The organism is Rothia sp. 27098_8_29, from assembly GCF_041432785.1.
Taxonomy (GTDB): Bacteria; Actinomycetota; Actinomycetes; order Actinomycetales; family Micrococcaceae; genus Rothia; species Rothia mucilaginosa.
On record NZ_JAPWAI010000001.1, the window covers coordinates 1,038,087 to 1,095,757 of the forward strand.

A 57,671-nucleotide genomic window follows, 5' to 3' on the forward strand; every position below is an offset into this window, starting at 1 on the left:
AGGCTTACCCAACGGTTATTGGTTTGCTAGCGTAGAAGTAACCACTCAGAAACACATCGATGGGACAACGATATGTCTAATTTTTCCTCTCGTCGCGCCCTCATTAAGGGTGCGGCAGCACTAACAGTCGCCGGCGCGTTGGGCGCACACCACGCCGGTGAGCAGGGCGCTCAGGCTGCCACCTTGGACGTTAAGACCACCCCGCTGACGTTCAAGATTACCGAGGCGTCGTTTGATATTAGCGGCTTCAACCTCAGCTACGAGATTACCGGCCTGCAGGCCGTGATTGATAGCGGCCTGTACACCCCGTACATTGAGGTCGGCTACTACACCAAGAAGAAGGGCTTCACCCAGTTCTATTTCTTCTCTCTTGAGCCGAAGAAGCGCATCGAGAATGATGTCTACATTAGGCATCACGTCATTGATCCTGAGATCACCGGTGGCCCGAATGCAGACTATGGTGTTCGCCTGTCTCTTCGTCCGCGCCGTGAGCAGTACACCATTCTGCGCACTCTTGAAGTTCGCCCCAAGATTGACACGGAGTTCGCGTGGGCACCGTTCATTGTGGATATTGATATGGATGGCGAGTACGCTCCCGATATCTACAGGTCATGTAAGGTAAAGGTTCTGCTGCTCGATAAGGAACGTTGCTTCTACCCTAAGCGTGCGGTGACCCGCGGCGACCTGATGGATGCAATCTACCGAGGCGCCCGCTCGCCGAAGGTGAAGCTTCCTGCGCGTTCTCCTTTCCCGGATTTGTCCCCGAAGGATGAGCGTTACCCGGCGTATATTTGGGCGTATCAGAACGGTCTGACTTCCGGCTGGTCTGACGGTAAGATGCACCCGGAGGCGGTGGCTAGCCGCGCTACGATGGCTGCGTTCTTCTACCGTTACTTTATGCTTACCCCCGGTCGTCGTTCTTATTGGTTCCGTCCCACTACCCCGCAGGATATGAAGCCGGGTGCCCCGTTCTACACCGAGTCGGTGTGGCTGCACTCGTCGGTGAATATCGATACGAGCTATCACTATAAGAGCAAGGATTTCCGTCCGACCAAGACTGCTACCCGCGAGGAGCTGGCTCGTGTCCTGTCAATGCTCGACATGCTTGACGCCATCCCCAACAGCCCCTATATCGATGATTAGGATTCGGCAGGTGCCGTGAACCAGGCGGTTGACCCTACACGTTTTAGCTTGGGTTAGTCTCTGAGAACAGTATCTGAAGATAGTGGCTATAGAAGGGGCGGTGAGAGTTTTTCTCTCGCCGCCCCTTTTTGTGTGCCCGTTTTCTGGTACTGGCGCTGCTGGGTGCCGTTTTTAGCGCTGGTGATGCTTCCATTTTTGTCTCTCCATTGTGTGGTCTTTTTGGGGTTTGGGCTTTGTATAAAACATGGGCGTAATTTTTGAATTTTTTGTCTTATAACTCTCATCGGCATGTTTTTCTCGTGTTTTCATTGAATGTTTAAGACGCGGGTTGGTAGGCTGAGATTGCACTTCAGCATGCCGCTGCTACGGGTCCTCTACGATGTGAATTCGTGCGGGTTTGGTGCGGTGGACTGTCACTCATTTATCCTCTCAACTTCTTTTCTCATTCGCCCTCTTTCATGCAGAAAATTCAGATTGGATAATGATGTCCTCCTTCTTTAAGCCTGCTCGTGGCACGCGCCGAAAAGTTGCGGGTGCTTCCCTGGTTTTGGGTTTGTCTCCGCTGCTGGCTTTGACGCCGGTGGCGGCCCAGCCGGCGCCCGCCTCCCCCGCGCAGAACGCCCCCGCGCAGAACGCACCCGTACAGAACGCGCCCGTGCAGGGTGATACGCAGGATGCGTCCCTGCCGACCCTACGCGTGACCAGCGGCTCCCTCGACATTCTCCACGGCGGTACCGTCCACGTAGAGGGTACCGGGCTGAGCCCCGAGTTCTTGGCACATCATGAGCTACGTAGCCTCACGATTGCCCCGAAGGGCTCTTCGACCTACGCCAACCCCTACCAGAAGGTTGATCACCGAGGCCTTGTCTTTGACGCCCCGAAACCGGCTGCTGACGGCAATTTCAGTGCTGACCTGACGGTTCCGGCAAATAGCCTGCCGGCAAACCTGGAGTACGAGGTCATTCTCACCTACCGCCCTGTAGATGATGCGCACCCCTATGCGTGGAACACTGAGGATCGCGTCCGTGCGGCGCTGCCGGTGGAGTTCAACCTCCCGAAGGCTGTGCTCCCCTCCATCACCTATGATGTTTCGGCTATTTCTGAGGAGCAGATTGCTTCCGGTCAGCCGGTTGAGGTGACGTTGACGGGTACCGGTTTTCAGGATGTCAGCTCTGTAAAATTCACCTTGTCCGAGCATGATGAGCAAGGAAAGGTCACGAACGATAATGTGGCTTCGCTTGGTGAGCTGAAGGCACCGGATACGGAAGAGAATCAGCGCATTTTCAAAGGCCTGATTCCTAACGGCTATTTCCAGAAGAAGATCACGATCCCCGCGGGAGTTCTGAAGTCCGGTAAGGGGTATTCCCTGGGTGTTTCCGGTGTAGAAACCCACGGGTGGAATAAGCTGTCGCGCAAGTTCCCCTTCGTTCCTGTGGGCAATAATCCTGCGCGCATGGCGTATCAGGATAATTCGTTCAGGAATACCCTGCCGAAGGTATCTGTTGCTGCACAGGATTTTGATCCCGGTCAGGACCGTGTCTATAAGGTGACTATTTCTAATATTTCACCCGAGGTGGATCTGGGGTACTACCTTGATTCTGTGGCGATTTATAACGCTACCTCTGGTGAGCAGGCATATTTTGCGAGGAATGATGTAGCGGGCCAATACTATAAGCGTGACGAGCTGGTAACCCGCAACGCTGACGGTACTCTGACCGTGGAGGTTGAGTATAAGGTTCACGGCGATTCCTACAATAGGCCTTCTTCCCGCGGTTCAGTGGCTGAAGTGCGGGCGGTGTTCTCGGACTCTGAGTATTCGTACGGTAGCCATAAGTTCACGGTGAGCGCGCAGCTTCCGATGGCTCCTCTTGCCGCTGATGCTGTTGATTCGGAGAACCCGGGGAATGTTGAGTTGAAGGTCGATTCGGGAACCCTCAATATTTCTCAGGGTGGCACGGTGTCGGTGACGACTTCCCCGTTGAGCCCCGAGTTCCGTAAGAAGTACACTTTCTACGAGCTGGCTCTGGTGGAGCGCGGGTCGGTGTACGTGTATGCGGAGCACAATAGTTATGAGCCTCTCGACGAGTACGGCGGAATGCTCAAGGATTTGGTGCATCAGGTGCGGGAGAACCCGGACGGTAGCCTCACCTACACGTTTAAGGTTCCCCCGCAGTACGTTGAGGCTGCCGACGGTGAGCTCTTCGATGTGGTGATGACGTACTACCCGTCGGATGAAACTGAGCCGGAACCTTCGAGTAGGTCGAACCGTTTGTATGCTCGCGCCCATATTGATGTGGTTCAGGAAGCGCAGCCGACCCGTGGAACCTACACCTTCAGTCAGTCCGCTATCGATGACCCGTGGAAGGATACGACGCTGCGGGTTGAGGGACGCCATATCCTCTCCCAGGCTAGTGAAATGGTTGGTAATGATTGGCCGGTCATCGCTATCTATGAGGCTGACCCTGCAACGGGAAAGATGGTGGGTGAGCCTGTGTTCACTCAGCGGGATGACTACACGTACTACGGGGTTAACACCAGGTGGTTCCGCAATAACTATTTCAGTGCGGAGCTGAAGATTCCTGCGGGTACGTTGAAGCCGGGCAAGCTCTACTTTATTGGTATGTATGGGAACGGGTTGCCTTACCCCGGCATGGAAGATTCTCCGGGTTCTATGCTGAATGATGTTGCGGAGTTCCTTCCGGTGCATTCTCCCGAGCAGGACTCTGCGGGGCCCACGCTGCACCTTGGGTCGGTGGGGCTGAACCCGTACGCGCGGACGAACTTGTTTACGGCGCGCGCTACCGGGCTCTCTGCACCGGGTGAAGGATCGTACCGCCTCTCCGTGCAGCACGTTGATGAGCAGGGGCGTTTGACCGGTCAGACGGTGTTCCAGCAGGCGATTCCCGCTGATCGCATCCAGGATGGCAGGGTGGAGCTGAATCTGACGATTGATCAGCAGCTGAGCTATTCGGGCGCTTATCGTCTGGTCTTGGAGAAGGTCACCCCCGGTAAGGATGGTGCCGGCGAGTCGGTGGAGCAGCTTGCTGTCGAGGATATTCCTCTGAAGCTGACGCGTGAGGATGAGTTGCAGGCTGCTGAGCAGTGGTTTGCTGAGCGTGATATTTTGCCTAATCCTTCGCCGATGTCCTGGCATAGCGGTATGACGCGCCACGATGTGACGGTGTCGCTGTACCGCCTGGCGGGTTCCCCGAAGGTTGAGCTGCCTGCTTTTAGCCCGTATGCGGATGTGGCAACGAGCGACCCGGACTACGCCGCGTACATTTGGGCTCGTCAGAAGGGCATTACGTTCGGCTGGGCGGATGGCAAGTTCCACCCGGAGGCGAAGCTTTCGACCCCGTCGACGGTGGCGTTCATGTACAGGTACCAGAAGGCGATGGGTCAGGTCACGCCGAAGGTGCCGACCTCTGCCTCGTTGCCGCGTAGCTCGTCTGTGCCGGGCAACCAGGGTGCGCCTCGGAGTGCTAGCGGTTGGCAGCATAAGGTTCGTCAGGGTAGCGCTTTCTGGCGTGAGGCTCAGTGGGCTGTTGATTACCGCATGTGGGGTTACCGCGTTGATGGGGAATACGTCTATGAGGACTTTGATAGGTCTTTCGTTTCCTCTGGTGATTTGAAGTTGATGCTGTACCGCTTGGCGCACGGCGGTAGCCACCTCAAGTAGCGCCGGGTTGTGGTGAGTGAGGTAACCGGTGGGCTGGGATGTTCGACGTAGTTCGGCTTTTCAGCCCACCGGTGCCGCCCCGGTTTTTCTTCCTTGCCTCTGCGAGTTCTTTTGCCCAGCACCAGGCTTTATGGGGCTACTTCTCCCCTGTTGAGGGTTTTCTTTTCACGCTTTATTTGCTCAACTTTTTCACTTGCTTCATCTACTCACTCACTTCATTCACCGTACAGTTTTTTGTAGATGGGATAATGATGTCTTCATTCTTCACACCACGAGGTGCCCCGCACCATTCTGATACCCCGCGCCACCCGGCGAGCGCCCGTGCGCTCAGCCTATCGTTGCTGCTGGGTTTGAGCCCGCTTGCCGGTATCACCCCGGCGGCACTCGCAACACCGACCCAGGCAGCACCTGAGCAGCAGGCACAACCGGCACAGGCGACCCCCGCTTCCCCCGCCGCAGCTCAAGAAGATGCTGACGAATCCACGTCTTCGCTTCCGGAGGCGGATGATTCTCGCTATCCTGAAGTGAATGATTCTCGCCATCCTGAAATGGAAGGGTTTAAAGTCTCTCCTGAGACTCTCAACATTTCTCGAGGCGGCACCGTAACGCTGACGACGCCTCCGCTCAGTGCTGAATTCCGCCAGAATTACGAATTCTACGAATTTTCTCTGGTTGATCGCGGTTCTTCGTACTTCAAAGCCGCGTATGCCCGCATTGACGGATATGCCTACTTTGGCTACCTCTTTGACCGTGACCCCAACCCGAAGCAGATGGTAGAAAACCCAGACGGGAGCTACACCTTCTTCCTCAATATTGGGCCGTACATTATTGAGGCTAAAGAAGGCACTCTTTTCGACGTCATTCTGACGTACCACAAGAAGGGCCACCGGAAGGATTTTTGGCCGTCCGAATTCCGTTTTGTGGCGCGTGCACCTATTAATGTTGTGCAGGACCCTAAGCCGACTGAGACGACGTACATTTTCAGTGTGCCCGCGATTGATGACCCGTGGAAGGATACGACTCTGACGCTTGAGGGGTTCCATATTACTACGAGCGGTAGTCGAGAGGGCAAGGACGGTCCGGCGCTTCTGGCCTTTTATGAAGTCGACCCGAAGACCGGAAAGATTGTAGGCGAACCCGAATTCACCACTCGGATTCCGTACCCGGCTTCCCGTAGTGGAGAGCGCGTTTATTTCCTGAATGAGCATTTTAAGACGTCTATTACGATTCCTGGGGGCACGCTTAAGCCGGGTAAGGTCTATAAGATTGGTTTCTACGGTAAAGACCGTCCGGAGGATGAGAAGTACCCCGGTGAGTTGCTGAATGATGTTGCAGATTTCATTCCGGTACGTTCGCTTAATAAGGAATCGGCGAGCCCTGAGATGTTTCTGAAGGCTACAACAGTGAGCCCTTATGATGAGGAAAATATCCTTCAGGTACGTGCCGTCGGCTTGAAGAAGCAGCCTGGGGTCTCTTACCGTTTCTCGGTACAACATGTTGATGAGCAGGGACATCTGACCGGTCAGAAGGCGCTAGTGCAGGAGATCGCTGCTGAGAGCATCCATGACGGCACGGTGGATGAGAAGCTGAACGTCCCCGGTGCGCCGCTGAATTATGACGGCTCGTACAGGCTCTTCTTGGAAAAGGTGACTGCCGGCAAGGACGGTACGGTTGAGTCGGTTGAGCAGCTTACTTCGAGGGATCTGCAGCTGCAGTTTACGAAGAATAAGGAGGTCAACGCCGCCTGGGCATGGTTTAAGCGCCGTCAGGTTCTTCCTGAGTTTTCTTCTTTGAGTGAGGGACGCGATATGACGCGCCGCGATGTGACGGTGGCGCTGTACCGTCTTGCGGGTTCGCCGAAGGTGGAGCTTCCGGCGACGAGTCCTTATGGAGATATCGCTCCGGATGATCCGGACTACGCCGCGTATATTTGGGCTCGTCAGAAGGGCATTACGTTCGGTTGGGCGGATGGGAATTTCCACCCGGAGATGAACATGCACAATTATTCGACGGCGGCGTTCCTGTATAGGTATCAGCGTTCGCGCGGTATGGTGTCTCCCGGCTTACCGACTGCCGCACCGCAGTCTCGTAACGGTAGCCTGCCGGGGTCGGATGAATCTGAGGTGAGCGCTAACCCATGGGTTCTGGATTTGGAGGAGGGTAGCGCTTTCTGGCGTGAATCTCGGTGGGCTGTTCAGCAACGCATTTGGGGCTACACCGGGGATTGGGAACACGAACGCTTTTTCATGGAGACAACATCCGTCTATGACTTGGCGTTGATGCTGTACCGCATGGAGCACGGCGGTAGCCACCTCAAGTAGCACCCGGTCGTGGTGAGGGGTACCCTGTGGGCTGGAATGTTCGGATTAGTTCGGCTTTTCAGCCCGCCGGTGCAGCCTCTTTCCCCCCTCCCGAGCGACTTCTCTTGCCTGATACCAGGCTTTACGGGGCTTCTTCTACCCTAGCCTTGGCTTTTCAGACTATATCCACTCGACTTTTTCACTTGCTTCATCTACTCACTCGCTTCATTCACCGTACAGTTTTTTGTAGATGGGATTATGATGTCTTCATTCTTCACACCACGAGGCGCCCCGCGCCACCCGGCGAGCGCCCGCGCGCTCAGCCTGTCGTTGCTGCTGGGTTTGAGCCCGCTTGCCGGTATCACCCCGGCGGCGCTGGCAACACCGACTCAGACGGCATCTGACCAGCCAACTCAGGTTGCACCCGCTCAGGCAGACCCGAAACAGGCGACCCCCGCCTCCCCCGCTGCAGCTTTGGTTCAGGAGCAAGCAGACAAACAGCAGATTCCTGCGGCTCAAGGCGAGCAGACCAATTCGCTACCGACTCTGCGCGTCACTAGCGGAGCACTAAGAATTTATGCTGGAGGCACGGTGCATGTTGAGGGCACCGGCTTCACTCCCGAATTCTTGGCACACAATGAGCTACGTAGCCTCATTATTGCGCCCAAGGGTTCCTCTACCTACGTGGGTCCTCACCAAGAGCCAACATACCAGGGACCGCGTTTTGACGTTCCGACGCCTGCCGCAGACGGGACTTTCAGCGCCGACTTGGAAGTATCCTCCAACGACATCCCTGCGGGCATGGAGTACGAAGTTATTTTGACCTACCGCCCGCTAGATGACGCACACCCCTATCAGTGGAATACTGAGGACCGTATTCGTACGGTGCTCCCTGTAACAAATGATTTTCCGGCATCTGTTCTGCCTTCTATTACCTATGATGTGAATTCTATTTCTGAGGAGCAGATTAATTCCGGAAAACCAATTGAAATCAATATGACGGGTTCGGGTTTTGACGGGATGAATAAGCTAAGTTTTACTCTCGTTGAATACGACCCGACTGCAAATGTTACCCATAAATATCTCAAGGAGCTGGGGGCTTTTGACCCTTCAGATTCTCCGTACTTTAAGCGTGTTTTTCACGGTCTAATTCCTAACGGTCATTTTCAGCATAAAATTACGATTCCTGCCGGTCTTTTGAAATCAGGCAAGGGTTATTACCTGTCGGTACAGGGAGATTCTCCTTCAGGCCCGATTGCTATGAGGCGTGCCTTCCCCTTCGTTCCTGTGGGCAAGAACCCCATGAAAATGCCTTACCAGAGCAATACGTACCGCAATACTCTTCCGAAGGTTTCACTGTCTCCTCAGACGGTTGACCCGTACCATGAGGGGAAATATAAAGTCACTATTTCTAATATTTCCCCGGAAGTTGATTTGGGATACTATATTGGATCAATCAGTGTTTATAGTAAAACCGCTCAAAAAACTATTGCCAACCTCAGCATTAATAGTGAACATTACTATGAACGTGACAAAATTGTGGTCCGTAACCCCGACGGCACCCAAACCGTAGAACTTGAAATTAATGCGGAGGATATTAAAGAGCTACGGGGCGTGTATTTGGGTTCCGAAGCGGAGCTGAGGGTCTATTTCTCAGATAATCCTTACTACGGTTCAGAGAACCATAATTTTACGGTTGCTGCACCAGTTCGGCTGGCGGATTCCCCTACCCCGTTGACCCCTCCCACCCCTGCGGAGGATAAGAAACCTGACAACCCGGTTGGCATGAAGCTCACCTCGGGCACCCTCAACATTTCTGAGGGCGGTACTATCTCTGTGACGACTGCGCCGCTGAGTGCCGAGTTCCGCGCGAAGTACACGCTGTATGAGTTCGGCATTGTGGAGCGCGGTGAGAATTACCTCTGGTCACGCTACGGCGATCCCCTTCCTGAGGCGCAGTATGGCAGCAAGGTTGCCGACCTCCGCGCTGAGGGTAAGGCCCACGATAATCCTGACGGGAGCGTCACGTTCACTCTTGACATTCCGAAGCAGTGGATGACGGTTCCGGAGGGTACCCTCTTCGACGTGGTGCTGACCTACTACCCGTCCAATCAGTCGGAGCCGGACCCCTATTCTCCGTATGATGATCCCCGTAGTACGGCACGAATTCCCTTGCCCACGGTGCGCGACCCTGAGCCTGATCAGCCGACGTACCGCTACAGCATTTCGGCGATTGATAAGCCGTGGCAGGATACGACTCTGACGGTTGAGGGCTACCATATTCTTCCCCCGAATATCGTAGGCGGGTACGACAGCCAGGCGTACGTCACTCTGTATGAGGCAGACCCGGCTACGGGAAAGATTATGGGACACCCTGTTTTCTCCCATGTTGTTCCGTTGACGGGCAACTGCTTGCATCACTGTACGGGTTTCCGCAATAACTATTTCGGCACGAAGATGACGATTCCGGCGGGTACATTGAAGCCGGGCAGGCTCTACATGATTGGTATCTACGGTTCTAATCTGCCTCACCCGGGCGAGGAGGATTATAGCGGTAGCCTGCTGACCAGTGTTGCGCAGTTCCTTCCGGTGCGGTCGGGGCAGCCGAGCGATAACCAGCCGAACCCTGACCAGCCTGTAGCGCGTCCGGATTTGTACATTCCGTATAAGCGCATCAACCCGTATCAGGAGATGAATACTCTCACCGCCCGTGTCTCGGGTCTTCCGAAGCTTACCGAGGGCTATTACCGTTTCTCGGTTCAAGCGACGGATATTTTTGGAGAGCTGACCGGTGAGAAGGCCCTGGAACAGGTTATTCCCGTTGAGCGCATCCACGATGGTGCCGCGGAGGAGAAGCTGAATATTCCCGGTAGCGCGCTGAATTATGAGGGGTCTTACAGGGTTGTTCTGGAGAAGGTAATCCCCGGCAAGGATGGCGCGGCGGATGCGGTCGAGCCGGTGGCTTCCGAGAATCTTGACCTCTTGGCGAATACTGCTGAGGAGCAGAAGGCTGCTGTCGAGTGGGTTAAGCAGCAGGTTCTTCTGGACGAGAGTAAGACCGTTTTGAGTCGCCGCGATGTGACGGTGGCGCTGTACCGCCTGGCGGGTGCACCTCATGTTGAGCTGCCTGCAACCAGTCCTTATGCGGATGTGGCGCCGAGCGACCCGGACTACGCCGCGTACATTTGGGCTCGTCAGAATGGCATTACCTTCGGCTGGGCTGACGGCAAGTTCCACCCGGAGGCAAACCTTTCGACGCGTTCTGCGGTGGCGTTCTTGTACAGGTACCAGCGGATGGTTACCCCGGCTCCTGCGCCGGAGTCGAGCAGTTTGCCGTCTTCGTCTGTGCCCAAGAACAGTAGCGTGCCGGGTGATTCTCCCGTCCGGGTTTCGCGTTCGCATTGGTCCGATTATGAGCGTACGGATACTGCATTCTGGCGGGAGTCGCTGTGGGCTACTCAGCAGTTCATCTGGGGTTATACGGATTATGATCACCGCTACGCCGAGGGTTTCAGTTCAGATGCTGTTTCCTCTTCGGAGTTCTCGGTCATGCTGTACCGTATGGCGCACGGCGGCAGTCGTCTTGGTTAGTTTCGGTGCGTGAGGGGGCTGGCGGGCTGTGTTCTTCGAGTCGTTGTGCCGCAGGCTCAACAGCTAGATCAGTCCCGCCCCTAGCATCCTATACAGGCACCGGTGAGGGAATTCGGGAGCGTTACCCGGTGGGAGTCTTCCCGCGAGTAGCGCCCCGGTTTCCCGGCGCTTGATTTACTCAACCTTTTCGCTCACTTCACTTATTCACGCTTCATCTGTTCGCTCGCTTCATTCACCGTACAGTTTTTTGTAGATGGGATAATGATGTCTTCATTCTTCGCACCACGAGGCGCTCCGCCTCACTCCGATACCCCGCGCCACCCGGCGAGCGCCCGCGCGCTCAGCCTGTCGTTGCTGCTAGGTTTGAGCCCGCTTGCCGGTATCACCCCGGCGGCGCTGGCAGCACCGGCTCAGGCGGCACCTGACCAGCAGGCGCAACCGGCACAGGCGACCCCCGCCTCCCCCGCTGTAGCTTTGAACCAGCGCCAGACAGAAAACCAGCAGAATCCTGTAGCCCAGGGCGAGCAGATCAATTCGCTACCGACTTTGCGTGTCACCAGTGGCACGTTAAAAATTGAGACTGGTGGCACGGTGCATGTTGAAGGCACCGGCTTCACTCCCGAATTCTTGGCACACAATGAGCTACGTAGCCTCATTATTGCGCCCAAGGGTTCCTCTACCTATGTCGGTCCTTACCAGGAGCCCACATACCAGGGGCCGCGCTTTGATGTTCCGAGGCTTTCAGCAGACGGAACTTTCAACGCCGACTTGGAAGTATCCTCCAACGGCATCCCTGCGGGCATGGAGTACGAAGTTATCTTGACCTACCGCCCGCTGGATGACGCACACCCCTATCAGTGGAGCACTGAAGACCGTATTCGCACAGCACTCGCCGTGACGAGTAATTTCCCGCAGTCTGCTTTGCCTTCTATTACCTATGATGTGGATTCTATTTCTGAGGAGCAGATTAATTCAGGAAAACCAATTGAAATCAATATGACGGGTTCGGGTTTTGACGGGATGAATAAGCTACGTTTCACCCTTGTGGAAATCGACCCGAATGATCCTGAAAGTTATCATCGTTATTCAGATTTCGAGGATTTAGTTCCTGCAGATTCTCCGTACTTGAAGCGGGTTTTTCATGGTCTGATTCCTAACGGTCATTTTCAGCGTAAGATTACGATTCCTGCCGGTTTTTTAAAGCCTGGTAAGGGGTATTATCTGAGCGTGGTTGGATCTTATCCCTCTGGGGTTGATTCTTCTCCCTTCGGCATTAACGCTATATCGCGCGATTTCCCCTTCATTCCTGTGGGTAAGAACCCCGCGAAAATGCCTTACCAGAGCAATACGTACCGCAATACCCTTCCGAAGGTTTCACTGTCTCCTCAGACGGTTGACCCGCACCATGAGGGGAAATATAAAGTTACTATTTCTAACATTTCCCCGGAAGTTGATTTGGGGTATTACGTCAAATCCGTCGACATTTATAGTAAAACCGCTCGAAAGACTATCGTCGGAATTACTGACATTCCTTACTTTGATTATGACATTATTGTTGTCCGTAACCCTGACGGTACCCGCACCGTAGAACTTGAAATTGACTCTGCAGTCATCAAGGAGTTGCAGAATGTGTACCTTGGTTCTGAGGCAGAGCTGAGGGTAGCTTTCTCAGATTCTCTTTATCAGAAGGGTAATCACATTTTTACGGTCACTGCGTCCGTGCAGCTGGCTGCTCCTCCGACCCCGATAAATCCTCCCGCATCTGATGAAGTGCGTTTGAGTGTCACTTCAGGTACCCTCAATATTTCTGAGGGCGGCACTGTCTCTGTGACGACTGCACCACTGAGTGCTGAGTTCCGCAAGAAGTACACGCTCTTCGAGTTCGGCATTGTGGAGCGAGGGAAGGACTACGAGTGGTCAAGCTACGGCAGTAAGCTACCTGAAGCCCAGTACGGTAAGAGAGTCGCTACCCTTCGAAATCAGGGGAAGGTTCATGAAAACCCTGATGGAAGCATTACGTTCACCTTTGATGTTCGCAAGCAAATCTTTGATGTACCCGAGGGCACTCTCTTCGATGTCGTGTTGACGTTCTACCCGTCTGATGAAGCTGAGCCGGATTTGCGTTGGGAGTCGACAGACCGCCGTCTTACGGCACGAGCTTCTCTGCCGGTAGTGCGTGACCCTGAGCCTGTTCAGCCAACGTACCGCTACAGCATTTCGGCGATCGATAAGCCGTGGCAGGATACCACTCTGACGGTTGAGGGCTACCATATCCTCGATCCTCATGCGGTAGGTGGTCATGAATCGGTTGCGCACCTCACCCTCTACGAGGCTGACCCGGCCACCGGAAAGATTATGGGACGCCCTGTTTTCTCCGACATAATTCCGCTGACAAGTTGCGGACAACTTTGCGGCGGATTCCATAATCGTTACTTCAGCACGGAGATGACGATTCCGGCGGGTACGTTGAAGCCGGGCAGGCTCTATATGATTGGCATCTACGGTTCTAATCTGCCTCGTCCTGGCGAGGAGGAGTACAGCGGTAGCCTACTGACCAGTGTCGCTGAGTTCCTTCCCGTGCGGTCTACGCAGCCTAACCCTGACCAGCCTGTAGCGCGTCCGGACTTGTACATTCTGAATAAGCGCATCAGCCCGTACGAGGAGATGAATACCCTCACCGCGCGTATCTCGAATCTTCCGAAGCTTACCGATGGTCATTACCGTTTCTCGGTTCAGGCAACGGATGATTCTGGCGAGCCAACCGGCGAGAAGGTCCTGGAACAGGTCATTCCTGCTGAGCACCTTCAGAATGGTTCTACGGATGAGAAGCTGGATATTCCCGGTAGCGCGCTGAATTATGAGGGGTCTTACAGGGTTGTTCTGGAAAAGGTAACCCCCGGCAAGGATGGCGCCGCGGACACGGTCGAGCAGGTCACTTCTGAGGGCCTTGAGCTCTTTGTAAGCTACACTGCGGAGCGGGAAGCGGCTGTTGAGTGGGTTAAGCAGCAGGCTCTTCTGGATGAGCATAAGGCTGTGCTGAGTCGCCGCGATGTCACGGTGGCGCTGTACCGTCTTGCGGGCGCACCTCATGTTGAGCTGCCTGCAACCAGTCCTTACGCGGATGTAACCCCGGACGATCCGGACTATGCCGCGATTGTGTGGGCTCGTCAGAAGGGTATTACGTTCGGTTGGGTCGATGGTAAGTTCCACCCGGAGGCGAACCTTTCGATTGCCTCGACGGTGGCGTTCCTGTACAGGTACCAACGAGCGCTAACCCCTGCGTCTTCGCCGGAGTCGAGCAGTTTGCCGTCTTCGCCTGTACCGAAGAGCGATACGTCAGATAGCAGTAATGTACCGGAGGACTCTCCCACACGGGATTCACGTTCGCGGGTGCACTGGCCCGAGTATGAGCGTATGGATACTGCGTTCTGGAGGGAATCGCTGTGGGCTACCCAGCAGATTATCTGGGGATACGCAGAATATTATCGAGGCCACGGTGAGAATTTCAGCTCGGATACTGTTTCCTCTTGGCAGTTCTCACTGATGCTCTACCGCATGGAGCACGGCGGCAGCCGCCTCAAGTAGTTGCCCTGAAATAGTTATTCCTGAAGTAGCTATTTGAGAGTCGTCCCCTGCGGCCACGCAGCCTGATGCTGTGTTGCTTTACAATCGGTGATGGCGGGCTGAAATTTTCGGGCTGATTCGCCCGGCTTTTCAGCCCGCCAGCACTTTCGCTAAGACGAACTGTGCACCCCCTTTTCTACTCAACTTTTCGTTCCTTTTCACCGTTCGTTTCTCCCCTTCCACTCAACGTTTTCCCTCACTCGCTTCAATCACCTCGCAAAAAACCACTGTGCAGAAAGCCACCGTGCCGAAAGCACAGTGCAGAACATTAGATGGGATAACCGTGTCTTCTTTCTTCCGACCAACCACAGCTCAGGGTGCTAAGACGCCCACCTTAAAAGCCCCTGCCCAAAATGCCCGCACTCTAAAGACTCAGGGCAAGAAGGCAATCAGCCTCTCCCTGTTGCTGGGCATGACCCCGGCGCTGGCGGTCACCCCTGCTGTGCATGCTGATGCGGCACCGGCGAAACCCGCACAGACTGCTCAAGCGGCCCCTGTTCAGGTAGGCGCCGCAACCACTAGCGCCAGCGATGCCGACAAGATTGATTTGAAGGTCACCACCGGCACTCTCAATATTTCTCAGGGTGGCACGGTGTCCGTGACGACTTCCCCGTTGACCCCCGAGTTCCGTAAGAAGTACAAGCTCTTCCAGTTCGGTCTCGTGAACCGTGGTACCGGTTACGAGTGGTCCCGTACCGGCGAGGCAACCCAATATCCTCTGCACCGCGGCAAGGTTGATCATCTTCGAGATGAGGGTATTGTCCACGACAACCCGGACGGAAGCCTCACCTTCACCTTTGAGGTCAAGAAGCAGACCATCCGGGCGACCCCTTCGCCTGCCCTTGACGTGGTGTTGACCTACTACCCGGCGGGCGAGCGCGAGCCGAGCGCCGAGGAGTATGAGGACCCCCGCCTTACTGCCCGCACTCCGCTCAGCCTGACTCAGGACCCTGAGCCGGATCAGACTACTTACGTGTACAGCATGCCGGCGGTCGATAACCCCTGGGTTGATACGCAGCTGAAGATTGAGGGCTACCATATTCTCTCTAAGCAGCTTCTTGAGCCGGGAAGTGCCCCAGCATATCTGATGCTGTATGAGGTTGACCCCGCTACGGGGTTGATGGTGGGCAAGCCTGTTTTCACTCATGCAGTTCGTTATACGGATTGCGGGGAATACTATTGCTGGAGTTTCCTCAACAACTATTTCTCTGCTGATGTGACAATTCCTGCGGGTACTCTGCGACCGGGCAAGTCGTACATGATCGGCGTCTACAGCGGCCTCTTCCCGAATCCGGATGAGGAGAAGGTACCCGGTAGCCTTTTGACGGATGTTGCCCCGTTTATTCCGGTGCGCTCGCCTAACTCGAGCACCGAGGTGAAGGATGCCGCCCCGGTTCTGCGCGTTGAGCCGCAGCAGATGGACCAATATCGTTCTGATTCACCGCAGGTGAGCCCCTATTGGGAGAAGAACACGTTGCAGGTGCGTGCCGTGAACCTGCCGAACCTCGCTGAGGACCATTACCGCTTCTCGCTACAGGCTACGGATGCTTCTGGCAATCTGACCGGTCAGAAGGCGCTGGAGCAGGATATTGCGGCTGACCGCATCCAGAGCGGTTACACGGAGGCAACGCTCACTATTCCCGGTGAGGCGCTGAATTATCAGGGCGGTTACAAGCTGGTTGTGGAGAAGGTTCTTCCCGGTCAGGGTGGTGCCGCGGATTCTGTGCAGCAGGTTGTTTCTACTGACCTTGGTTTGGTGGTGAACGCGTTTGAGGAGCGTGAGGCTGCGAAGAGGTGGTACAAGGCTCAGCAGCTTCCCAAGTCAGATTCCTATTCTTCTGAGAATTTGACGCGCCGTGATCTGACGGTGGCTCTCTATATGCTGGCGGGTTCCCCGAAGGTTGAGCTTCCGGCAACCAGCCCGTATCCGGATGTTCAGCCCAACGACCCGGACTACGCCGCATATATTTGGGCTCGACAGAAGGGCATTACGTTCGGTTGGATTGATGGTAATTTCCACCCGGATGCGAAGGTTTACGATTCTTCGGCGGTGGCGTTCCTGTATAGATATCAGAGGGCGCAGGGTAAGGTTCCTGCGGCGAAACCTCGTCCTGTTTCTTCGGCGTCAAAGAAGAGTAGCCTGCCGGGTGGTTCTTCTGAACGTGGGTGGAATACTGTTCTCGGCTGGCATTACTCGTTCCATAAGGAGTCCCAGTGGGCGATTGATCAGCACATTTGGGGTTATATCAGCGAACAGTCTACCTATGAGGCGTATGGGCAGTCGTTTATTGGGCACACAGAACTCGCTACGATGCTGTACCGTATGGAGCACGGCGGCAGTCGTCTCAGGTAGCGCCTCTCCGTGGTGTTAGCCATTCTGGTTGGCTTTCGTCAAATAGGCGACTTTATGGCTCTGTTTATGTGCCATTTTTATTGTGGGTGACTTTTATGTTGCCTTACCCACCGCATTGTGAATATTCTCAACCTGCAGAGGTTGCATAGGTGCGAATTTTTCGAATGCGGTGGGTTTTTTACGCTTTCTTTTTTGTACAGTGACCAGTGTTTGTGCTTATCAGCACACTATTTAGGCATATTTTCCACGTCATGCACATACTTTTTAAAGCTATACTTCACCTTAAGACATGCGATAAAACACACAGGCATTTTTCGCACTGATGACCTTTCAGGTTCCAGCACGTCTTAACTATTTGCTACGGTGTTTATGCGCACCACACTCGATGCGTGACACCGATAAAAACTGATTGGATAACAATGTCCTCACTTCCCAACCACATGCGCTTTGCGCTACCCAAAAATGTGGCCAAGAGCAGCTGCGCCATCACCCTGGCTGGCGCTATGCTCTTGCCTCTCTCCCCCGCGTTTGCCGCACCTGCTACTCCGGTAGCAACCCAGGCTGTTGAACAGGGCGAGGCTCAGGGTGCTCAGCGTCTGCAGGTTACCTCCGGCACTTTTGATATTCTCAAGGGCGGCAACGTGACGGTTAGCGGCTCCGGTTTCTCCAAGGACTTCGTTGCAGGCAAGTCGTTCCGCCTGTACGTTGTTCCGAAGGGTGAAAGCGTCGCTTTCCCGCCGCACCACCCGCGTGATTACCCCTTCTATGTTCAGGATGTTCCCGCGTCCGCTTTTGCGGCTGACGGCACCGTGAACCTGACCGCTTCTATCGGCGCTAACTATCTGGAGGCCAATGGCTCGTCCTTCGATGTTGTGCTCGGTTACCGCGATGACGCTGAAGACGGCTGGATTCCTGCGGATGAGGTTCGTACTGAACTGAAGGTTGCGGATGTTCCCGCCGTTGATTCCCCGACCCTGTCGTACAGCGCTTCGTCGGTGAATGCTTCTGAGAACGCTAAGGTCACTGTGAACGGTGCTGGTTTCCAGAATATTTCGTACAACGGTAGCGAGTCGCTGATTGTTGCGGTTCGTGCGGTTGATCCGGCGACCGGTAAGGCGACCGGCCCCGCACTGGCTCAGTCGGAGGCTAAGTTCACCTCCTACTCTGCTTTCTTTGGTCAGTACATGGGTTACACCAACGGCCGTTTCTCGACTGTTCTGGACATCCCGGCGGGCACCCTGAAGTCCGGCAACTCCTATGTTGTGCAGACTTTCGAGTTCAACGTTCCGGAAGATAACGATGAGGCGAACAGCCAGGCGCTGAGCACTCAGGCGTTTGTTCCGGTGAACGGTGAGAACGTTAAGAAGGAGTCTCCTTCGGTTTCTTTGAGCACTGACAAGGTGGATCTGAGCTCTTCGACCACTATCCGTGTGAAGGGTAAGGATTTCGACGTCCCCGCTGGTGCTACCGTGAATGTGCTGTTCTCGGCTGCTGAGGCTGACGGCAACCCGACCGGTGAGGCTCTGGATAGCATCACTCTGAACGCTGACCGTGTGGCGACCGGCGCGTTTGAGACGACCGTTAACGTTGACGGCACCAAGCTGGATGAGGATAGCCACTACGCTATTTTTGTAACCATCAACTACGCCGATGGTCAGCGTGAGCGCATCGCGGCTGATTACCTGACCCTGACCGGTGAGTCTGCGAACAAGAAGGCTCGTGAGCGTTTCGCTGATGTTCCGGTTGCTCACGCGAACCACAAGGCTGTTCTGTGGGCTGCTGATCAGAAGCTGATTGATTCTCGCGAGAAGGATTGGTTCGGCGTTAATGATGATGCGACCCGCGGCGAGCTGACTGTTGCACTGTACCGTATGGCTGGTTCCCCGAAGGTTGATCTGCCGGCTACTAGCCCGTACCCGGATGTGAAGGCCGATGACCCGAACTACGCTGCGTACATTTGGGCTCGTCAGAAGGGTATTACTTTCGGCTGGTCTGATGGTAAGTTCCACGCGAATGCGTCTGTGTCTAACGCTACTGTTGCGGCGTTCCTGTACCGTTTTGATGGTAAGAAGTCGGTTGCTGCGACTGAGGCGCCGTACACCGATGTAAAGGTCGGCTCTGCGTTCTACCGTGAGATTACTTGGGCTAAGCAGCAGAAGCTGCAGGTTTTCCCGGGCTCTGAGTACCACCCGTCTGCGCTGGTGAGCCGTGGTGAGCTGGCTGGTTTCTTGATGAACTACAAGGTCCGCTAGGGTTTTGCTAGTTCACTGGGTTTAGCTTCTAGGTTCTAGAGATTATGCCGGGCTGGCGGCGATGAAACGTTGGTTTTATCCCGCCGGCCCGGCTTTCTGTGTCTCCTGCAGGGCGTTTATGAGGTGCCTGCAAGGTATCTGTAGGGGCGCGTGCGGGACTGTCGCCCGGTGCTGTTCCGCGGTTTTTCGAGGTATTTTTGCCGGCTAACACGCTAATGTGGGCTGTACCGCATGTGGGGCGCGCCTCATGCGGTACCCGCTATTGGGCGGATTTTTGGGGTGCTCTACTCCCCTTTTTTAAGAATGTTCTGTGGAGTGTAAATTAATATTTTTCAAGCTGTGGTTTATGCTTAGGACTGTTGCGCCCCCTTGGTGCGCGCCCTTATCCGGCTGGGTGCGTAGAACTAGAGGGAGCCCATCACACACCGACACATCAACCACATTGAGGATTTATGTCCCAGGATTTTAAGCAGTCGACTGATACTGCCCATAATTCTTCTGCACCTCTGCTGGCACCGGAGGGCACCCCCGAGGCTTCTTCTCAGGCTGAGTCGAAGAAGCGTAAGCGCCGCCGTATTGAGCTGGCTGTTGGCGCTGTGGCGCTGGCGGGTGTTTTGTATCTGCCGTTCTCACCTCTTTTCTCTTTTTATGATCCGTCGGAGGCGCGTCTTTCTTCGGCGGATACTGCTGCGCCGGCGACCGCTTCGGCGACTTCTACTTCTGCTCTGGTGTCGAGTTCTTCGACCCAGGGCCCGAAGATTCTGCGTCCGTCCGTGACCGCGCCGGATGCGAACACTATTTTTGCTGATGCCCCTGAGGATTCTGCGTACTATGCGGGTATCCGTTGGGCTGTTCGCACCCAGACGATGGAGCCGGTTTCTGAGGACCAGTTTGGTGCTGAGGATCCGGTGACTCGTGGCGAGTTGATCACCATGTTCTATAAGCTGGCGGGTTCGCCGGCGGTGGCCCGTCCGGAGCATTCGCCGTATGCGGATGTTGATGAGTCTGACCCGAACTATGATGCGTACCTGTGGGCGCGTCAGGAGCGTATTACGTCCGGTTGGGTTGATGGTAAGTTCCATGCGGAGGCGCGCTTGTCGAATGCTTCCGCTGCGGCGCTTCTGTACCGTGCTGATGGTGCGCAGAAGATTCAGATGTCGGGTACTTCCCCGTTTAGCGATGTTTCGTCTGCGACTCCGTTCTACCGTCAGATTGTGTGGGCGTCTCGCCATGGTGTGTCGACGGTGTCTGAGGGTAATGCTTTTGAGCCGACGGCTCAGACCTCTCGTGGTCGTGTTGCGATGATGATGTACCTATACTTCCGCACTTCGTAGTTTTTACACTTCGTATTTTTGACGCTTTGCTTTAGCGTTTGGTTAGTGTGTTTGGCGGCCCTGTGCTCCTTGTTGGGAGTGCGGGGCCGCTCGTATTTTGAGGACTGTGCGCGGAGTTGCCTGGGGGTTGGGGCCGCCTGGGTTTGGGGTTATCCGTGCGCGGCATCATGCACGCAGTGAAATATTTTGGAAGGTTCAAGTTTTTCGTGAGCAACGCACTAATTTCTACTTGAAGGTTTGTTAGGGTGAGAGTATCCCCGAAACCGACGGGGGCACTCAACCACTTCTCGTTGGGCTGGTGCAGATTCCACGGAGATTTCTCACCCCAGAAACCCTATGAACCTGCATCATCCCGGTGGGTACGACCATTAAGGATGATGTATGTCCGCTCTTCCGAATTCTAAGGCTTCACTCCTGTATGCAACCCGCAGCTGCAGTGCACTGGCACTAGCGGGTGCGATTATTCTGCCACTGTCTCCTGCGATTGCTCAGAACGCTACTGCAGATACTCCTGCGGCGGCTGGTTCCCAGTCGAATGATCGCGTCCATGAGAACCCTGTTGCTACTTCTGATGAGTTCGATCCCCACTTGAGCTACAACGCCTTGAAGAACACTGATGAGGATCAGGTTCTGGACTTCTGGGGTTGGGGTTTTGAGGGTGCTTTTAACTCCCCGAAGGGTGTTCAGGTTGTTGTGCGAGAGGTGGGTTTGAACTCTCCGGTTCTGGTGGTTAGCGACATCGTTGAATATAACCACGAGAATCTGGCTTTCGCTTACCAGAGCGGCTACATCCACGGTACGGCGAAGATTCCGGCGAACACCCTGGATAAGGAAAAGGATTATGTTATCGAGGTGTGGGGTAACAACGGCTACGAGGGCGACGAGTTCATTACCCCCGTCGTGGGTCAGGCACCCGAGGGCCGCGGCACCCTGCTTGCTACCCAGGAGCTGAATTTCGAAGGCGCTGACGGCACGACAGCTTCGGATATTCCGGGTAAGACCCCGCAGAAGGTTACGTTCAGGTATCAGTACGACGGCGATGATTGGTACCTGTACACCGCTGAGGGTGGCACCATCCATGTGAAGGGTTGGGGCTACACCAAGGAGTGGCGTGAGAAGCACGGCAAAGTAGTGTTTTACATTGCTACTTCTCGGGGTGTTCCTGACGATGGTGATTTCCTGCCCGCTAAGGATGTGCTGCTCCGTTTTGAGGAGGGTAAGGACTTCACCATTGCTGAAAACGGCACCCTGAATGCTCAGTTGACGGTTAAGCCCGGTGAGCTGCAGAACTACTACGAGCCTCGCGTCCCCTTCCCCGGTGCTCCGAGTTACGAGAAGCGTTACGAGGTGAATTATGAGATTGGCATGTTTACCGAGAAACAGGGTCAGCCCCCGCTGACCCTTAATGATCTGCGGGCTGGCAAGAACGTGCTGTTTCATAGTGCGCTGCACACTCAGGCATTCCGCCCCAGCCCGTTTGCTCCCAAGGTGGAGTACAAGGCTCTGGGTGATACTACCGCTGATCAGAACATTTACTTCTTGGGTACCGGCTTCTACGGCAAGTTTAACTTCTCCAGGGGTGTTCAGTATGTGATTCGTGAGAAGGGCTCAAACACCCCGGTTCTGGCGACGAGCGACATTTTTGAGTATAACCACCCTAGCCATATTTCTGAGTTCAAGAACGGCAAGGTACGCGGCGTCGTGAAGGTTCCGGCGAATACTCTGGATCCGGCGAAAAAGTACGTGGTGGAGGTTTGGACTAACAACGGCTACAAGAACGGCGAGAATGCCGGCCCTGTGGTGGGCAAGGCACCTGAGGGTCGCAGTGAGCTGTTGGCTTCTCAGGACCTGAACTTCAAGGGGTCTGACGCTGATGAGGGTAAGCAGCCCAGCCTGACTGATGAGCAGCGCAAGGAACGCGCTACCCGCGGCGAGCTGACGGCGGCTCTGTACGCTCAGGCTGGTAGCCCCAAGGTGAACCTCCCGGTAGTCTCCCCCTGGCCGGATGTGAAGACCACCGACCCGAACTATGCCGCCTATGTGTGGGCTCGCCAGAAGGGTATTACTTTCGGCTGGTCTGACGGTAAGTTCCACGCGGAGGCAAGCATCTCGAACGCTACGGTTGCGGCATTCACCTACCGTGCAGCGGGTTCCCCTACCCTTGATCATGACTGGCACTCGTACACTGATCTGACCCCGGATTCTGCGTTCTTCCGTGAGATTGTGTGGGCTGGTCAGAACAGGGTTGCACTGAGCACCAGCGGCACGTTTGACCCCAAGCATACGGTGACTCGCGGTGAGCTGGAGGTTCTGATGATGGCTTTCTAGGTTCGCTAAGATAGCCCTCTGAATAACCCCGTGTTCCCGAATGGTTTTTCTGTTCGGGAGCACGGGGTTCTGTTTGTCGAAGTTCAGCATGCTGGGTTCTTAGCGGCTGGTCAACCTGGGAAAACCCTCAGAACCTTCAAGTCTCTCTTGAGTGTTCCTGACATCTGTTCAACCCTTTGCTAGGGTGAGAGTGTCCCCTGAATCGACGGGGATATTCGACCATTTCTCATTGGGTTGGCGCAGATTCGACGAAGATTCCTCACCACCTTTTAGAAACTGCATCGGCGCGATGGGTTCGACCGATAAGGAATGATTATGTCCGCTCTTCCGAATTTCAAGGCTTCGTCCTTCTTCCGTGCAGCACGGGGTTGCGGTGCATTGGCGTTGGCTGGCGCGATGGTTCTGCCGATGTCTCCTGCGATTGCTCAGAATGTTGTTGCGGATGCTCCTGCGGCGGCTGTTGCTGGTTCCCTGCCGGATCATCGCGTCCGCGAGAATCCTGTTGCTACTTCTGATGAGTTCGCTCCTCATTGGAGCTACAACGCTTTGAAGGATACCGGTAACGATCAGGTTCTGAACTTCTCTGGTTGGGGTTTTAAGGGTGATATTAACTCCCCGAAGGGTGTTCAGATTGTTGTGCGTGAGAAGGGCTCGAACACCCCCGTCCTGGCTATCAGCGACATTATCGAGTACAACGACCCCGAGTATTCGTCCCAGTACCAGCATGGACTCCTCAACGGTAACGTTAAGATTCCCGCTAACACCCTGGATACGGCGAAGCAGTACACCGTTGAGGTGTGGGGCAACAACGGCTACGAGGGCGACGAGTTCATTACCCCTGTCGTAGGTAAGGCACCCGAGGGCCGCGGCACCCTGCTCGCTTCTCAGGCGCTGAACTTCAATGGTTCTGATGGTTCGCAGGCTGCGGATGTTCCGGGCGCTAAGGCCACCCAGGAGTCTACCCCGACGTTCGAGGTTCTGTACGACGGCAAGGCTCAGCTGCTGTACACCTCCGAGGGCGGCGCCGTTCACGTGAAGGGTTCGGGTTTCACGAAGGAATGGCGTGAGAAGCACGGCAACGTAGCAGTTTATATTGCCGCTTCTCAGGGCGTTCCCGATGGTAGCCTTCTGCCCGCTGATGGTACGCCGCTCCGTTTTGAGGAGGGTAAGGACTTCACCATTGCCGAGGATGGCACCCTGGATGCTCAGCTGACCGTCAAGCCGGGCGCGCTGCTGAACTACTACGAGCCTCGCAACTACTTCCCCGGTATCCCGCGTTACGAGGTGCGTTACGAGGTTGACCTGGTTGCTGAGAAGCAGGGCGACTCCCAGCTGACGGTTAAGGACCTGTGGGCTGGTAAGAACGTGGTGCAACGTATTGCGGTGCAGACTCAGGCGTACCGCCCTGAGAAGTTTGCTCCCAAGGTGGAGTACAAGGCTCTGGGCGACACCACCGCGGATCAGGATATTTACTTCTCGGGTACCGGCTTCTACGGTGAGATTGCTTCCCCCAAGGGTGTTCAGTATGTAATCCGTGAGAAGGGTTCGAACACCCCGGTTCTGGCAACCAGTGACCTTATTGAGTACAACCACCACGACCGAGCCTTTGAGTTCGTGAACGGTGAGCTGTCCGGTAGCGTCAAGGTCCCGGCGAACACTCTGGATCCGGCGAAGAAGTACGTCGTGGAGGTGTGGGGTAACAACGGTTACGAGGACGGCGAGTTTGTCGCTCCCGTGGTGGGTAAGGCACCCGAGAGCCGCGGTACTCTGCTGGCTTCTCAGGACCTGAATTTTAAGGGTTCTGATGCGTCCAACACTGATGATAAGAAGCCTAGTCTGACCGATGAGCAGCGCAAGGAACGCGCTACCCGCGGCGAGCTGGCGGTGGCTCTGTACCTTCAGGCTGGCGCGCCCGAGGTGAAGCTGCCTGAGACGTCGCCCTGGCCGGATGTGAAGACTGACGACCCGAACTACGCTGCGTACATTTGGGTTCGTGAGAAGGGCATCAGCTACGGCTGGTCGGACGGCAAGTTCCACGCGGACGCTGGTATCTCGAACGCTACCGTTGCGGCGTTCACTTACCGTGCGGCGGGTTCTCCTGCGGTGAAGGGCGATTCTCCCTATGCGGATGTTAAGCCTGGTGCTCCGTTCTACCGTGAGATTCTGTGGGCGAGCCAGAATTTGCCTACTGTGTACGGTGGTCACTATTTCCTTCCTAAGCAGTTGCTGACTCGCGGCCACCTGGAAACTGTTCTGACTGCTTTCCAGACTCGATAAGCTGGCCCGCTAAACTGGCTCTGCTTGTCGACACTAGTCGCACGAATAACCCCGTGTTCCCGAATGGTTTTCTATTCGGGAGCGCGGGGTTCTGTTTTCGGGGTTTAGTTTGCTGAGTTTAGCGTGCTGGGTTCTCAGTTCTTAGTGGCTGGTCAACCTGTGAAAACCCTCAGAACCTTCAAGTCTCCATTGAGTGTTTCCTGACATCTGTTCAACCCTTTGATAGGGTGAAAACGTCCCCGAAACCGATGGGGATATTCGACCACTTTTCTCATTGGGTTGGCGCAGATTCAACGGAGATTTCTCACCCCAGAAACCCTATGAAACCGCATCATCCCGATGGGTACGACCCGTAAGGATGATGTATGTCCTCGCTTCCGAACTCTAAGTCTTCTTTCCTCCGTGCGGCGCAGGGTTGCGGCGCACTGGTGCTGGCTGGAGCTATGGTTCTGCCGATGACTCCGGCACTCGCCCAGGATGCGGCACCTGTTGCTAATGCACCGGCGGCAAATGCTGTGACCCCCAAGCCGGTAGCTCAGGACGCCGCGGCACAGCCGACGTACTCCGCTGATTATGACGGCATTCTGTACACCGGCGAGGGTGGCACCGTGACTCTGAAGGGTACCGGTTTCACCAAGGAATGGCGTGAGCAGCACGGCACCGTTGTCTTCTACATTGCTGCTACGAAGGACCGCCCCGGTAACGCTGAGCCTTCCACGTCGATGCTCCGTTTTGAAGAGGGTAAGGACTTCACCATTGCCGATGATGGCACTTTTGAGGCGAAGCTGACCATCAAGGCTAAGGCTCTGGAGAGCTTCTACACTCCCATTGATTATTTCCCGGGTATCACCCTGGATGAGGTGCGTTACGAGACGGGTATTTTGACCGAGGCTAAGGGCCAGCCCCAGTCGAGCATTGAGGATATTTGGGCTCGCAAGAACGTTATCGCCCACCACCCGATGTACACCCGCGCCTACCATCCTGAAGTCATGGCACCTAAGTGGAAGTATGATGCCCTGAAGGACACCACGAAGGATCAGGAACTGCTGATTCAGGGTGAGGGTTTCGTTGGTGAGGAGCTGCCCGGCCGTGAGGGTGCCATGTACGTGATTCGCGAGAAGGGCACCGGCACCCCCGTCCTGGCGATGAGCGATATGAAGTCCTACTATGAAGGTCCCGATGGCGTAACCCGCCTGGAGGGAGGCACTCTTTACCGCACCATCAAGCTCCCCGCAAACACCCTGGATCCGTCTAAGCAGTACGTCATTGAGGCGTGGAGCGACTACGACTACGACCTCACCAAGAAGGACAGGCCCCTCATCACCCCGATTGTGGGTTTGGCGCCGGAGCACCGCGGTGTTCTTATGGGCCGTCAGGATCTGAAGTTTGAGGGTGTTCAGGACTTTGCGGATGCTACCGTACCTAAGGGAGAGTACAAGAGCCTGATTTCGAAGCTCACCTACCAGGAGCAGCAGCAGCGCGCTACTCGCGGCGAGTTGACTGCGGCTCTGTACGCTCAGGCTGGTAGTCCCAAGGTGAATCTGCCTAAGACTTCCCCCTGGCCGGATGTGAAGACCACCGACCCGAACTTCCCCGCCTACATTTGGGCTCGTCAGAAGGGCATCACCTTCGGCTGGTCTGATGGCAAGTTCCACGCGGAGGCAAGCATCTCGAACGCCACCGTTGCAGCGTTCACTTACCGTGCAGCGGGTTCCCCGGCTGTATCGGGCGTGTCTTCCTTTACCGATGTGAAGCCGGGTTCTGCGTTCTACCGTGAGATTCTGTGGTCCACTCAGCAGTATGTCATTAATCCGGATTTCGGCTCTTTTAATGCGACGGATCTGGTGAATCGTGGTCAATTGGAGCAGATGCTGTTCAACTTCCAGAACCGCGCCAAGTAGAACGGTGCAGGGTAGAACCGCGCTATGTAAGACGGACTAGTTCTAAGCTGAATACCCCGTGTTCCCGAATGGTTTTTCTATTCGGGAACACGGGGTTTTCTATGCCCGTTTTCTCTGCTTTTTTCTGCACCTATTTTTGGGTGCTCGCGGAATCATTGCGGCACAGAATTCAAAACTTTCAACTATTCCTTGAGATTTCTCACGACTTCTCATTAAGGGTTTGATATGCTGAGGCTACCCCCAAAACCGACGGGGATAATCAACGAATTTCTTATTGGGTCAGCGCAACTTCGACGGTGAAGAATCGGCCGGAAATCATCCTGCAGGAATTGCAAACATCCAATGGGACGTACCCTAAGGATGCTTTATGTCCTCACTTCCGAGTTCTAAGTCTTCATTCCGCCGTGCAACGCAGGGTTGTTGCGCGCTCATGTTGGCTGGCGCGATGGTTCTGCCGATGACTCCGGTGCTAGCTCAGGATACAGTACCGGTCACTAACAATTCTGTCGCTAACGCGCCGGTTGCCAATACCGCTTCCCCGGTTTCTCAGGACGTCACGGATGGCCCGTCTTTCACCATTGATTATGGGGAGGGTGCGGCTTTGTACACCGATAAGTACAACGAAATTACGGTGAGGGGCACCGGCCTCACCAAGGAATGGCGTGAGCAGCACGGCAAGGCAGTCCTTTACATTGCCGCCACAAAAGATCGTCCCGGCAACACTGAGCCTTCAACGTCGGTGCTTTTCTTTAAAGAAGGTTGGCGTTTCCCTATTGCCGATGACGGCACTTTTGAGGCCACCCTGACTATCAAATATGGCGACTTGGCTACTTTCTACGACCCCATCCGTTATGATGCCCCGAATTTCCGCTGGGAAGAGGTGCGTTATGAGATTGGCATCCTTACCGTGGGCGAGGATCAGCCGTGGCCGACCATTGAGGATATTTGGGCTCGTAAGAATGTAGCTATCCACCAGCCGATATATGCCCGTCGCCATCCTAAAATTATCGGGACCCATTGGAGGTACGATGCCCTGAAGGACACCGCGAAAGATCAGGAGGTGATGATTGAGGGTGAGGGTTTCAGCGCGAATGAACTCCCCGGCCGTGAGGGTGTCATGTACACGATTCGAGAGAAGGGCACCGGCACCCCCGTCCTGCTCATGAGCGAGATGGAGCGCTACTACGATCGTGGCAATGGCACACTTCAGCTGTGGGGAAATGCTGTTTACAAAACCATCAAAATTCCCGCGAACACTCTGGATCCGTCTAAGCAGTACGTCCTTGAAGCATGGAGCGACTATGGCTATGTCAGCCAGACGGATAAGACTCTGATTACACCGCTGGTGGGTTTAGCGCCGGAGCACCGCGGTGTCCTTATGGGCCGTCAGGACCTGAAGTTTGAAGGTCTTAAGGAATTCACGAATGTATCTTTACCCAAGCCCAAGTATAAGCACCTCTTCTCAAAGCTTAGCGATGAGGAACAGCAGCAGCGCGCTACTCGCGGTGAGCTAGCTGCGGCACTGTACCTTCAAGCTGGCGCCCCCAAGGTGAACCTCCCTGCAGTCTCCCCGTGGCCGGATGTAAAGACAGACGACCCGAACTACGCTGCGTACATTTGGGTTCGTGAGAAGGGCATCAGCTTCGGCTGGTCTGATGGTAAGTTCCATGCGGATGCAGGTATTTCACGCGCTACTGTTGCGGCGTTCACCTACCGTGCAGCAGGTTCCCCAGCTGTTTCCGGTGTTTCTTCGTTTACGGATGTGAATCCGAGTTCCGCCTTCTACCGTGAGATTTTGTGGTCTGCTCAGCATGGTGTCATTAACCCGCAGAGGGGTATTTTTGAGGCGACCACGATGGTAAATCGTGGTGAGCTGGAGCAGATGATGTTCATTTTTCAGAACCGCACTGACTATGGTGGGCTGGTTCTAGTCTGAGTCATAACCCCGTGCATCCTGAGAGTCTTCTTCTCACCGGGTGCACGGGGTTCAGCTTTTACCGGCTGATTAACCTGTGAAACGCCTCAAAACTTTCAAGCTTCCCTTGAGTGTTCTCTGACATCTACCTGAGGGTTTGATAGGGTGAAAATGTCCCCGCAACCGACGGGGCTTTCAACCACTTTTCTCATAGGGTGTGTGCAGATTCAACGGCGAATTCCCTACCCGCCGTTGAGCCCGCAGAGCCCTGCGAGAAACAACTTTAAGGATGTCTTATGTCCTCGCTTCCGAATTCTAAATATTCTTTCCTCCGCGCCGCTCAGGGTTGCAGCGCGCTGGCGTTGGCTGGTGCTATGGTTCTGCCGTTGGCCCCGGCACTGGCTCAGAATGCAGCTCCTGCCGCTGATGCCGCTGTTGCTGCCGCTACCCCGCAGGTAGCCGACCAGGACGCTGCGGCTACCCCGACCCTTGAGGTTTCCATCCCTGACGGTTACAAGTACGACGGTGTGAACCCCGTCCTCGTCACGACTGAGGGCGGTACCGTTCATGTGAAGGGTGCGGGTTACACCAAGGAGTGGCGTGCTCAGCACGGCACCGTGGCGCTGTATATTGCCCCCGCGAACTACGCGCCCTCTGGCTACGAGATTCCGACTTCGAAGATGCTGCGCTTCGTGGAGGGTCAGGACTTCACCATTGCCGATGACGGCACTTTTGAGGCTGACCTGAAGGTTGAGGCGTACAAGCTTGCTGCCTACTACTTCATCGATGATGACAACTTCGACGACCCGACCGGCGGCACCAAGTACGATGTCCTCTACGAAATTCGCGTGGTTGCTGAACAGAAGGATCAGAAGCCGCTGACCGCTCAGGAGCTGTGGACCAGCAAGAACGTGGTGAGCACCCAGGTGCTGAATACTATGGGCGAGAAGCCGGCGCCGTTCGCACCGCGCCTGGGTTACAACGCTGTGACTGACCCCGCAAAATCACAGGATCTGAACGTTGGTGGCCAGGGGTTTAACGGCGATATTCACTCCGTTAGGGGCGTTCAGCTCGTGGTTCGTGAGAAGGGCTCGAACACCCCGGTTCTGGCAACCAGCGACATTATCGAGTTTGACCACCCCACCCAGTCTTCGGCGTACCGTGATGGCAACCTGAACGGTACCGTGAATCTTCCGGCAAACACTCTGAATGCTTCGAAGAAGTACGTGATTGAGGTCTGGGCTAATGACGGTTACGGCAATAACGGCAAGCTGATCGCACCGGTCGTGGGCAGGTCCACCAAGGGCCGCGGTACCCTACTCGCATGGCAGGACCTGGACCTGAACGGCACGAACGGTTATAGGGATGCTAACCTGCCCAACGCTCAGGACCCCAATGAGGACGATAACCAGAACCCTGATCCTTCCGACGAGAAGCTGGAGACCCTCGCTACCCGCGGTGAGCTCGCAGCTGCCCTGTACATTCAGGCGGGCACCCCCGAGGTGAAGCTGCCTGAAACTTCTCCCTGGCCGGATGTGAAGACCACCGACCCGAACTTCCCCGCGTACGTGTGGGCTCGTCAGAAGGGTATTACCTTCGGCTGGTCGGACGGCAAGTTCCATGCTGATGCAGGCATTTCGAACGCTACCGTTGCGGCGTTCACCTACCGTGCGGCTGGTTCGCCTGCGGTTAAGGGCGACTCCCCGTACAGTGATGTGGCTCCCGGTTCGGCGTTCTACCGTGAGATTCTGTGGGCTCAGCAGAACAAGGTGGTGCTGAACGCTAACGGCGCTTTCGATGCTCAGTACATGGTGACTCATGGTGAGTTGGAGACTCTGATTGAGGCGTTCCAGGCTCGCGCTAAGTAAGGTCGTTTAGACCGCCCGCATCCCCTCGGGTTTTACCTTGAGGGCGCGTGCGGCGCGTCGGATAACTCTCTGGTTCCCCGTGCTCCCGAATGGTTTTCTGTTCGGGAGCACGGGGTTCAGCTTTTAACAGCTACCGCTGTGTGAGATTTCTCGAAACCTTAAAGTACTCCTTGAGTGTTTCCTGACAATCGTTCAACGCTTTGATAGGGTGAGAATATCCCCGAAACCGACGGGGCTTTCAACCACTTTTCTCATAGGGTGTGTGCGGATTCAACGGTGAGCTCCCTACCCACTGCTGAGCCCGCAGAGCCCTGCGAGAAACAACTTTAAGGATGTCTTATGTCCTCACTTCCGAACTCTAAGTCTTCATTCCTCCGCGCGGCTCGGAATTGTAGCGCACTCGCACTGGCGGGCGTGATGGTCCTGCCGCTGACCCCGGCGTTAGCCCAGGACGCAGCGCCCACCGCAAACGCGCCCGTTGCTAACGCACCGACTGCCAATACCCCCGCCCCTGCAACTCAGGATGTCGCGGATGAGCCGTCTTTCACCGTTGTCTATGAGGATTACTACTACCAGGACGGCCGTGACGTCTTCAAGCAAGAGGGCGACGGCCTGTACACCGGTGAGGACAGTAAAATTACGGTTCTGGGCACCGGCTTCACCAAGGAGTGGCGGGAGCAGCACGGCAAGGTTGTCATCTACATCGCGCCCGAGGAGAACGTCCCCTATAACGCTCTGCAGATTACCGACACTCTTCTGCGGTTTGAAGAGGGCAAGGACTTCACCATTGACGATGACGGCACCTTTGTCGCCCCTCTGAATGTTGAGGCTAATACTTTGCCGAGTTACTACACTCTCACGGAGTATTTCCCGGATATGACTCTGGACAAGGTGCGTTACGAGGTTGGCATCCTCGCCGAGCCCGAGGGCCAGCCGCAGTCGACCGTTCAGGATATCTGGGCTCGCAAGAACGTTGTGACGCATCACGGTCTGAGCACCAATGATTATCACTTCGACACCTTCGCACCTAAGTTGAAATACGACGCTTTGAAGGACACCACGAAGGATCAGGAGCTGCTGATTCAGGGTCAGGGCTTCGTAGGGACTGACATCCCCGGCGTTGAGGGTATGATGTACGTCATTCGCGAGAAGGGCACGGGTTCCCCCGTCCTGGTTATGAGCGAGATGAAGCGTTACGCCCACGGTGATGATGAATACGAGACGGGCCTGGAGGGAGGCTTCGCTTTCGTCAATCTCAAGATTCCCGCGAACACGCTGGATCCGTCCAAGCAGTACGTCATTGAGGCGTGGAGCGACTACGGTTACCCCAGCAAGACGGATAAGACTCTCATCACGCCGATGGTGGGTTTTGCCCCGGAGCACCGCGGCGTTCTTTTGGCGCACCAGGATTTGAAGTTTGAGGGTGTCCAGCGGTTCACGAATGCTTACGTACCCGTAGAGGAACGTATGTACTTTTCGACATCGCTGAACGACGAGGAACAGAAGCAGCCTGCCACCCGCGGTGAGCTGGCTTCCGCCCTTTATGAGATGAAGGGCAGCCCCAAGGTGGACCTTCCTGAAGTCTCTCCGTGGCCGGATGTGAAGACGGACAATCCGAACTACGCCGCCTACATTTGGGCTCGTGAAAAGGGCGTTACTTTCGGCGGACCTGACGGAAAGTTCCACGCGGAGGACGGTCTCACGAATGCAACCGTTGCCGCAATGATTTACCGTGCGTCTGGTTCACCGGAAGTATCGGGTGTTTCGTCCTTCCCGGATGTTACGCCGGATTCCGCGTTCTACCGTGAGATTCTGTGGGCTACCCAGCAGAATGTTATTACTCCCGAGACCGGCATGTTTGAACCGAATCATGCTGTGACCCGCATTGAATTGGACTGGATAACGTTCTATTACTGGCATCGTGTTATGCACCCTACCACTACCGGCCTGTATCGCATTGCTAACTAAGTAGACCGAGCCGGTTCTAGCCCGGGCACCTCGTCACAACGGACGGGGTGCCCGGGCTCTTACGCATTGAGGGAATCTGCGCGGATTCTTCTAGAGTTCTCTCCCCTAGAATTCTCGCCCTAGAGTTCCCATGCGGGGGCTGCGGCGGTGCTTGCCGAGTGCGCGTCCTGACCGGTTGCCACGCCGGTGGAGACGGTGAAGTCCCACGGGTCGGTGTTCAGTGCGGACAGCTTCGTTTCGATAGCGAAGCCGCGCTCAGCGAGCAGGGCGCGCAGGCGGTTTGCCGCCGACTGCAGCCAGAGGGATTCGCTAGCTGCATGGGAGCAATCAATCAGGGCGATGTTGCTACCGTCAACTCGTGCGGTTTCGCGGAATTCGCTGGCGGGGTGGTGGCGCAGGTCGGCTGTAATGTACACCTGCGCGTCAGTGGCGCGCACAGCGTCGAAGAGGGAGTCACCGGCACCACCGCAGAGGGCGACGCGGCGGATCGGCTGGTCGGCACGTCCGGCGATGCGCAGGCCACCGGCGGTTGCGGGCAGTGCCGCTGCGAGGCGTTCTGCAAGCTCCTTGAGGGTGATTTCTTCGGGCAGGGTGCCGAGGCGGCCGGTGCCTACCGCGTGTTCCTGCTCGTCAAGTACCTGGGTTTGCGCTTCGGTGAGCGGTTCGCGGTCAATCAGACCGATAGCGTCACAGAGTGCTTCGTTCACACCTTCGACGGCGGCATCGGCGTTGGTGTGCGCGCCGAGCAGGCCGCATCCGCCTTCGATGAGGGTGTGCAGAACGTTGCCTTTGTAGTCGCTGTCGGGGATGAACTTTGCGCCGCGTAGCAGCAGCGGGTGGTGGGTGATGAGCAGCTGCGCGCCTTCGGCTACAGCTTCTTCAGCGGTGGCGGTGAGGGCGTCTACTGCGAAGAGGACGGTGCTCACTTTAGCGGCGCCACGTCCGGCGACGAGGCCGGATGCGTCCCATCCGGCGGCGAGCTGCGGCGGGAAGAGCGTGTGGAAGGCGTCGACGACTTCTGCGAGGGTGGGGGTTTCTAGTTTTTCAGTCATACCTCTATTGTGGCAGGTGGCGCGGCGGCAGCTCAGGAATATTATGCGGCTCGGCGGTGTTCTTCAGGTAGTGTGGTTTTATAGTTCAAGGAGGAATCATGACTGATGTTGTTCTTGCCGGCGGCTGTTTCTGGTGCCTGGATGCGGTGTACCGCCAGTTCCGCGGGGTTGAGGAGAGCGTCTGCGGCTACACGGGCGGCGATACTCCCGACCCCGATTATCGTTCGGTGTGTTCGGGTGCGACCGGGCATCAGGAGGCGCTGAAGCTCAGCTTTGACCCGCAGGTGATTGACCTGGATACGGTGCTGGATATTTTCTTCACGAGCCACGATCCGACCAGCTGGGATCGTCAGGGTGCGGATACCGGTTCACAGTACCGTTCGGTGCTTTTCTACGCGGATGAGCAGCAGCGTGAGGCATTTGAGCGTGCGGTGGCGCGTGCTCAGCAGCTGTACCCCTCCCCCATTGTTACGGAGATTAAGCCCCTGGGCGTGTTCTATGAGGCTGAGAAGTATCACCAGAATTATTACGCGTTGAATCCGGCGCAGGGTTATTGTGCGTTTGTGGTGAGCCCGAAGGTGGCTCAGGCGCGCCGTAATTTTGCGCATCTGCTCCGTTAACTACTCTGCTAGCCGGTGGGCCCGGTTCAGCCGAGGCGTATTACGTTGTTCACCCCGTAGCTGTCTTTTGTTGTGTGGCAGCTATGGGGTGTCTTCATATGCGCCTGACTATTTGTTATTCGCCGGTGCTTTACGGTTGCTATAAGGTGCGCCCGGTATGATGGGGGTGTCGACTCACTCCCCACATCCGTTGACCTCACCGAAAGACTGCTGATGACTAGCCCCTCTTCTAAGCCCGTCGCCTTGAGCCGCCGCGCCGTGTTGGGTGCGGGCGGTGTTGGTCTTGCCGCTGTGTTGTCTGCGTGTGCGCGTACGGTGCATCCGCCGGTTGATGCTGCCACCTCTGAGTCAGCGAGCGCGAGCCCCTCTGCTTCGTCGACGTTGCCGTCTGCGAATAAGTCGTATCAGGGTAAGGTCACGTTCGATAACTTTGAGAAGAACGGCGAGTATGTGCCTGCCACGGCTGAGAAGAAGGCGCAGAATGTGCCCAAACCGATTATGCCGGAGAAGGTGCAGGAGCTGAGCATTGACGGTATTTATGCGCTGATTGGCTATTGGATTTCTAGCTTTAATTATTTGGCGTTGACGGGTGATATTGAGCCGTTGAAGAAGACGGATCCGAGTAGCGAATACTATAAGGAGCTTGAGCCGATGGTTAAGCTCTATGAGACGGGTCGCGGCTGGATTTACGATACGAGTGAGCCGATGTCTGTGTACCTGTTGACGGATACTCCCACGCAGGTTGAGGGCGACCGTATTCGTTATTTCTGGCGTGCTCGTTCCCTGGTTGATCAGAATGCGAAGAGGCATCTGACGGAGGGTGATAACCGCGATAAGTCGCTGGCTAGGGCAGAAGATTCTCAGGGTCAGGCGATGAGGATTGTTGTGGAGTATAAGGAGGGTGCTTGGTTTATGAGTACCCAGAAGGATAAGGATGCTGGTAAGAGCTCGGGTTCTGCGAGCACTTCGGCTTCCTAGTGCGCTAATTGCAGCTTTTTAGACCTTTCTTCGCAAAAGGATACAAGTAGTAACATTTGATATCTATATGCGTGTTTACGGTATGATATGGGTGTCAACTCACTCTATTTCCTTTGTTGACTTCTTTTGAAAGGCTGATAATGACGAGCCCTTCCCCCATATCTACCCGTGTGAGCCGCCGCGTGGCGCTGGGTGCGACCGCCGCTGGTGCACTTGCCGCGTTGACCGCTTGTGCTAGCGATATTCGCCCACTGGCTGATGGCTCGGCGTCTAACTCTACTTCCGGTTCTGCTAGTGCATCCGCGAGCGCTTCAGCTAGTGCCTCAGCTAGCGCTTCGCCTTCTGCTTCTTCCGGCAAGCATTATAAGGGCCTCGTGAAGTTTGATAACTTCGAGAAGAACGGCGAGTACGTTCCGGCGACCGCCACTCATAAGGCGCAGAACGTGCCCAAGCCCCTCGTTCCGGCGAACATGAACGAGCAGAACGTTGACGGTATTTACGCGTTCGTTGGTTATTGGTTGGCGAGTTCCAACTATCTGCTAATGACCGGCGATTCTGAGCCGCTGCAGAAGGTCGAATCTGCGGATGCACTGGAGAATTACCGGAATTTGACGATTGCCTATGAAAATAATGCGGGCTGGCTCTACGGTGCGGATACTCCTATTACTCTTGAGTTGCTTTCTGATTCACCGCAGAAAATTTCCGGTAGCCGAATTCGCTATGACTGGTTGGGATACATGAGTTACAGCGCAGACATGAAGATTCACGCTGAAGGTCAGGGCCCTGATGAACCCTTTATGGAGGATAGCTCGCGGGAACTGACGAAGGTTGGTGTGGAGTACAAGGACGGTAAGTGGATTATGCTCACCGGCGATGAGAGCTCTTCTTCGGCGGCTTCCGATTCTTCTTCGAGTTCTTCTTCTGTCTAAGCACCTATCCTATGGGTAAGGTCTAACGGCTTAAGATAGGCTTCTCTCCCCCCCCCCCCCCGGTAATGCACCGTGGGCGGGGGTTTCTTTATGCCGGAACTCGGTGATGCTTTGCTGCGGCATTTAGATTGCTTTGCAGCGGTATTAGGTTGCTTTGTCATCGGCACTCGATGACGGCTACTGCCGGGTATCTGTGTGCTTACCGGTATGATGAGGTTGTCAACTCACTCAATTTCCTTTGTTGACTTCCTTTGAAAGGCTGATAATGACGAGCCATTCCCCCACCTCTGTTGGCATGTCCCGCCGCGTGGTGCTGGGTGCAACCGGCGCCGGTATGCTGGCTGCATTGACCGCGTGCGCTAGCGATATCCGTCCGCTGGCTGATAGTTCCCCCTCCGGTGAGGCCTCGGCGAGTGCGTCCGAAAGCGCATCCGCGAGCGCTTCGGCATCGGCTTCGTCTTCCTCTTCTGACAAGTCCTATAAGGGCCTTGTGAAGTTCGATAACTTCGAGAAGAACGGCGAATACGTTCCTGCTACGGCTGAGAAGAAGGCACAGAATGTGCCCAAACCTCTCGTTCCGGCGAACATGAACGAGCAGAACATTGATGGCATGTATGCGTTCATTGGCTACTGGCTGGCGAGCTTCAACTATGTGCTGATGACCGGTGATGCTGAGCCGATGAAGAAGGCTGACCCTGCAGATGTGTATGCGAAGAGCCTGCAGGAATTTACGTTGATGTACGAGAGTGATCTGGGCTGGATGTACGGTACGGACACCCCGGTTACTATGGAGTTGATTAGTAGTGCACCGCAGAAGCCTTCCGGTAGCGGCACCCGTTACTACTGGCCGGGCTACATGAACTACAGCGCAGATGCGAAGATTCATCGTAAGGGTAAGTCTGACCTACCTTTTAAGACGTCTTCTAGCCCGAATGGCAAGCTGATGAAGGCTGCTGTGGAGTACAAGGACGGTAAGTGGTTTATGCTTACCGGCAATGAGGGCTCTTCTTCGGCGGCTTCCGGTTCTTCTTCTAACTCTTCTTCTGTCTAGACCCCACCATAACGGTTCAGGCCTAACGGTTTAAGATAGGCTTCTCCCCCGCCTGCGGTCATGCACCGTGGGTGGGGGTTTCTTTTGCCAAAAACCCAGGGAACACTCAGGGGGAAACCCTGCGGGTGTTCGGGGTCGGCTGAGAGTGCCTCGGGTACGCTTAACGTATATACATTGACGTACTACATATGGTCTTTACCTGCAGGTTTGAGCCTCGTGCTGACGGCTTTGTGGGTGAAGGATCCGACGAAGGACTTCCGATGACTACTTTCTTCACTCGACGTACCGCTCTGGGTGTTGCTGTTGCGGGTGCACTTTCTGCGTTGACTGCGTGCGCTAGCGATATTCGCCCGCTGGCTGGCAGCACCGGCTCAGCTTCTCCGTCGGAGGCGGCGACCACCTCCGAATCTGCGTCTGCATCGGCGTCTGCTGGCGCATCGGCGTCTCCTTCTGCTTCGGCGCCTGCGAGTGCTTCTGTAGCCTCGGGTCTTCCGTCTTCGGGTAAGTCCTATAAGGGTCCAATGAAGTTTGATAGCTATGAGAAGACCGGTGAGTACGTTCCGGCAAGCGCTACGCAGATGGCTCAGAATATGCCGAAGCCTGTTCCTCCGGCGAATATGAAGGAGCACAGCGTTGATGGTGCGTATGCTTTCTTGAGTTTCTGGCTGGCGAGCTTGAATTACCTCATGATGACGGGTAACCCTGGTCCGATTGAGATCGTTTACCATGATGGTTACGGCTGGGAGAAGTATCCCAGCACGATTAAGCTGTATGCGTCGGGTTTGGGTTGGGTGTACGGTACGGAAACTCCGTATATTGTTGAGCTGCTGACGGATGCGCCCCGTGAGGTGCCGGGTAGCAATAATACTCGCTTTATTTGGGAGGGCTATTCCTATATGGATCCCAAGATGATGCGGCATTACAATGGTCAGCCGGAGAAGGCGACGAGTGCTGATGAGTCGAAGAAGAAGGTGGCGAGGTTCCGACTGGATTACAAGGACGGCAAGTGGGAGTTGTCTAGCGCCGCATAGTTGCCGTATTGCTGAAGGTTCCCTCGCATGCTGACTTCTCATGATGGAAGACCCCGCACCTGGTAAAACGCTGGGTGTGGGGTCTTAATTTTCTGAACATTCGAAGTGGTCACGGGGCTATTTGGTGGCTCTCGGGTAACCTTAAAGGCGTATACATTGACGTACTGATAGGTCTTTACAGGGCGTCTACGCCTGCTCTGGCGCACGGTGTTTTTATCTGTTCTGTATTGGTTCCAACGAAGGGCTTCCGATGACTACCTTCTTCACTCGACGTACTCTCCTGGGCGTGGGTGCGACCGGTATTCTTGCAGCGCTGACTGCGTGCGCTACTGATATTCGTCCGCTGTCGCAGGGCTCGGGTGGTTCCTCTGGTTCAGCTTCTAATGCTGCTTCTGGCGCTACTTCTGGCGCGGCTTCCTCTTCTGTGAGCGCCTCGGCGTCACCTTCTCCTACCGATGATCACACGCCCGGCTCATACGTGGGTCCGATTAAGTTCAATAACTACGAGCGGAGCGGCACCTACATTCCGGCGAGTGCGGAGGCGCCGGCGCAGAACGTGCCGAAGCCTCTTATCCCGGAGAAGATGAAGGAGAACAGCCCCGAGGGTGCTTACGCTCTGATGGGTTATTGGCTTGCTTCCCAGAATTATCTGATTCTGACCGGCGATGTTGAGCCGCTGATGAAGGCGGATCCTGCGAAGGCTTTTTTGAGGAACTCTAGGACCATGATTAAGCTCTACGAGTCGGGTCTGGGTTGGATTTACGGTTCGGATCAGCCGTACAAGATTGAGATTGCGGAGAATGAGCTTCAGCCGGTTGCTAATAAGCAGGACCGTTATGAATGGCTTGTGACTGTTGCTTATGATCCTGCCGCTAAGTACCACATTGAGGGTGAGCCTGATGCGACTATCGTTGAGGAGGAAAAGACGATTCCTCGCACGACGAAGTTCATCATGGAGTACAAAGAGGGCATGTGGCGCATGCTCTTGGACAATAACAGTTAAATTCCGCTCCTTCTGATACTCACTACTTAAGGATTTCTGATGACGACTTTCCTTTCTCGGCGTGCAGTCCTACTAGCTGCCGGTGCGGGCGCTATTACGATGCTGAGCGCCTGCTCCAGCGATATTCGTCCGTTGGCTGATAGCTCCCCGTCTGCTTCTGGAGAGGCTTCCTCTTCAGCAAGTTCTAGCGCCTCTGCTAGCCCCTCCGCTTCTGCTAGCTCATCCTCTGCGGATGGTTCTTCTGAGAAGTCTTATCTGGGGCCGGTAAAGTTCGATAACTATGAGAAGAAGGGTGAGTACGTCCCCGCGGATGAGACGCACAAGGCGCAGAATGTGCCCAAGCCCCTCCCTCCGGCGAATATGCATGAGAAAACCATTGATGGCGCATACTCTGCCTTTAGTTTTTGGCTTGCCAGCGTCAACTATCTGGTGCTCACCGGTGACGATGAGCCGTTGAAGCAGGCTGACCCCTCCGGCAGGGATGTGAAGTCTTTCCATGATTATGTGACTTTTTATGAGTCCAATGAGGGGTGGTTTTACGGTTCGGAGCATGCGCTTCAGGCTGAGATTATGACCCCGCAACCTGAGAAGGTATCGGGTAGCGACTCCCTCTACTACTGGCGTATCACGCTGTCCAAAGATTCTAAGGCGATGATGCATGTTGAGGGTAAGGGAAACAGGCCTATGTACCAGAACACTTCCATGGAGCCTGAGCTTTCCGACCTGAAATTGTCGTATCAGGACGGCAAGTGGTTCACTTACCCCACCAAGGTACATGGACAAGGCTCTGCGAGCCCGAGCACCAAAGCATCCGATGAGGCTAACGCTAAGAATGCCTAGAGCATCTTTGCTGAGTCCGTCTTAGGGGCGGGGATTCACCTCGCTTACAGGCGCATAAGATTTAGGGCTTAGGCCCATGACCCTACGCACTACTTAAGGATTTTTCATGGCAACTTTTCTTTCTCGACGTGCCGCACTAGCGGCTGCTACCGGTGCCGGTGCGGCTGTAGCGCTGACTGCCTGCGCTAGCGATATCCGCCCGCTGGCTGATAGCTCTTCTTCTCCTTCCGGTGAGGCTTCACCTTCGGCAAGTGCTTCTGAATCTGCGAGCGCATCCGCTTCAGCGTCTGCCGCTGATTCCGGCAAGAAGTCGTATAAGGGCACGGTGAAGCTCGACAAGTACGAGAAGAACGGCGAGTACGTTCCTGCCACGGCTGAAAAGAAGGCACAGAACGTGCCGAAGCCTGTTGTTCCGGAGAAGATGAACGAGGCAACCGTTGAAGGCATGTACCAGTTCCTCAGCTACTGGCTGGCGAGCTTCAATTACATGTTTATGACGGGCGATTACGAGCCGCTCAAGAAGGCTGACCCGTACTCCCACTATGCGAACGAGGGCAGCAATGCTGTTATCATCTACTCTTCCGGCAGGGGCTGGGTATACGACACGGATGCGCCGGTTACCGTTCAGCTTCTGACCGACGCCCCGAAGAAGGTCGCGGGCGGACCCAACCGCTACGATTGGCTCGGACGCATCATCTATGACCCCAACGCGAAGATCCACATTGAGGGTCAGGACCCCGCTCCCCTAGTCGATGGATCCACTAAGAGCGAGGCAACCAACTTCGCGGCGGACTACAAGGACGGCGCGTGGTACATGCTCAGTGATGAGGATGCTGATGCATCCTCTTCCGAGAAGAGCAGCGCTAGCGCCTAAAACCCGCCTCTAAGCGGCTGGTTCTAAAAGTGAGGGAAGCTCCCGTATGCAGTTGAGATTGCATGCGGGGGCTTCCTCTTTACCTACGTGCGGTGGCGATGTTCCCTTATGCGTTCATGAGCGGACTTTGAACATGCGTCAGTTCCTTCGGGTACGCTTAAAAATACACTGACAAACCGTTTAGGGGTTCTCATGCCTACTTTCGTTACTCGCCGCACCGCCCTGGGCGTTGCTACCGCTGCCGCGCTCGCTTCCCTGACTGCCTGCGCAAGTGATATTCGCCCGCTGGAGGACCCGAGCATAGTTGACCCGATGCGCCCCTACAAGGGCGAGTTGAAGTTCAATAGCTACAAGTCCACCGGAACCTACCGCCCCGCAAGCACCACGAAGAAGGCGGAGAACCCGCCCATGCCCGTTCCTCCTGAGAACATAAAGTCGAAGACGATCTCGGGCATGTATGCGGCGCTGGGCTACTGGCTCGCAGCCCTGAACTATCTGACGGTTACCGGCGACGCTGCCCCGTTCAAGGACGTGGACCTAGACGGTATCTACGTACAGAAGATGAAGATATACGTAGACTTGTACGCGAAGGATGAGGGGTGGATGTACGGCACCGATACGCCGCTCTTGGCTGAGCTGATCGATGAGACTCCACAGAAGGTTGACGATGAGCAGTACCGTTGGAAGGGTATTGGCCGTAACCATAAGGCCGCCGTTCTCCATTACGTACCGGAGGACAGGGATATTCACATTGCAGATACGAGCGGCAGCTCTGCTAATGATGAGGTCACTTTTGTGTTGAATTATCGGAACAATACGTGGATGGTCACCATTGAGACGAAAAGCTCTTCGACAGCTACCCCCGACTCCTCGGGCGGAAGCAATTCTGGCCTCAACGTTTAGGATGCAGTGGCATAGACACCGACACCACGTACACCTAACAAACAGCACTTTTCGTTAGCTAACGCAGTTTTTGTAGCATTTTCCCAGGTTTGATCCCCAAGAAATCATAAACATATCCAAATACACTAAGGTACTCTGAAATAGATACACCGATAATCTATTGAAGGGTACCTTATGTCTACCTTCGTGACCCGACGCGCCGCCCTTGGCATCGCCGCCACCGCCGCGCTCGCCTCCTTGACCGCCTGCGCAAGCGATATTCGCCCGCTCAGCAACCAGAGCACGCCCGATACACAGCGCTCCTACAAGGGCGACTTGAAGTTCAACGGCTACGAATCACGCGGCACCTACATTCCCGCAACCAGCTCGAAAAAGGCGGAGAATCCACCCAAGCCTGCCCCTCCTGCAGAGATGAAAGCCAAAACGACGGAGGGCATGTACGCTGCCATAAACTACTGGTTGGCTTCTTTCAATTACCTTATGATTACCGGCGACATTGAGCCGTTTAAGGCTGTGGATATAAACCGAAATGATATCTACAAGGCCGAACCTTTCGTCGAATTTTATGAGAAGAACACTGGCTGGGTGTACGGTACTGATGCGCCGTTCTCAGCAGAGCTGACCGAGGACGCTCCGCAGAAGGTTGACGAACAACAGTACCGCTGGCTGGGTGTTGGCCGGTATAACAAGGAAGCAAAGATTCACTACACAGATGGCAGGGAACTCACCATGGCCTCATTGAGTAGCGGCCCCGGTGATTATGAGTTCTTCTTTATCTTGGAGTATCAGGATGGTGCCTGGACGGTTCGGAATGAACCAGCCAAACTTACAACGAGCTCACCCAGCTCAAGCGCGAGCAGCTCCGGCACCTCCATTTAGAACCCCGGTCATATCGTAGTCGTGCGAAAATCTCTGTGCCCCGTGTTTTTCGTCATCTACCGCCGCTTTTACGGCATTGAAGGCGCACACAACATTGGGCTGGCCGCTCCCCTGCGATATTCTGGAATTAGTTCAATACCGGCACATACTTTATTCACCTCAGAAAGAGCCCCATGTCTACCATGTATACCCGCCGCACCGCCCTGACCGCACTGGGCCTGGGCACCGCTGCACTTCTTGCCGCATGTTCCTCAAAGTCCTCCGAATCTTCAGCAACCGCGAGCGCATCCGCACCCGAGTCTTCGGCATCCGCGAGCGCTACCGCATCCGTCTCCCCCACCGCGGAGGCAACCACCACCATTGAACCCGGCCCCAGCATGAAGGGTGAGGTCGTTCTTGCCGACTACTCCTCCACCGGCACTTTTGAGCCCGGCACCAAGGAGCACAAGGCAGTGAACGTCGCGATTCCCGTGGAGCCGGCGAAGCTGCGTGAGAACAGTGTTGAGGGTCTGCACGCGTTCATTGCGTACTGGCAGGCTACCCTGAACTACCTGCTGCTGACCGGTGACGGTGCACGCTTCACGAACATTGACCACACCGGCGATTACTCGACTGTGGCTGAGTTCTTCCAGAGCATGTACGCTTCGGAGACCGGCTGGGTTATTGGTTCGGAGCGTCCGATGGTTCTGTCGTTGACTGCTGACCGCCCGACCAAGGATACCCGCACCGGCTACTACACTTGGGCAACCGATATGGTGATTGATGGTGCTGAGGGTGCTGGCGTGTACAGCAAGACCAATGATCGTGTGCAGCCTCTGACTGAGGTGTTCAAGTACCCCGGTAAGCCGGTGGCTGGTCAGATTGTGGCGCATTACCAGGACGGCACTTGGCGTATGGTGCGTCGCGCTCCGGGTACTGCTTCTGCTTCGCCGGTTCCGTCGCTGAGCCCGAGCGCTTCGGCTGAGGGTTCTGCCTCTGCGGAGGCTACCACTGCTTCTGCTGAGGCATCGGCACAGTAGATTCAGATCCCCTTTATACCGCTGAGAAGCCACATGTGTTTCGAGAAGCCACCATTATGGTTGCTTTTCGAAACACATGTGGCTTTTCGCTTTTATTCTTTCTTGAATAAAGACAGATATAAACAAAAAAGCCTTGATTCCGAAAAATCAAGGCTTTTTCCTAGTGTGACCCCAACCGGATGGGTACGGTGATGAGGGCGCATAATGCCGAGCGCGCGAGGGATTTCATTATGCGTCCGAATGCCACGCCGTAAGAAGTGGCGGGGCATGATGCCGAGCGTGCGAGGAAATCCATCATGCCCCGGAGTGCCGCGACGTAAGGAGCGGCGCCGTGAGAGGCTCACGGCGGCACCATAGAATCTGGGCTCAGTTTTGCCCGATAAACAAATAAACCCTCAGCCAGAAGACTGAGGGTTTATTTCCTAGTGTGACCCCAACCGGATTTGAACCGGTGTTGCCGCCGTGAGAGGGCGGAGTACTAGGCCGCTATACGATGGGGCCATGAGATTTACATCTCTTTTACCAGGTCTCCCTGGCAACACATATAACTATACAGAGGTTCCCAGAAACAACCAAATCGAAAAGTGGTGAATTGAATCACATATTTTACACTTAGTGCAAGACCCCCGGCACAGACTCTTTTCCAGCTACACCAGGCATTCCCCCGACTACCTCAAGCAGGCTGCCTCAAGCACCCGCCGCGCCTACCTCCAGCTCAATCAAGCACGACAGTATCAGGGCACAAAAATGCGCCCCGCACAGTGTACGGGGCGCATCCGCTCAAACTAGAGCAAGAAACTATGCCTTACGGCGGCGAAGCACCATCACAGCGGCGCCAGCAATCAGCGCAAACGCACCAACAGCAGCCAGGCTCAGAACATTCTGAGCACCGGTCTTAGCCAGCGAGCCCTTGCTCTGAGGCGCAGACTTGGTCGCCGAAGCGCTCACCTGAGAATCCGAACCGGAGCCCTTAGACTGACCCTCAGACTTCACCGAAGAAGAGTTCTTCAGCGGCGCGGTCTTCGCGGTGGTTCCCAGCTGGTCGTTAGCTTCCTCAGCCTTCGACTGCTCACCCTTCGACTGTTCGCCCTTAGGCTGCTCAGCTGCCGGCTTCTTTTCTACTGCAGCAGATGCGGAAGGCGATGCCGAAGCATTGGTCGGGAATGCCGGCTCGTCAGCCTCGTCGCGATTATCTGCATTACCGGCATCCTTCGCATCGTTAACAATCAGCGAAACAGCCGAATCGTAATTGCGGTTGGTAGCCACATCAGAACCAGCGGTGACGGTACCGAGCATGTAGCCCTGGCTGTACTGCATGGTGTTCGCCGGAACACGCAGAGTTGCCTCGAAGGAGTACTTGCCGGTGCGTGCGTTGTAGACAAACGCGCTCGCAGGAACGACAGTGGAGACCTTCTGAATGTTTGCCAGTTCGCTATCGGTCAGTTTGTCGTAACCCATCGACCATTCGCCTTCCTTGACGAGGAACAGGCGAATACCTTCTGCCGGGGGCTTCTCAAAGTCGTAGCCGGAGACGTGGAAGGTGTAGGGGCGGGTAATGTCGACGGTGCCCTCAGCGAAGTTCAGGGTGGGGTCAATCAGCACTGCGGTAGCCTGCTTCGGGTAGCCCTGGAAGGGAACCTTAGCGGGGTTAATGGTCGCGGTGGAGGTGAACTCACCCTCGGAAACCTCGGCGTAGAACTTCACGATGGAGTTCGGAACCAGCTTCTGCTGCGAGGAAGGAACAGCCTTGCCGTTACGATCCACGGTCGCCTTGGAGGTGTAGGTGTCGGTCATGGTGCCGTCGCCGGTCTTCGAGTTCAGCACGTAGGGCACAGCCGCGGTGGTGTTAGCGATATCCTGCTTGTCCACTGCGATGACGGAGCCGTCCTCGGTGACGGTCAGGTCGTTAGCCTTACCGCCGTTCATCTCAACCTCACCGATTACGCGGTCGGTCTTAGCGTCAAAGATAGCGATCTTGCCGGTACCGAAATCGGTCACGTACACCAGGTCGCGACCCTCGTCGTTCTCCATGGACAGCGCCTGGGTGCCGAACTTGACGAACTTCTTGAACGCACCGGTGGTCAGATCGTAGACGGAGATACCGGAGTTCACGCCATCCACACCCTGCGAGGAGACGTAAATTTCGTTCTCGGAGTGGTCAATAGTGACGTCAGAGGGGCGAACCTCAACGGAGGAGTTCTCGCCGCGGGTCTGAATAACCTGCTCGGTCTTGAACGTATGAGTGTTGATCACGAAGACCTTGCCGCCGGTGCGCTCGGGCACGTACAGCTTGTCGCCGTCAACGGTCATGTTCATGCCGATGTAGCGGGTACCACCGTTGGGGGCACCTTCCAGCTGCAACTTGGTGACCTCGAAGGTCTTCATGTCGATTGCGGACACATAGTAGCGGCCGGTCACGAACACCTTACCGGAGTTGTGATCCACCAGCACAGAGCGGGGGTGCTCAATCCAGTTCGGGTCACTCTCGGAGATACCGTGGTTAGTCCAAATCTGCTCCATGGTGCTCTGGTCGAACACAGACAGGGAGTTGTCGGTGGTGTTAGTAACCCACACGGTACCGGACACGTCATCAACAGTGATGCCATACGCGGAAATGTAGCCAAATTCGCCGTTCTTATCCAGCTCGAAGGGAAGCGCCGCCACTTCTTCAATCTGAAGAGTGTCTGCGTTGACACGAGCAATGGTGGAGGCGAGGTCGCCGCGGGCGCCCACGCCGACCATCCAAATCTTGTTGGTCGCCTTAGAGTATGCAACCTGGTACTGGCCGGGCAGACCCTGGGTAATCTGCGCGACGGACGCGGAGGTGTCAACAACGCGGCTCAGCGATGCGGTGGAAGGAACCGAGGCGCTGGAGGAAGCGGTCTGATGTGCGGTATTCGGTGCTGCGAAGGAGGCAGGGATCATGGCTGCGCCGGAGATTGCGAGCGCCAGGGAGCCAACAGCGAGCCCCTTCAGTGCTTTACCCGAGGAGGGAGTGAGGTTCAATGTGTGTCCTTCAAATGTGTAACGGAAGTGCTCACATGCCGCATGCGAATGCTAACGAGACACCCGTGAATATGCGGTGACATATTCGACGGCACGAAAAGCAGAAATGCAGGTAACGCATAAATTTACCTACCTTCTAATCCTCAGTGTTTTCCCAGGAAAATACAAGCAGCGACGTGGGTGTGTTTTGTGTTTTTATGAGCGACCCCCAAATTCACCTTCAGTATCACGTGAAGGTTGAGGCGATTTCAGGGTTTTTCCTTGCTCTTGCGGGCAAAAACCCTGGTTGCCAGGGGGTATTGTGATGCTTTTATATTTACACATTAATGTAAAAGTTTAGGTGAGGTGCATCTGCGATATTCACCACGGGTTACACATTTTCTCGACATTCAAAACCTATATTTTTACAAGCGTGTGCACATATATAAATATTTACTGTATAAGTTACCCAGAATAACCCCAAGCGGGCACACAAAAGGCGGGTACCCCTCCCCCAGATTCGAAGAATCCGAAAGAGAAAATACCCGCCTTCTCACGCGTTACATCGAGCATTTACGCCCGAAAACTAAACGCTACGCTTATGCCTTGCGGCGGCGCATCACCAGAGCAGCACCCGCAATCAGAGCCACAGAAGCGAAAGCAACCAGCGGCATCACAGCATTAGCACCGGTGTTCGCCAGAGCGCCACGCGAAGAGCCAGCCTGCGAGGAACCTGCGTCGCTCTTAGCTACCGAGGAGCCACCGCCCAAATTATCGGAGCCACCTGCAGAGGAGCCACCGTTCTTCACAGCCGAACCGGACTTATCAGCCTTCACAGCATCCGGAGCAGACTTGGAGTCCTGTGCACCGGTCTTAGAGTCAGACTTCGAATCAGACTGAGATGCCTGATCCTTGGAGGTCTGGTCCTTAGCCTCTGCGGTGTTCTCAGACTTAGCGTCAGACTTCTTATCCTCGGACTTAGCGTCCTCAGACTTCTTATCTTCTGCCTTCTTGTCCTCAGCCTTCTTGTCCTCAGCCTTCGGGTCAGCCGGCTTCGATTCCTCAGCCTTCACACCGGTCACCGTCGGGTAACCCGCGAAATCCAGCGAAGTCGGGGTGATACCCACCGGAGCTGCGCTCGCGTCGGTGTCCTTCACGCCAACCTTGAACTTCAGAATCGAGTTAGCCTTCAGCTGCTGAACCGATGCGGGAACGTCGTTACCCTGGCGATCCTTGGTGGGCAGGGTGGTGTACTCGCTGGCGGTGGTGATTTCGCCGGTGGTGCCGTTGAGCACGTAGGGCAGGGTCACCTTCTCGTCGCGGTCCTTCTTGTCAACAACCAGTACGGAGCCGTCCTTGAGCAGGGTCACGTCGTTCGCGGCTGCGCCGTTCATCTCAACCTCGCCGATGACCTCGTCAGCGCGGCCGTCGAAGACAGCCACCTTGCCGGTACCGAAGTCGGTTACGTACACCAGGTCGCGGTCCTCATCGTGCTCCAGAGCGAGCGCCTGGGTGCCGAACTTGACAAACTTCTTGAACTCGCCGGTGGTCAGGTCGTACACGGAGATACCGGAGTTGACGCCCTTCACACCCTGGGAAGAGACGTAAATCTCATTCAGCGAGTGGTCCACAGCAACGTCGGAGGGGCGAACCTCAACGGTGGAATCCTCACCCTGAGTCTGGATGGTCTTCTCGACCTTGAAGGTCTTGGTGTCCACGACGAAGAGCTTGCCGCCGGTGCGCTCGGGCACGTACAGCTTGCCGCCGTCGAGGAACAGGTTCATGCTCACGTAGCGGGTGCCGCCGTCGGGTGCGCCCTCGAGCTGAATCTTCTCAACCTGCTTGGTCTTCAGGTCGATAGCGGAGACGAAGAAGCGGCCGGTCACGAACGCCTTACCGGACTCGTGGTCAACCAAAACGGAGCGGGGGTGCTCAATCCAGTTCGGGTCGTCTTTCTTCACACCCTCGTTGGTCCAGATGAGCTTGAGGGTCTGCTGGTCGTACACTGCCACGGAGTTGTCGGTGGTGTTGGTGACCCAGACGGTGCCGTCCACGTCATCAACGGTCACGCCGTACGCGGAGGTGTAACCGTACTGGCCCTTGTCGTTCTTCTTCACGGGCAGCTCGGCGAAAGCCTCGGTCTGCAGGGTGTCTGCATCCACGCGTGCCAGGGAGGAAGCGAGGCCGCCGCGTGCACCCACGGTGGGCACGAACAGCTTGTGGTTCTTCTTGGAGTAGCCAACCTGGAACTGGCCGGGCAGACCCTGAATGATGTTCGCAACGCTACCGTTTGCATCCACGGTGCGGTGTGCCTCGGTGGAGGGGGTGGTGGCGTCGGTTGCCTTGGTGGTCTTGGTGGCGGTTGCCGGGTAGCCCTGGAACTCGCGGGTTTCGGGGGTGACCTGCTTGACCTCGGAGTTGTCGCCTGCGGTTGCGGTGACCTTGAACTTCAGGATGGAGTTCGCCTGAATCTCGGAGGTCTTGGCGGGAACCTCGTTGCCCTGCTTGTCCTTAGAAGGCTTGCTGGTGACCTTATCTGAGGTGCTGACGGTGCCGGTGGTGCCGTCGAGGACGTAAGGCACGGTTGCGGTTGCGCCAGCCTGCTTGTCCACAGCGATAACGGAGCCGTTGGGCAGTACGACCAGGTCGTTTGCCTTGCCGCCGTTCATGGCGACCTCAGCGATCAGCTTGTCTGCTGCGCCGCCGTCAATCACGCCGACCTTGCCGGTGCCGAAGTCAGAGACGTACACCAGGTCGTTCGCCTCGTCGTTGTCCAGTGCGAGTGCCTGGGTGCCGAAGGGGATGAACTTCTTGAACTCGTGGGTGGTCGCGTCGTAGATGGACACGCCGGAGTTCGCGCCCTTCATACCCTGGGAGGAGACGTAAATTTCGTTCTGGGAGTGGTCAATAGCCACGTCGGAGGGGCGAACCTCGCCGTCCTTATCGCCCTTCACAGAGATGGTCTTCTCGACCTTGAAGGTCTTGGTGTCGATCACGAAGAGTTTGCCGCCGGTGCGTTCGGGCACGTACAGCTTGCCGCCGTCCACCAGAATGTTCATGCTGATGTAGCGGGTACCGCCATCGGGTGCGCCCTCAAGCTGAATCTTCTCAACCTGCTTGGTCTTCAGATCGATAGCCGAGACAAAGAAGCGACCGGTCACGAAAGCCTTACCCGACTCGTGATCGACACGCACCTCGCGGGGGTGCTCAATCCAGTTCGGGTCGTCCTTGCTCAGACCCGCATTGGTCCACAGCTGCTTCATGGTCGCCTGATCGTACACGGCAACGGAGTTATCGCGGGTGCTGGTCACCCACACGGTACCTTCCTCGTCATCGACGGTGATACCGTACGCACCCTCGTAGGAGTAGCCCTTGTCGTTCTTGACGATGGGCAGCTCGGCGACAGCCTCAATCTTCAGGGAGTTTGCGTCAATGCGAGCAATCGTAGAAACGTGCTCGTCGCGGTCAGCGGTGCCCGCAACCCAAATCTTGTTGGTCTTCTTGGAGTATGCGACCTGGAACTGGCCGGGTAGGCCCTGGGTGATCTTTGCCATCGCCTTATCGGTGATGGTGCGAGCGTCAGTGCTCTGGCTTGCTACCGGGGTGGAGTCTGCCGCGAACGATGCGGGGATGGTGGCAACGCCGGAAATTGCCAGTGCCAGCGATCCAACGGCGAGGCCCTTGAATGCCTTGCTTGAAGCGAGGTTCATATGTATGTCCTTTTTCGTGGGTGGTGTGTGAAGGTGCGTCTCTCCCCCACCGATGGGTGGTGAGGCGCCGCGTTTTTCCTGCTCTTTGGTGTGGGTTTCGTGGGCCCACGAGGAAGGAAACTAGTCTTCACACAGTATTAAGTAAGGCAACCTTTAACTTACCTTCCAGGTAATACTTACTTAGCGCACAGGATTTTGCAAGATTTTAGGCATATATAACGCAAAATTTCATATGCCAGGCACAGCCTGTCACTAAAACTCCCCGAGGTGCGGCAATACGGGACATAGCAAAACCCCCGCCTCCAGCAAAAGCCAGAAGACGGGGGTTCCACACACCCCAACACACACGGTGCCGGGGTGACTAAAAATTAGGAGACATACGAGAAGTCAGTGAACAGCAGGTTCTGCAGCTTGTAGCGGCGAATGAAACGAGCCAGCTCCGCGCGAGTAGTCGGCGCGGTCGGGTTGAACACACCCGAAGAATCCAGAACGATATCGTTCGCGCCAGCCCACGCAACGTAACGGTGCAGAGTACCGGCACCGAGCACGTCGCGGAAACGAGAACCAGCAGCCTCGTTCATTTCAGTCAGCTGAACCTCCGCGTTGTACTGGAACAGTACAGCCGCCAGCTCCTCGTGAGAAACCGGTGCGGTCGGGTCAATCTTGTCGCCGCCAGTGAGCGGCTCGGTGATCTTGCGGTCACGAGCCCAGTGCAGCGCGTTCGCGGTCGGGCGGTCTGCCGCATCCGCAAAGGGTGCAACATTAGAGTTTTCACTCACGCCAGCGTGACCAGCAGCGTGGTTCAGCAGAGCAATAAGCTCCTCACGGGTCACAGGGCGGTCCGGCTCAAACGCGCCAGTCTGCGGGTTCGGCATTAGCCACTTCTTCTGGTTCGCCATGCGGATATCCTCAGCGAACGGGCGGCTATCCGGAACATCCTCGAAAGAAGTCTTCAGGATCTTAGTCTCAGCCACGGGGATGCGCGCAGCAATCTGGTGGGTAATCTCCTGACCCCACGGGTCGGAGCAAATATCCAGCTGCAGGGCGTGCTCGACACCCTCACCCTGCATCAGCTCGATGGGGAACTGGTCGCTACCGCTGAAGCTGTCAGCGTCACCGTCAAATTCGGGGGTGAGCGGCCAGGAGCGCAGAGTTTCGAAAGAGTCGTTACGAACGTAGCCGTGGCGTACGGTCAGGGTGGTGCCTTCGGTGAGGAATTCGCGCAGACCGTGTGCAGTGTAGTTGACGGTCATACCGGTTTCGGTGATGGTGGCGCGCTGAATGACGAGGCGGGGGCCTTTAGTTTCCTCGGTTGCCGGGGTAAGGTTTGCGGGAGCTTCGTCAGCCTGAGCGGCCTGTGCCTGCAGGGTCAGTGCGCCTGCAGCGGCGGCGGCGGAAGCACCCTTTACGAAGAATCGTCGTGAGAGTCGATGGTTAATCAAGGGCATGATTGTCCTATTCAGTTCTTGTTTGAGTTGAGTGAGTTACGGGTGGCAGGACGCGCGGACAGCGGCGTAAACGGTGAGTGAGGCCGATACGGTGGGTTCCCTCCCCTGTGTACGTGAGTGAGACGCAGCATGCCGGGGTGCGGGTGTCTGTCGGGCGGATGCGCGGTGAGTGAGACCGGCACGGTTCCCTGACCCAGTCATCTAGCGTACCTTAAGGTCCCCTTTAAAGCGAAGACGAAACGGCGGTGATTTTACGCCCATTTTCGATGTTCAACGAAGTAGGGGCGATATCTGGCAAGGTTTGCCGGAAGTTGGCATGGGTTCTTGATGGGGTGATTTTGAATTACCCAATGCCGTGGTGTTCCGAGATATGGAATATGTGGGTTTCTGAAGTTTTATGTGTGACACGCCGATTCAAACCCTTTTCAAAGAGTTATAGTTATTGGTACCCTATCACTGTTCCTATATCCTCAACAAAGGAGTTACCCATGGAGGCCAAGGAATTCTCATACGAGAAGGCTCTCCTCTTTTTCGCCAAGTCTAAGTACGCCGACCTTTTCGGCGTAGCACTGGTTATCGCCATCGCAATCGCCTCAGGATACCTGAGCACCAACCTCGCCAAATACGTTGACTGGGGCCCGATCACGCCCTTCATTCCCCTCGGCGTGATTTCCGTGATTAACGTGGGTATTTCAATGATGTCTACCCGCCTGACCGGCCGCCTCTCAAACATCGGCAACGTGCTCGGCATTATTAACACGGCGCTGTCTGGCGCGATTGACTACATTCTGGGCAACAAGGCAGCAATCATCACCTACCCGGTCACTTTCATCGTGTACACCTTCGCGATTCGTAGGTGGCAGAACTCCGAACGCGGCAAGGCGTTGGAACCGCCGACCGGCGCGAAGGGTCAGCTGATTATTGGCGGCATTGTGGCCGGTTCGTTCGCGTTCTCCCTGATTGCGAACTACATTGGCTACGGCGGCAAGACCTCGTTCCTGTTCTGGATCACGACCGTAGTGTTTGGATTGTCCCTGTCAGCAAACATTCTGAACGCGCTCAAGCTCACGATGCAGTGGCAATTCTGGTTCCTGTACAACACCGTGCAGTGCATCAAGGCGCTGACCCAGGGCAACTTTGCGAACGTCGGCAAGTACATCTTCTACATCATCAACAGCGTGGCGGCGCTCCTGCTGTGGACCCGAAATGGCACCGCAGCCAAGGGTACCGTGGCGGTGGCGTAAAGGGGCGGTTCCCGGGTTTTCGGGCGCTGACCTTTCTACCAGCTAACGCTAATGCATGAGGAGGCCCCTCGACCTGCAGTCTACTGCTGCGGGTCGAGGGGCCTTACCTGTGCCCCGCGAGTGCGGGGAATACGTTGAGTTTCTTTCATTATTGCCCTTGATATAGGGCTCACCCCCGCCAATGCAGGGAACACACGGATGTCATGATTGGCCTTGCGAGCATGGTGGGCTCATTTCCGCTCGCGCGGGGAACACGCTAAAAACCCTATCGCCGGTATCGCCGGGCTGGGCTCATCCCCGCCTGTGCGGGGAGCACCCCATCATCAGAACCAGGCCGTTCGGGGCGGCGGGCTCATCCCCGCCCGTGCGGGGAGCACAAAGCCTTAGCAAGACGGTCGCGGTAGTATTCGGGCTCATCCCCGCCTGTGCGGGGAGCACATCCAGCCAAGGTCTTCAACCGCCACAACCGCGGGCTCATCCCCGCCTGTGCGGGGAGCACTGTTGAGGGCGTGAAGGTCTAGCGGGTTTGTGGGGCTCATCCCCGCCTGTGCGGGGAGCACTGAGCCAGAGCAGCCCACTCCATATTGTCGGAGGGCTCATCCCCGCCTGTGCGGGGAGCACAATATGACGGTGATAACCTGTCGCTTCGCCTCGGGCTCATCCCCGCCTGTGCGGGGAGCACTAACTCACACAAGCACATACTCTCAAGTAAAAGGGCTCATCCCCGCCCGTGCGGGGAGCACCTCTTCAACATTCGTAACGTTGGTAAACTTCCGGGCTCATCCCCGCCCGTGCGGGGAGCACAATAGCGGTTTTGCGCCACATTGCTACCTCATGGGCTCATCCCCGCCCGTGCGGGGAGCACCACCGGCGCTATCACTTTCAACGGCGCAGATGGGGCTCATCCCCGCCCGTGCGGGGAGCACTCCTCGGAGCTAAACAGGCTATCGGACGTGACGGGCTCATCCCCGCCCGTGCGGGGAGCACCCCGGCTACGTGTTCAGCAGCAGTAAACTGTCGGGCTCATCCCCGCCCGTGCGGGGAGCACCAGTTAGCGTCTTCTTCTGGATTGCGTAGATAGGGCTCATCCCCGCCCGTGCGGGGAGCACAGAGAAACAGAGGCGGAAAATTGACCGAAAGCGGGCTCATCCCCGCCCGTGCGGGGAGCACGGTGGTTGGTGTGTTTTTGATGGTTGGCTTCGGGGCTCATCCCCGCCCGTGCGGGGAGCACGACCGCTTCGGCGGTCAGAGGTAGGCGGGGCGGGGCTCATCCCCGCCCGTGCGGGGAGCACTAACTTGCATTATTGCCGGTTTTCTTGCTATAAGGCTCATCCCCGCCCGTGCGGGGAGCACGAGTCTGAGAATGTTCTGGGGTCGAGGAGACTGGGCTCATCCCCGCCCGTGCGGGGAGCACCCCGTGAGTTCATTGATGCCGAGGCGGTGGCAGGGCTCATCCCCGCCCGTGCGGGGAGCACGGTGTCTGTATGCGGTTCTGGTGTTGGTGGGTGGGCTCATCCCCGCCCGTGCGGGGAGCACAGGCGGTCTACGGCTTCGGTGGCGGCGGTGCGGGGCTCATCCCCGCCCGTGCGGGGAGCACGCGAGGGTGAGGGAAGTGATGAGCGCCTTGCGGGGCTCATCCCCGCCCGTGCGGGGAGCACGCAAAGAAGATGCAGAAGGCGAGAAGCCAGCTGGGCTCATCCCCGCCCGTGCGGGGAGCACGCCGGTGAATATTTCGCCCCTCTGGGCCCCAAGGGCTCATCCCCGCCCGTGCGGGGAGCACGCCTTACCTTCACTATCCCAGCCGTAGAGCTCGGGCTCATCCCCGCCCGTGCGGGGAGCACAAATTCCTTCAGAAGCTCCGTGGACTGATCCAGGGCTCATCCCCGCCCGTGCGGGGAGCACTCTTCTTCAAGGACGGCGGAGATGTCGAAGGCGGGCTCATCCCCGCCCGTGCGGGGAGCACTACCTGTCTGCGGGTGAGGGGCTGAAGCCTGCGGGCTCATCCCCGCCCGTGCGGGGAGCACAAGATGACGGCACCAATGAGGGTGAGGCTCGGGGGCTCATCCCCGCCCGTGCGGGGAGCACCTCTGCCTCTGCCCCGTACTGCTGCTCTAGCTGGGCTCATCCCCGCCCGTGCGGGGAGCACGGATGAGTCCTAGTTCGGTCCAGTCGGTAATGGGGCTCATCCCCGCCCGTGCGGGGAGCACTTGCCCTTCACCGTGCGAGTCGCCAGCACAGGGGGCTCATCCCCGCCCGTGCGGGGAGCACCTGAGGCAAGATTGCCGCTCTTCGCATCGCATGGGCTCATCCCCGCCCGTGCGGGGAGCACTGAAGCAGGGTGTACAGCGCCTTGGTGGTAGTGGGCTCATCCCCGCCCGTGCGGGGAGCACTCAGAGGCACGTACATTCAGGAAGCCAGCTCTGGGCTCATCCCCGCCCGTGCGGGGAGCACTTGGCGCTTGCCAGCCAACTTTGATACCGACGGGGCTCATCCCCGCCCGTGCGGGGAGCACAGAAGTTCGCTACTGAGCAGTTGTCCCCTGAGAGGCTCATCCCCGCCCGTGCGGGGAGCACTTTCTCTAGCTTGGAGTCTGGGGAAGAGGTTGGGGCTCATCCCCGCCCGTGCGGGGAGCACACATAACCGGACTGCGTGACGTTGGGGTCGCCGGGCTCATCCCCGCCCGTGCGGGGAGCACTCACGTATTGTCACCTTGCACGCACTCGCAACGGGCTCATCCCCGCCCGTGCGGGGAGCACATCACGGCGGTTTGCATTCTGATGATGGCCCCGTGGCTCATCCCCGCCCGTGCGGGGAGCACGGTGTTTTCGCATGGTTTCGCGCCATTCCTTTGGGCTCATCCCCGCCCGTGCGGGGAGCACTCATTAGCTCTTCTCCTTCTTTTCTGCTTCTAGGGCTCATCCCCGCCCGTGCGGGGAGCACATCGGCGTGCAATGCTGCGTATCGCACCATGCGGGCTCATCCCCGCCCGTGCGGGGAGCACTTCGCACCATCAGTTGTGTGGTCGGAAAAGATGGGCTCATCCCCGCCCGTGCGGGGAGCACAATCTTGCGAAGAATGTTCAGCCATGCAGGCGGGGCTCATCCCCGCCCGTGCGGGGAGCACTCGGCGGGCCCATCACGATTTTGCCAATTGGTGGGCTCATCCCCGCCCGTGCGGGGAGCACTCGGTGATGGCAAAGAACGCGTTGTTATCCCAGGGCTCATCCCCGCCCGTGCGGGGAGCACAGGAGTACCGCCGTGCCCGTCAAGAAACGGTGGGGCTCATCCCCGCCCGTGCGGGGAGCACCACTCTGAACCCTGTACGGATACTGTGAGAACGGGCTCATCCCCGCCCGTGCGGGGAGCACATATACACGGGCGTGTTACGGCCAGAGGAGAGGGGCTCATCCCCGCCCGTGCGGGGAGCACGTGCTGGTCGGTGCTGATTTTGGGGGTTTTCTGGGCTCATCCCCGCCCGTGCGGGGAGCACCCGCTGGAGGGCGCTAAGCCCCTTCCGGAAGGGGGCTCATCCCCGCCCGTGCGGGGAGCACGTGAACGTCTCCAACGGGGCATCATCCCAGCCGGGCTCATCCCCGCCCGTGCGGGGAGCACACTCATCTTCGACTGCTTTATTCTAGCCTCACGGGCTCATCCCCGCCCGTGCGGGGAGCACGGTGGTGGTGTCGAAGCGCTCCAGGAAGAGGTGGGCTCATCCCCGCCCGTGCGGGGAGCACCAGAAGTCGAACAGCACCAACGGTCTGGTGTCGGGCTCATCCCCGCCCGTGCGGGGAGCACGCGGGAATCCCACCCGCCCCTTGAGCCGGGGTGGGCTCATCCCCGCCCGTGCGGGGAGCACCAGCTCTACGTGATCCAGCGTGCAGACGGGAAGGGCTCATCCCCGCCCGTGCGGGGAGCACACTTGCTGACATGGGGTTTTATCCCCTATACCGGCAAAATAGGATTACTTTGGAGCCAGAGCCTCCGTCCAGAATACACGATAAACAATTGCTCCTAACCCCGACGAGCACGGCGATACCTACTCGCCTTACTCCACCCAGACTTCGGTACAACTTTACGAACCACCGGACGATAAATCAGCTTAACACCCTCAAAATCGACAGGCTCCCAATCCGCATTATTTACCCGAAACTCAAGCCGTTGCTCATTATCCGCCGGAAACACCATAGTCGCACGACCAGTGCCACCCGACTCCAACACACGCGCCCACAACTTCTCACGAATCCTAGCGCTTACACGCCCCACAAACACCCCAGGATTAATCTCCAAAAGCCACTTCGTCAAATCACCACGAAGACTCACCGGACAAGCAGACAAAACAATAACAATCATCAGTCCGCCCCTCCATCGCCATAATTCATGCCACCGCGCTGAGCCTCACCCTGCTCATTCCACAAACCCACAACATCCAGTTCAAGCATCTCCTCAGGAAGCTCTTCTGGCACCAACAAACGCTGAATATCCCGCACAACTCGCTCCATCACCTTCTCAGAACGAATACGGTCACGCACCGCCCTGCGCGTCACAGACCCAATATCCGTCCCCTCCGTATAGC

32 protein-coding genes, 1 tRNA gene and 1 CRISPR repeat array (1 of these 34 only partly in view) are annotated in these 57,671 nt (G+C 56.4%); of the genes, 26 read left to right on the forward strand and 7 right to left on the reverse strand.

Going from position 1 to position 57,671, the window contains the following annotated elements; genetic code table 11:
- Nucleotides 1-72: 72 nt before the first annotated feature.
- From O3649_RS04055 to O3649_RS04120, 14 genes are all read left to right on the forward strand, one after another.
- A complete protein-coding gene (locus O3649_RS04055) occupies nt 73-1,143 on the forward strand; it encodes an S-layer homology domain-containing protein (RefSeq protein ID WP_070629593.1) in 1,071 nt (356 codons plus the stop codon).
- Between the two features lie 484 nt (nt 1,144-1,627).
- Nucleotides 1,628-4,822 carry a siroheme synthase gene (locus tag O3649_RS04060; RefSeq protein WP_371572883.1) on the forward strand — a complete coding sequence of 1,065 codons (3,195 nt, stop codon included), beginning with the start codon at nt 1,628-1,630 and terminating at the stop codon, nt 4,820-4,822.
- A 248-nt stretch (nt 4,823-5,070) separates the two neighbouring features.
- The gene (locus O3649_RS04065; protein WP_371572885.1) at nt 5,071-7,143 is read left to right on the forward strand and encodes a superoxide dismutase; all 2,073 of its coding nucleotides are present in this window, start codon (nt 5,071-5,073) and stop codon (nt 7,141-7,143) included.
- Nucleotides 7,144-7,380: 237 nt separating this feature from the next.
- Nucleotides 7,381-10,713 carry an S-layer homology domain-containing protein gene (locus O3649_RS04070; RefSeq protein ID WP_371572887.1) on the forward strand — a complete coding sequence of 1,111 codons (3,333 nt, stop codon included), beginning with the start codon at nt 7,381-7,383 and terminating at the stop codon, nt 10,711-10,713.
- 261 nt (nt 10,714-10,974) lie between these two features.
- Entirely contained in the window at nt 10,975-14,298 is a 3,324-nt protein-coding gene (locus O3649_RS04075) for an S-layer homology domain-containing protein (RefSeq protein WP_371572889.1), read from the forward strand.
- Nucleotides 14,299-14,620: 322 nt separating this feature from the next.
- A complete protein-coding gene (locus O3649_RS04080) occupies nt 14,621-16,690 on the forward strand; it encodes an S-layer homology domain-containing protein (protein WP_371572891.1) in 2,070 nt (689 codons plus the stop codon).
- Between the two features lie 419 nt (nt 16,691-17,109).
- Nucleotides 17,110-18,942 (forward strand): S-layer homology domain-containing protein, encoded by a 1,833-nt coding sequence (locus tag O3649_RS04085; protein ID WP_070819711.1) that lies wholly within the window; start codon nt 17,110-17,112, stop codon nt 18,940-18,942.
- A 452-nt stretch (nt 18,943-19,394) separates the two neighbouring features.
- Nucleotides 19,395-20,276, forward strand: a complete 882-nt coding sequence (locus tag O3649_RS04090; RefSeq protein WP_371572893.1) for an S-layer homology domain-containing protein — start codon at nt 19,395-19,397, stop codon at nt 20,274-20,276.
- A 381-nt stretch (nt 20,277-20,657) separates the two neighbouring features.
- Nucleotides 20,658-22,604, forward strand: coding sequence for a gluconolactonase (locus tag O3649_RS04095; protein WP_371572895.1), 1,947 nt, complete (start codon nt 20,658-20,660; stop codon nt 22,602-22,604).
- A gap of 315 nt (nt 22,605-22,919) precedes the next feature.
- The gene (locus tag O3649_RS04100; protein WP_070629582.1) at nt 22,920-24,881 is read left to right on the forward strand and encodes a gluconolactonase; all 1,962 of its coding nucleotides are present in this window, start codon (nt 22,920-22,922) and stop codon (nt 24,879-24,881) included.
- Between the two features lie 365 nt (nt 24,882-25,246).
- The gene (locus O3649_RS04105) at nt 25,247-26,782 is read left to right on the forward strand and encodes an S-layer homology domain-containing protein (RefSeq protein WP_070629581.1); all 1,536 of its coding nucleotides are present in this window, start codon (nt 25,247-25,249) and stop codon (nt 26,780-26,782) included.
- 367 nt (nt 26,783-27,149) lie between these two features.
- A complete protein-coding gene (locus O3649_RS04110) occupies nt 27,150-28,718 on the forward strand; it encodes an S-layer homology domain-containing protein (RefSeq protein WP_070629580.1) in 1,569 nt (522 codons plus the stop codon).
- Nucleotides 28,719-28,993: 275 nt separating this feature from the next.
- On the forward strand, nt 28,994-30,565 hold the full coding sequence (locus tag O3649_RS04115) for a gluconolactonase (protein ID WP_371572898.1): 1,572 nt from the start codon (nt 28,994-28,996) through the stop codon (nt 30,563-30,565).
- Between the two features lie 339 nt (nt 30,566-30,904).
- Complete coding sequence (locus tag O3649_RS04120) at nt 30,905-32,533, forward strand: S-layer homology domain-containing protein (RefSeq protein ID WP_070629578.1); 1,629 nt, start codon at nt 30,905-30,907, stop codon at nt 32,531-32,533.
- A 119-nt stretch (nt 32,534-32,652) separates the two neighbouring features.
- On the opposite strand, the gene O3649_RS04125 is transcribed toward O3649_RS04120, so the two are convergent.
- Complete coding sequence (locus tag O3649_RS04125) at nt 32,653-33,585, reverse strand: Nif3-like dinuclear metal center hexameric protein (protein WP_070649511.1); 933 nt, start codon at nt 33,583-33,585, stop codon at nt 32,653-32,655.
- A gap of 98 nt (nt 33,586-33,683) precedes the next feature.
- On the opposite strand from O3649_RS04125, the gene msrA reads away from it, so the two are divergent.
- From msrA to O3649_RS04180, 11 genes are all read left to right on the forward strand, one after another.
- A complete protein-coding gene (msrA, locus tag O3649_RS04130; protein ID WP_371572900.1) occupies nt 33,684-34,205 on the forward strand; it encodes a peptide-methionine (S)-S-oxide reductase MsrA in 522 nt (173 codons plus the stop codon).
- Between the two features lie 213 nt (nt 34,206-34,418).
- Nucleotides 34,419-35,183: a DUF6318 family protein gene (locus O3649_RS04135; protein ID WP_070616697.1), complete on the forward strand. Its 765-nt coding sequence runs from the start codon at nt 34,419-34,421 to the stop codon at nt 35,181-35,183.
- A 140-nt stretch (nt 35,184-35,323) separates the two neighbouring features.
- The gene (locus O3649_RS04140; protein WP_371572903.1) at nt 35,324-36,112 is read left to right on the forward strand and encodes a DUF6318 family protein; all 789 of its coding nucleotides are present in this window, start codon (nt 35,324-35,326) and stop codon (nt 36,110-36,112) included.
- Nucleotides 36,113-36,377: 265 nt separating this feature from the next.
- Nucleotides 36,378-37,163 carry a DUF6318 family protein gene (locus tag O3649_RS04145; protein ID WP_070819719.1) on the forward strand — a complete coding sequence of 262 codons (786 nt, stop codon included), beginning with the start codon at nt 36,378-36,380 and terminating at the stop codon, nt 37,161-37,163.
- A gap of 260 nt (nt 37,164-37,423) precedes the next feature.
- Nucleotides 37,424-38,194 (forward strand): DUF6318 family protein, encoded by a 771-nt coding sequence (locus tag O3649_RS04150; RefSeq protein WP_070688196.1) that lies wholly within the window; start codon nt 37,424-37,426, stop codon nt 38,192-38,194.
- 250 nt (nt 38,195-38,444) lie between these two features.
- A complete protein-coding gene (locus O3649_RS04155; RefSeq protein ID WP_070616693.1) occupies nt 38,445-39,197 on the forward strand; it encodes a DUF6318 family protein in 753 nt (250 codons plus the stop codon).
- A gap of 39 nt (nt 39,198-39,236) precedes the next feature.
- On the forward strand, nt 39,237-40,037 hold the full coding sequence (locus O3649_RS04160) for a DUF6318 family protein (RefSeq protein ID WP_200963120.1): 801 nt from the start codon (nt 39,237-39,239) through the stop codon (nt 40,035-40,037).
- Between the two features lie 106 nt (nt 40,038-40,143).
- Nucleotides 40,144-40,911, forward strand: a complete 768-nt coding sequence (locus O3649_RS04165; protein WP_005507528.1) for a DUF6318 family protein — start codon at nt 40,144-40,146, stop codon at nt 40,909-40,911.
- 192 nt (nt 40,912-41,103) lie between these two features.
- On the forward strand, nt 41,104-41,814 hold the full coding sequence (locus tag O3649_RS04170) for a DUF6318 family protein (protein ID WP_070629572.1): 711 nt from the start codon (nt 41,104-41,106) through the stop codon (nt 41,812-41,814).
- Nucleotides 41,815-41,988: 174 nt separating this feature from the next.
- Nucleotides 41,989-42,693: a DUF6318 family protein gene (locus O3649_RS04175; protein WP_070629571.1), complete on the forward strand. Its 705-nt coding sequence runs from the start codon at nt 41,989-41,991 to the stop codon at nt 42,691-42,693.
- Between the two features lie 173 nt (nt 42,694-42,866).
- Nucleotides 42,867-43,712, forward strand: a complete 846-nt coding sequence (locus tag O3649_RS04180) for a DUF6318 family protein (RefSeq protein WP_070629570.1) — start codon at nt 42,867-42,869, stop codon at nt 43,710-43,712.
- A gap of 428 nt (nt 43,713-44,140) precedes the next feature.
- On the opposite strand, the gene O3649_RS04185 is transcribed toward O3649_RS04180, so the two are convergent.
- The 4 genes from O3649_RS04185 to O3649_RS04200 all read right to left on the reverse strand — a co-directional run bounded on the left by O3649_RS04185 (nt 44,141) and on the right by O3649_RS04200 (nt 51,855).
- Nucleotides 44,141-44,213, reverse strand: a tRNA-Glu gene (locus tag O3649_RS04185).
- 297 nt (nt 44,214-44,510) lie between these two features.
- The gene (locus O3649_RS04190; RefSeq protein ID WP_070629569.1) at nt 44,511-46,718 is read right to left on the reverse strand and encodes an LPXTG cell wall anchor domain-containing protein; all 2,208 of its coding nucleotides are present in this window, start codon (nt 46,716-46,718) and stop codon (nt 44,511-44,513) included.
- Between the two features lie 578 nt (nt 46,719-47,296).
- Nucleotides 47,297-50,407 carry a peptidase gene (locus O3649_RS04195; protein ID WP_371572908.1) on the reverse strand — a complete coding sequence of 1,037 codons (3,111 nt, stop codon included), beginning with the start codon at nt 50,405-50,407 and terminating at the stop codon, nt 47,297-47,299.
- A gap of 368 nt (nt 50,408-50,775) precedes the next feature.
- Nucleotides 50,776-51,855 (reverse strand): S-layer homology domain-containing protein, encoded by a 1,080-nt coding sequence (locus O3649_RS04200; protein ID WP_371572910.1) that lies wholly within the window; start codon nt 51,853-51,855, stop codon nt 50,776-50,778.
- A 488-nt stretch (nt 51,856-52,343) separates the two neighbouring features.
- On the opposite strand from O3649_RS04200, the gene O3649_RS04205 reads away from it, so the two are divergent.
- Complete coding sequence (locus tag O3649_RS04205; RefSeq protein ID WP_371572912.1) at nt 52,344-53,099, forward strand: nicotinamide mononucleotide transporter; 756 nt, start codon at nt 52,344-52,346, stop codon at nt 53,097-53,099.
- A gap of 165 nt (nt 53,100-53,264) precedes the next feature.
- Nucleotides 53,265-57,015: a CRISPR direct-repeat array (repeat unit 29 nt; unit sequence GGGCTCATCCCCGCCCGTGCGGGGAGCAC).
- Nucleotides 57,016-57,109: 94 nt separating this feature from the next.
- On the opposite strand, the gene cas2e is transcribed toward O3649_RS04205, so the two are convergent.
- Both cas2e and cas1e read right to left on the reverse strand, forming a co-directional pair.
- The gene (gene cas2e / locus O3649_RS04210) at nt 57,110-57,448 is read right to left on the reverse strand and encodes a type I-E CRISPR-associated endoribonuclease Cas2e (RefSeq protein ID WP_083309163.1); all 339 of its coding nucleotides are present in this window, start codon (nt 57,446-57,448) and stop codon (nt 57,110-57,112) included.
- Nucleotides 57,448-57,671, reverse strand: partial view of a type I-E CRISPR-associated endonuclease Cas1e gene (gene cas1e, locus O3649_RS04215; RefSeq protein WP_070629566.1) — the 3' end only. It continues 721 nt past the right edge of the window; the window shows 224 of its 945 coding nt (coding positions 722-945); its start codon lies off the right edge, out of view; it ends in the stop codon at nt 57,448-57,450. The genes cas2e and cas1e overlap by 1 nt, the downstream gene beginning before the upstream one ends.

What these genes read in the sequence shown, in the direction of transcription:
- O3649_RS04055 (WP_070629593.1), top strand. Translation starts at nt 73, where the DNA reads ATGTCTAATTTTTCCTCTCGTCGCGCCCTCATTAAGGGTGCGGCAGCA.
- O3649_RS04060 (WP_371572883.1), top strand. Translation starts at nt 1,628, where the DNA reads ATGTCCTCCTTCTTTAAGCCTGCTCGTGGCACGCGCCGAAAAGTTGCG.
- O3649_RS04065 (WP_371572885.1), top strand. Translation starts at nt 5,071, where the DNA reads ATGATGTCTTCATTCTTCACACCACGAGGTGCCCCGCACCATTCTGAT.
- O3649_RS04070 (WP_371572887.1), top strand. Translation starts at nt 7,381, where the DNA reads ATGATGTCTTCATTCTTCACACCACGAGGCGCCCCGCGCCACCCGGCG.
- O3649_RS04075 (WP_371572889.1), top strand. Translation starts at nt 10,975, where the DNA reads ATGATGTCTTCATTCTTCGCACCACGAGGCGCTCCGCCTCACTCCGAT.
- O3649_RS04085 (WP_070819711.1), top strand. Translation starts at nt 17,110, where the DNA reads ATGTCCTCACTTCCCAACCACATGCGCTTTGCGCTACCCAAAAATGTG.
- O3649_RS04090 (WP_371572893.1), top strand. Translation starts at nt 19,395, where the DNA reads ATGTCCCAGGATTTTAAGCAGTCGACTGATACTGCCCATAATTCTTCT.
- O3649_RS04095 (WP_371572895.1), top strand. Translation starts at nt 20,658, where the DNA reads ATGTCCGCTCTTCCGAATTCTAAGGCTTCACTCCTGTATGCAACCCGC.
- O3649_RS04100 (WP_070629582.1), top strand. Translation starts at nt 22,920, where the DNA reads ATGTCCGCTCTTCCGAATTTCAAGGCTTCGTCCTTCTTCCGTGCAGCA.
- O3649_RS04105 (WP_070629581.1), top strand. Translation starts at nt 25,247, where the DNA reads ATGTCCTCGCTTCCGAACTCTAAGTCTTCTTTCCTCCGTGCGGCGCAG.
- O3649_RS04110 (WP_070629580.1), top strand. Translation starts at nt 27,150, where the DNA reads ATGTCCTCACTTCCGAGTTCTAAGTCTTCATTCCGCCGTGCAACGCAG.
- O3649_RS04115 (WP_371572898.1), top strand. Translation starts at nt 28,994, where the DNA reads ATGTCCTCGCTTCCGAATTCTAAATATTCTTTCCTCCGCGCCGCTCAG.
- O3649_RS04120 (WP_070629578.1), top strand. Translation starts at nt 30,905, where the DNA reads ATGTCCTCACTTCCGAACTCTAAGTCTTCATTCCTCCGCGCGGCTCGG.
- O3649_RS04125 (WP_070649511.1), bottom strand. Translation starts at nt 33,585, where the DNA reads ATGACTGAAAAACTAGAAACCCCCACCCTCGCAGAAGTCGTCGACGCC.
- msrA (WP_371572900.1), top strand. Translation starts at nt 33,684, where the DNA reads ATGACTGATGTTGTTCTTGCCGGCGGCTGTTTCTGGTGCCTGGATGCG.
- O3649_RS04135 (WP_070616697.1), top strand. Translation starts at nt 34,419, where the DNA reads ATGACTAGCCCCTCTTCTAAGCCCGTCGCCTTGAGCCGCCGCGCCGTG.
- O3649_RS04140 (WP_371572903.1), top strand. Translation starts at nt 35,324, where the DNA reads ATGACGAGCCCTTCCCCCATATCTACCCGTGTGAGCCGCCGCGTGGCG.
- O3649_RS04145 (WP_070819719.1), top strand. Translation starts at nt 36,378, where the DNA reads ATGACGAGCCATTCCCCCACCTCTGTTGGCATGTCCCGCCGCGTGGTG.
- O3649_RS04150 (WP_070688196.1), top strand. Translation starts at nt 37,424, where the DNA reads ATGACTACTTTCTTCACTCGACGTACCGCTCTGGGTGTTGCTGTTGCG.
- O3649_RS04155 (WP_070616693.1), top strand. Translation starts at nt 38,445, where the DNA reads ATGACTACCTTCTTCACTCGACGTACTCTCCTGGGCGTGGGTGCGACC.
- O3649_RS04160 (WP_200963120.1), top strand. Translation starts at nt 39,237, where the DNA reads ATGACGACTTTCCTTTCTCGGCGTGCAGTCCTACTAGCTGCCGGTGCG.
- O3649_RS04165 (WP_005507528.1), top strand. Translation starts at nt 40,144, where the DNA reads ATGGCAACTTTTCTTTCTCGACGTGCCGCACTAGCGGCTGCTACCGGT.
- O3649_RS04170 (WP_070629572.1), top strand. Translation starts at nt 41,104, where the DNA reads ATGCCTACTTTCGTTACTCGCCGCACCGCCCTGGGCGTTGCTACCGCT.
- O3649_RS04175 (WP_070629571.1), top strand. Translation starts at nt 41,989, where the DNA reads ATGTCTACCTTCGTGACCCGACGCGCCGCCCTTGGCATCGCCGCCACC.
- O3649_RS04180 (WP_070629570.1), top strand. Translation starts at nt 42,867, where the DNA reads ATGTCTACCATGTATACCCGCCGCACCGCCCTGACCGCACTGGGCCTG.
- O3649_RS04195 (WP_371572908.1), bottom strand. Translation starts at nt 50,407, where the DNA reads ATGAACCTCGCTTCAAGCAAGGCATTCAAGGGCCTCGCCGTTGGATCG.
- O3649_RS04200 (WP_371572910.1), bottom strand. Translation starts at nt 51,855, where the DNA reads ATGCCCTTGATTAACCATCGACTCTCACGACGATTCTTCGTAAAGGGT.
- O3649_RS04205 (WP_371572912.1), top strand. Translation starts at nt 52,344, where the DNA reads ATGGAGGCCAAGGAATTCTCATACGAGAAGGCTCTCCTCTTTTTCGCC.
- cas2e (WP_083309163.1), bottom strand. Translation starts at nt 57,448, where the DNA reads ATGATTGTTATTGTTTTGTCTGCTTGTCCGGTGAGTCTTCGTGGTGAT.